The 57,671-nt window shown below is 66.0% G+C and carries 50 protein-coding genes and 4 pseudogenes (1 of these 54 running past the window's edge); 29 read left to right on the forward strand and 25 right to left on the reverse strand.

What is annotated here, in order from left to right:
* The 6 genes and pseudogenes from DIE11_RS23215 to uvrA form a co-directional block, all read left to right on the forward strand.
* A pseudogene (locus tag DIE11_RS23215) lies at window positions 1-145 on the forward strand (phosphomannomutase/phosphoglucomutase); the annotation flags it as partial.
* A 166-nt stretch (window positions 146-311) separates the two neighbouring features.
* Window positions 312-620: an H-NS histone family protein gene (locus tag DIE11_RS23220; protein WP_124627347.1), complete on the forward strand. Its 309-nt coding sequence runs from the start codon at window positions 312-314 to the stop codon at window positions 618-620.
* A gap of 106 nt (window positions 621-726) precedes the next feature.
* Window positions 727-1,641, forward strand: a complete 915-nt coding sequence (locus DIE11_RS23225; protein ID WP_124627349.1) for a LysR substrate-binding domain-containing protein — start codon at window positions 727-729, stop codon at window positions 1,639-1,641.
* Between the two features lie 185 nt (window positions 1,642-1,826).
* Window positions 1,827-3,101 (forward strand): dicarboxylate/amino acid:cation symporter, encoded by a 1,275-nt coding sequence (locus DIE11_RS23230; RefSeq protein ID WP_124627351.1) that lies wholly within the window; start codon window positions 1,827-1,829, stop codon window positions 3,099-3,101.
* On the forward strand, window positions 3,098-4,558 hold the full coding sequence (locus DIE11_RS23235; protein ID WP_409364581.1) for an amino acid racemase: 1,461 nt from the start codon (window positions 3,098-3,100) through the stop codon (window positions 4,556-4,558). Before DIE11_RS23230 ends, DIE11_RS23235 begins: the two co-directional genes overlap by 4 nt.
* Before the next feature lie 201 nt (window positions 4,559-4,759).
* The gene (gene uvrA / locus DIE11_RS23240) at window positions 4,760-10,654 is read left to right on the forward strand and encodes an excinuclease ABC subunit UvrA (RefSeq protein WP_124627353.1); all 5,895 of its coding nucleotides are present in this window, start codon (window positions 4,760-4,762) and stop codon (window positions 10,652-10,654) included.
* Between the two features lie 86 nt (window positions 10,655-10,740).
* Here uvrA and DIE11_RS23245 read toward each other — a convergent pair whose 3' ends face one another.
* The 3 genes from DIE11_RS23245 to DIE11_RS23260 all read right to left on the reverse strand — a co-directional run bounded on the left by DIE11_RS23245 (window position 10,741) and on the right by DIE11_RS23260 (window position 14,513).
* Complete coding sequence (locus DIE11_RS23245; RefSeq protein WP_124627355.1) at window positions 10,741-11,682, reverse strand: amino acid ABC transporter substrate-binding protein; 942 nt, start codon at window positions 11,680-11,682, stop codon at window positions 10,741-10,743.
* A 13-nt stretch (window positions 11,683-11,695) separates the two neighbouring features.
* Entirely contained in the window at window positions 11,696-13,003 is a 1,308-nt protein-coding gene (locus DIE11_RS23250) for a dicarboxylate/amino acid:cation symporter (protein ID WP_059605468.1), read from the reverse strand.
* A gap of 592 nt (window positions 13,004-13,595) precedes the next feature.
* Window positions 13,596-14,513, reverse strand: coding sequence for a LysR family transcriptional regulator (locus tag DIE11_RS23260; RefSeq protein WP_124627357.1), 918 nt, complete (start codon window positions 14,511-14,513; stop codon window positions 13,596-13,598).
* Window positions 14,514-14,642: 129 nt separating this feature from the next.
* On the opposite strand from DIE11_RS23260, the gene DIE11_RS23265 reads away from it, so the two are divergent.
* Complete coding sequence (locus DIE11_RS23265; RefSeq protein WP_124627359.1) at window positions 14,643-15,041, forward strand: RidA family protein; 399 nt, start codon at window positions 14,643-14,645, stop codon at window positions 15,039-15,041.
* Window positions 15,042-15,210: 169 nt separating this feature from the next.
* On the opposite strand, the gene DIE11_RS23270 is transcribed toward DIE11_RS23265, so the two are convergent.
* The 3 genes from DIE11_RS23270 to DIE11_RS23280 form a co-directional block, all read right to left on the reverse strand.
* Window positions 15,211-15,654 (reverse strand): hypothetical protein, encoded by a 444-nt coding sequence (locus DIE11_RS23270; RefSeq protein ID WP_124627361.1) that lies wholly within the window; start codon window positions 15,652-15,654, stop codon window positions 15,211-15,213.
* 30 nt (window positions 15,655-15,684) lie between these two features.
* Complete coding sequence (locus DIE11_RS23275; RefSeq protein WP_124627363.1) at window positions 15,685-16,137, reverse strand: pyridoxamine 5'-phosphate oxidase family protein; 453 nt, start codon at window positions 16,135-16,137, stop codon at window positions 15,685-15,687.
* Between the two features lie 334 nt (window positions 16,138-16,471).
* Window positions 16,472-17,377, reverse strand: a complete 906-nt coding sequence (locus DIE11_RS23280; RefSeq protein ID WP_124627365.1) for a LysR family transcriptional regulator — start codon at window positions 17,375-17,377, stop codon at window positions 16,472-16,474.
* 118 nt (window positions 17,378-17,495) lie between these two features.
* On the opposite strand from DIE11_RS23280, the gene DIE11_RS23285 reads away from it, so the two are divergent.
* The 3 genes from DIE11_RS23285 to DIE11_RS23295 all read left to right on the forward strand — a co-directional run bounded on the left by DIE11_RS23285 (window position 17,496) and on the right by DIE11_RS23295 (window position 20,784).
* A complete protein-coding gene (locus DIE11_RS23285) occupies window positions 17,496-18,086 on the forward strand; it encodes a flavodoxin family protein (RefSeq protein WP_124627560.1) in 591 nt (196 codons plus the stop codon).
* Window positions 18,087-18,157: 71 nt separating this feature from the next.
* Entirely contained in the window at window positions 18,158-19,213 is a 1,056-nt protein-coding gene (locus DIE11_RS23290; RefSeq protein ID WP_124627562.1) for an aldo/keto reductase, read from the forward strand.
* Window positions 19,214-19,344: 131 nt separating this feature from the next.
* On the forward strand, window positions 19,345-20,784 hold the full coding sequence (locus tag DIE11_RS23295) for a DEAD/DEAH box helicase (RefSeq protein WP_185633812.1): 1,440 nt from the start codon (window positions 19,345-19,347) through the stop codon (window positions 20,782-20,784).
* A 381-nt stretch (window positions 20,785-21,165) separates the two neighbouring features.
* Here the strand turns inward: DIE11_RS23295 and DIE11_RS23300 are convergent, their stop codons facing one another.
* The 6 genes from DIE11_RS23300 to DIE11_RS23325 form a co-directional block, all read right to left on the reverse strand.
* Window positions 21,166-21,450 carry a hypothetical protein gene (locus DIE11_RS23300; protein WP_059605444.1) on the reverse strand — a complete coding sequence of 95 codons (285 nt, stop codon included), beginning with the start codon at window positions 21,448-21,450 and terminating at the stop codon, window positions 21,166-21,168.
* A gap of 89 nt (window positions 21,451-21,539) precedes the next feature.
* Entirely contained in the window at window positions 21,540-21,755 is a 216-nt protein-coding gene (locus DIE11_RS37025) for a hypothetical protein (RefSeq protein ID WP_082729005.1), read from the reverse strand.
* A gap of 640 nt (window positions 21,756-22,395) precedes the next feature.
* Window positions 22,396-22,608, reverse strand: coding sequence for a 30S ribosomal protein S21 (gene rpsU, locus DIE11_RS23315; RefSeq protein ID WP_082728854.1), 213 nt, complete (start codon window positions 22,606-22,608; stop codon window positions 22,396-22,398).
* 279 nt (window positions 22,609-22,887) lie between these two features.
* Window positions 22,888-23,172 carry a hypothetical protein gene (locus DIE11_RS23320; protein ID WP_124627369.1) on the reverse strand — a complete coding sequence of 95 codons (285 nt, stop codon included), beginning with the start codon at window positions 23,170-23,172 and terminating at the stop codon, window positions 22,888-22,890.
* A gap of 214 nt (window positions 23,173-23,386) precedes the next feature.
* Window positions 23,387-23,728, reverse strand: coding sequence for a hypothetical protein (locus DIE11_RS36495; protein WP_159086616.1), 342 nt, complete (start codon window positions 23,726-23,728; stop codon window positions 23,387-23,389).
* 145 nt (window positions 23,729-23,873) lie between these two features.
* On the reverse strand, window positions 23,874-24,077 hold the full coding sequence (locus tag DIE11_RS23325) for a cold-shock protein (protein WP_124627371.1): 204 nt from the start codon (window positions 24,075-24,077) through the stop codon (window positions 23,874-23,876).
* A gap of 1,097 nt (window positions 24,078-25,174) precedes the next feature.
* Here DIE11_RS23325 and DIE11_RS23335 point away from each other — a divergent pair.
* Window positions 25,175-25,399 (forward strand): hypothetical protein, encoded by a 225-nt coding sequence (locus DIE11_RS23335; protein WP_124627374.1) that lies wholly within the window; start codon window positions 25,175-25,177, stop codon window positions 25,397-25,399.
* 271 nt (window positions 25,400-25,670) lie between these two features.
* On the opposite strand, the gene DIE11_RS23340 is transcribed toward DIE11_RS23335, so the two are convergent.
* Window positions 25,671-25,985 carry a hypothetical protein gene (locus tag DIE11_RS23340; RefSeq protein ID WP_059599695.1) on the reverse strand — a complete coding sequence of 105 codons (315 nt, stop codon included), beginning with the start codon at window positions 25,983-25,985 and terminating at the stop codon, window positions 25,671-25,673.
* A 914-nt stretch (window positions 25,986-26,899) separates the two neighbouring features.
* Here DIE11_RS23340 and DIE11_RS23350 point away from each other — a divergent pair.
* Window positions 26,900-27,187, forward strand: coding sequence for a hypothetical protein (locus DIE11_RS23350; protein WP_124627378.1), 288 nt, complete (start codon window positions 26,900-26,902; stop codon window positions 27,185-27,187).
* A 132-nt stretch (window positions 27,188-27,319) separates the two neighbouring features.
* Here DIE11_RS23350 and DIE11_RS23355 read toward each other — a convergent pair whose 3' ends face one another.
* From DIE11_RS23355 to DIE11_RS37035, 10 genes and pseudogenes are all read right to left on the reverse strand, one after another.
* Window positions 27,320-27,661, reverse strand: coding sequence for a cytochrome C oxidase subunit IV family protein (locus DIE11_RS23355; RefSeq protein WP_059599690.1), 342 nt, complete (start codon window positions 27,659-27,661; stop codon window positions 27,320-27,322).
* Between the two features lie 8 nt (window positions 27,662-27,669).
* The gene (locus DIE11_RS23360; RefSeq protein WP_124627380.1) at window positions 27,670-28,377 is read right to left on the reverse strand and encodes a heme-copper oxidase subunit III family protein; all 708 of its coding nucleotides are present in this window, start codon (window positions 28,375-28,377) and stop codon (window positions 27,670-27,672) included.
* Window positions 28,374-28,988, reverse strand: a complete 615-nt coding sequence (locus DIE11_RS23365) for a cytochrome c oxidase subunit 3 (RefSeq protein WP_124627382.1) — start codon at window positions 28,986-28,988, stop codon at window positions 28,374-28,376. The genes DIE11_RS23360 and DIE11_RS23365 overlap by 4 nt, the downstream gene beginning before the upstream one ends.
* A complete protein-coding gene (gene ctaD / locus DIE11_RS23370) occupies window positions 28,985-30,745 on the reverse strand; it encodes a cytochrome c oxidase subunit I (RefSeq protein ID WP_124627384.1) in 1,761 nt (586 codons plus the stop codon). Before ctaD ends, DIE11_RS23365 begins: the two co-directional genes overlap by 4 nt.
* A 13-nt stretch (window positions 30,746-30,758) precedes the next feature.
* The gene (locus DIE11_RS23375) at window positions 30,759-31,913 is read right to left on the reverse strand and encodes a c-type cytochrome (RefSeq protein ID WP_124627385.1); all 1,155 of its coding nucleotides are present in this window, start codon (window positions 31,911-31,913) and stop codon (window positions 30,759-30,761) included.
* Window positions 31,914-32,230: 317 nt separating this feature from the next.
* Entirely contained in the window at window positions 32,231-32,743 is a 513-nt protein-coding gene (locus DIE11_RS23380; protein ID WP_124627387.1) for a hypothetical protein, read from the reverse strand.
* A gap of 56 nt (window positions 32,744-32,799) precedes the next feature.
* Window positions 32,800-33,309 (reverse strand): DUF1269 domain-containing protein, encoded by a 510-nt coding sequence (locus DIE11_RS23385; protein WP_124627389.1) that lies wholly within the window; start codon window positions 33,307-33,309, stop codon window positions 32,800-32,802.
* 446 nt (window positions 33,310-33,755) lie between these two features.
* Window positions 33,756-34,440: pseudogene (locus DIE11_RS23390) on the reverse strand (CoA transferase); the annotation flags it as partial.
* Window positions 34,441-34,530: 90 nt separating this feature from the next.
* Window positions 34,531-34,833: pseudogene (locus DIE11_RS23395) on the reverse strand (acyl-CoA dehydrogenase family protein); the annotation flags it as partial.
* A gap of 46 nt (window positions 34,834-34,879) precedes the next feature.
* Window positions 34,880-35,281 (reverse strand): annotated as a pseudogene (locus tag DIE11_RS37035) (acyl-CoA dehydrogenase); the annotation flags it as partial.
* On the opposite strand from DIE11_RS37035, the gene DIE11_RS36500 reads away from it, so the two are divergent.
* The 15 genes from DIE11_RS36500 to DIE11_RS37040 all read left to right on the forward strand — a co-directional run bounded on the left by DIE11_RS36500 (window position 35,205) and on the right by DIE11_RS37040 (window position 53,312).
* Complete coding sequence (locus DIE11_RS36500; protein ID WP_185633813.1) at window positions 35,205-35,375, forward strand: hypothetical protein; 171 nt, start codon at window positions 35,205-35,207, stop codon at window positions 35,373-35,375. The pseudogene DIE11_RS37035 and the gene DIE11_RS36500 overlap by 77 nt on opposite strands.
* Window positions 35,376-35,878: 503 nt before the next feature.
* On the forward strand, window positions 35,879-36,841 hold the full coding sequence (locus tag DIE11_RS23405; protein ID WP_124627391.1) for a sigma-54-dependent Fis family transcriptional regulator: 963 nt from the start codon (window positions 35,879-35,881) through the stop codon (window positions 36,839-36,841).
* Between the two features lie 161 nt (window positions 36,842-37,002).
* A complete protein-coding gene (locus tag DIE11_RS23410; RefSeq protein WP_124627392.1) occupies window positions 37,003-37,401 on the forward strand; it encodes a DUF3467 domain-containing protein in 399 nt (132 codons plus the stop codon).
* Window positions 37,402-37,410: 9 nt separating this feature from the next.
* Window positions 37,411-41,193 carry an N-acetylmuramoyl-L-alanine amidase gene (locus DIE11_RS23415; RefSeq protein WP_260437162.1) on the forward strand — a complete coding sequence of 1,261 codons (3,783 nt, stop codon included), beginning with the start codon at window positions 37,411-37,413 and terminating at the stop codon, window positions 41,191-41,193.
* Window positions 41,194-41,212: 19 nt separating this feature from the next.
* On the forward strand, window positions 41,213-42,376 hold the full coding sequence (locus tag DIE11_RS23420; protein ID WP_124627394.1) for a hypothetical protein: 1,164 nt from the start codon (window positions 41,213-41,215) through the stop codon (window positions 42,374-42,376).
* Window positions 42,373-42,636 carry a hypothetical protein gene (locus tag DIE11_RS23425; protein WP_124627395.1) on the forward strand — a complete coding sequence of 88 codons (264 nt, stop codon included), beginning with the start codon at window positions 42,373-42,375 and terminating at the stop codon, window positions 42,634-42,636. The genes DIE11_RS23420 and DIE11_RS23425 overlap by 4 nt, the downstream gene beginning before the upstream one ends.
* Window positions 42,637-42,677: 41 nt before the next feature.
* Window positions 42,678-43,454, forward strand: coding sequence for a hypothetical protein (locus DIE11_RS23430; protein ID WP_226116824.1), 777 nt, complete (start codon window positions 42,678-42,680; stop codon window positions 43,452-43,454).
* Complete coding sequence (locus DIE11_RS23435) at window positions 43,451-44,923, forward strand: S8 family serine peptidase (RefSeq protein ID WP_124627399.1); 1,473 nt, start codon at window positions 43,451-43,453, stop codon at window positions 44,921-44,923. Before DIE11_RS23430 ends, DIE11_RS23435 begins: the two co-directional genes overlap by 4 nt.
* 58 nt (window positions 44,924-44,981) lie before the next feature.
* Entirely contained in the window at window positions 44,982-46,775 is a 1,794-nt protein-coding gene (locus DIE11_RS23440) for a hypothetical protein (RefSeq protein WP_124627401.1), read from the forward strand.
* Window positions 46,776-46,786: 11 nt separating this feature from the next.
* Entirely contained in the window at window positions 46,787-47,878 is a 1,092-nt protein-coding gene (locus DIE11_RS23445; RefSeq protein WP_260437163.1) for a hypothetical protein, read from the forward strand.
* A 33-nt stretch (window positions 47,879-47,911) separates the two neighbouring features.
* Entirely contained in the window at window positions 47,912-49,294 is a 1,383-nt protein-coding gene (locus DIE11_RS23450) for a hypothetical protein (protein ID WP_124627403.1), read from the forward strand.
* 3 nt (window positions 49,295-49,297) lie between these two features.
* Window positions 49,298-50,599 carry a hypothetical protein gene (locus tag DIE11_RS23455; RefSeq protein ID WP_124627405.1) on the forward strand — a complete coding sequence of 434 codons (1,302 nt, stop codon included), beginning with the start codon at window positions 49,298-49,300 and terminating at the stop codon, window positions 50,597-50,599.
* A 3-nt stretch (window positions 50,600-50,602) separates the two neighbouring features.
* Entirely contained in the window at window positions 50,603-51,598 is a 996-nt protein-coding gene (locus DIE11_RS23460; protein WP_124627407.1) for a hypothetical protein, read from the forward strand.
* Between the two features lie 113 nt (window positions 51,599-51,711).
* The gene (locus DIE11_RS23465) at window positions 51,712-53,181 is read left to right on the forward strand and encodes a hypothetical protein (protein ID WP_124627409.1); all 1,470 of its coding nucleotides are present in this window, start codon (window positions 51,712-51,714) and stop codon (window positions 53,179-53,181) included.
* Window positions 53,181-53,312 carry a hypothetical protein gene (locus DIE11_RS37040; protein ID WP_260437164.1) on the forward strand — a complete coding sequence of 44 codons (132 nt, stop codon included), beginning with the start codon at window positions 53,181-53,183 and terminating at the stop codon, window positions 53,310-53,312. Before DIE11_RS23465 ends, DIE11_RS37040 begins: the two co-directional genes overlap by 1 nt.
* A 38-nt stretch (window positions 53,313-53,350) precedes the next feature.
* On the opposite strand, the gene DIE11_RS23470 is transcribed toward DIE11_RS37040, so the two are convergent.
* Entirely contained in the window at window positions 53,351-54,085 is a 735-nt protein-coding gene (locus DIE11_RS23470) for an ABC transporter substrate-binding protein (RefSeq protein ID WP_124627411.1), read from the reverse strand.
* A 102-nt stretch (window positions 54,086-54,187) separates the two neighbouring features.
* Complete coding sequence (locus DIE11_RS23475; RefSeq protein ID WP_124627413.1) at window positions 54,188-54,481, reverse strand: antibiotic biosynthesis monooxygenase; 294 nt, start codon at window positions 54,479-54,481, stop codon at window positions 54,188-54,190.
* A gap of 229 nt (window positions 54,482-54,710) precedes the next feature.
* Here DIE11_RS23475 and DIE11_RS23480 point away from each other — a divergent pair, with 229 nt between their 5' ends.
* Together DIE11_RS23480 and DIE11_RS23485 are read left to right on the forward strand one after the other, a co-directional pair.
* Entirely contained in the window at window positions 54,711-56,117 is a 1,407-nt protein-coding gene (locus DIE11_RS23480; RefSeq protein ID WP_124627415.1) for an HD domain-containing phosphohydrolase, read from the forward strand.
* Between the two features lie 78 nt (window positions 56,118-56,195).
* Window positions 56,196-57,671: the 5' portion of a histidine kinase gene (locus DIE11_RS23485; RefSeq protein WP_124627417.1), read on the forward strand. Its footprint extends 297 nt past the window's final position; the window shows 1,476 of its 1,773 coding nt (coding positions 1-1,476); the start codon lies at window positions 56,196-56,198; its stop codon lies off the right edge, out of view.

Here is a 57,671-nt window from a genome sequence, read left to right on the forward strand (position 1 = left end):
CTTCGGCCTCGCGCGTTCGTCGAACACGACGCCGGTCGTCGTGATGCGTTTCGAATCGGAGACGCAGGAAGGGCTCGAGCGCATCCAGGCGGACTTCCGCCGCGTGCTGACGGCCGCGAAGCCGGACGTCAAGCTGCCGTTCTGAACGACGTTCGCACGCGTTTCGCCGACGCATCCGATACGTAGGGAGACAGGCCTCGTGCCGCGTCGATCGGTCGAGCGTGACACCACCCGTTGACAACATAACGAACCGTTCGGGGCTTGCGTCCCGTTCGGCTTTTCATGGCGCCGGAGCAATTTGGAGGAAAGGGATGTCGGGCTATCGCGAATTGAAGGCGCAAGCCGATGAACTGATGAAACGTGCCGAGGAAGCGCGACAGGCTGAACTCGAGACCGTGCTGCAGGAGGTCCGTACCCGTGTCGCCGAATATGGGTTGACCCCGAGACAGATATTCGGCCGTCAGGGCAGTGCCGCAAGGGCGGCGCGAAAAACGGCTGCCGTCGCGCCCAAGTACCGCGATCCGAACACCGGAGCGACGTGGTCCGGCCGGGGACGCGAGCCGGCATGGATCAAGGGGAAGCGCCGCGAGCGCTTCCTGATCGAACGCCAGGAGGGTTGAACGCGACATTGCGCGATGCCCATAAAATGGAGGCGTCCGCCGACCCGTGCTTCGCCAGGACCCTGGCGACGAGCGGGCCGGCTTACCCGCGACCTCCAAGGCCACTATGGAAATCAAATGGATCGAGGATTTCCTCGCGCTCGCGCAATACCAGAGCTTTTCCCGCGCGGCTGAATTTCGCAACGTCACGCAGTCGGGCTTCAGCCGCCGCATCCAGTCGCTCGAACAGTGGATCGGCTCCGAGCTGATCGACCGCAGCAGCTTTCCGCCGGTGCTGACGCCGGCAGGGCGCCTGTTCCGCGAAACGGCCGAGGACGTCATCAGCCGCCTGTACGATACCCGCGCGATCATCCGCACCGAGCAGCGGATCGCCGGCAAGAGCCTGCAGATCGCCGCGGGCCACACGATCGCGCTGAGTTTCCTGCCGGCCTGGCTCAAGGCGCTCGCCCCGCATTTCGGCGAAGTGCGGGCGCGTGTCATTCCGACGAACGTCCACGACTCGATCCTGATGCTCGTCAACGGCAACTGCGAGCTGATGTTTGCGTATCACCATCCCGAGCTGCCGCTCCATCTCGACCCGGCGAAGTACGAGCACCTGACAGTGGGCCTCGACACGCTGATGCCGGCGTGCCGGCCGAACCGTCGATCGGCGCCCGCGTTTCGCCTGCCCGGAACGAAGCAGAATCCGCTGCCGCTGATTACCTACACGGAAACCAGCTACTTCGGCCGCTGTCTCGCGCTGCTGCTCGGCCGCGCACCGGAGGCGCCGGCCTTGCAGCTGCACTACGAATCAGACATGGCCGAAGTGCTCAAGAAGCTCGTGATGGAAGGCGAGGGCGTCGCGTGGCTGCCCCGGAGCGCGATCGCCGCCGAACTGGCGGCCGGCGACCTCGTGCCGGCCGGCCCGGCGGCGTGGAACCTGGAAGTCGAGCTGCGCGTGTATCGCGACGTGTCCAATCGCAGCGAGTTCCTGGACTCCCTCTGGCAGCATCTGCGCGCGGCGCCTGCCCGGCTCGGCTGAATCAGGGTTTTCCCGCGTTATGCGACGCTCGCATACCGCCATGTTGCACTGGCATCACGGTTTTTTCGGCCGTTCCTACCATTCGTTCCAACGGCACATGCGACGCGCGACCTGCGTCGCGCGGCCTTCTTCGCAGCGCGCTCGCCGCCTTCCGGCGGCCGAGTGCCACCCAAGGACGAATGGACATGAAAAATCGCCTCACCTTAAGCATCGCAGTCGGCATGATCCTCGGTGTCATCGCCGGTTATGCGTGCCACGCCAATATCACCGACCCGGCCACGCTCAAGACGATCGCCGGCTACTTCTCGATCGTCACCGACATCTTCCTGCGCCTGATCAAGATGATCATCGCGCCGCTGGTGTTCGTGACGCTCGTGTCCGGTCTGGCCGGCATGGACAGCGGCGAGGACGTCGGCCGCATCGGCCTGCGCTCGATCGGCTGGTTCATCTGCGCGTCGCTGATTTCGTTGATTCTCGGCCTCGTGATGGCCAATGCGCTGCAGCCGGGCGCCGGTCTCAACCTCACGGAGACCGCCGGCGAGGTCAACACCGGACTGAACACCGCCGCGCTGAACGCCCGGGACGTGATCACGCATGCGTTCCCGACCAGCCTGCTCGATGCGATGGCGCGCAACGACATCCTGCAGATCCTGGTGTTCTCGGTCTTTCTCGGCGTTGCGCTGAGCGCGTTGAAGCGTGACCAGCGCGTCGGCGCCGTGATCCAGGCGATCGACGGGATGGTGCCGGTGATGCTGCGCCTGACGAACTACGTGATGCGCGCGGCACCGCTCGGCGTGTTCGGTGCGATCGCGTCGTCGGTCACGCTGCGCGGGCTCGACGTGATCTACACGTACGGGAAGCTGATCGGCGCGTTCTATCTCGGCTTGCTGGTGCTCTGGGCGATCCTGATCGGCGTCGGCTACGTGTTTCTCGGGCGGGGCGTCTGGCGCCTGCTGAAGGTCGTGCGCGAGCCCGCGCTGATCGCCTTCTCGACCGCCAGCAGCGAGGCCGCCTATCCGCGCCTGACCGAGCAGCTCGAGCAGTTCGGCGTCGACAAGAAGGTGGTGGGCTTCACGCTGCCGCTGGGTTACGCGTTCAACCTCGACGGATCGATGATGTATCAGGCGTTCGCGGCCATCTTCATCGCGCAGGCGTTCGGCGTGCACATGCCGCTGTCGGAGCAGGTGTTCATGCTGCTGGTGCTGATGTTGAGCAGCAAGGGCATGGCGAGCGTGCCGCGCGGCTCGGTGGTCGTGGTCGCGGCGGTCGCGCCGATGTTCCATCTGCCGGTGGCCGGCGTCGCGATGGTGCTCGCGATCGACCAGATCCTCGACATGGGCCGCACGATGACGAACGTGATCGGCAACAGCGTGGCGACGGCGGTGATCGCGAAGTGGGAGAGCCGGCGCGCCGCGCAGTCGCAGGGTGCCGTATTCGACCAGCCGGAGCTGAACGCATGATGTGCACGGATAGCGTGAGTGCCCGTCGGAAATTCGGCGTGGTCGGCGGCCTGGGGCCGCTGGGCAGTGCCGACGTGTTCTTCAAGATGGTGAAGGCGACGCCGGCGTCGTCCGACGAGGAACACGCCGAGATGATCTTCGAGCAATACCCGTTCAAGGGCTCGGGGTCGGGCAGCGCGGCGACCATCGAGCGCAAGCTGTACGTGTTCGACATGATCCGGCAGTTCGAGAAGCGCGGCGTGACGACGGTTGTGCTGCCATGTTTCCTGAGCCACACGTTCATCGACGAATTGAAGGCGAATACGCGCCTGCCGATCGTGGACATCGTCGAAGCCGTTCGCTACCACGTGCGGCGCAAGTACCCGGACGCGACGCGCATTGGCGTGCTGGCTTCCGACTACGTGCGGGACAAGCGACTCATCGAGACGTATTTCCCGTCACCGCAGTTCGACGTCGTTCATCCGCGGACGCATGACGGAATCGATCTCGTGACGGAAGCCATCTACGGTGCCGACGGCATCAAGCGCGGCAATCTGTGCGGCCGGCCGGTCGAACTGCTGCGCCGCACATGCGAGGACCTGATCGATCAGGGCGTGCAGGTGATCGTCCCCGGCCTGACCGAGATCGCGCTGGTCGCGGGCGATATCGGCCCGCTGCGCGTGCCGGTCGTGGATTCGAACCTCGCATATGCGCAGTACGCGGTGACCGGGCACGCCGGCTCACGCGCGGCGCCGTTCAAGGTCGGCGTGGTCGGCGGCGTCGGGCCGGCCGCGACGGTCGATTTCCTGGACAAGATCGTGCGCAACACGCCGGCGTCCCGTGATCAGGAACACATCAAGCTGCTGGTCGAACAGAACCCGCAGATTCCCGACCGGACCGAGAACCTGATGGGCACCGGCGCGGACCCGACGATCTCGTTGTACGCGACCTGCAAGAAGCTCGAGGACGGCGATGCCGACGTCATCGCGATTCCGTGCAACACCGCGCATGCGTTCGTCGAGCGGATCCAGCCGTACCTCGGCATTCCGATCGTCAACATGCTGACCGTCACGGTCGCCTACCTGCGCGACACCTATCCGGCGCTGCGGGAGGTCGGGGTGCTCGCGACGTCCGGCACGATCGAAAGCGGGGTCTACCGGAAGGCGCTGGAATCGCAAGGGCTTCGGCAAGTCGCGCCGGGGCCGGCATTGCAGGCGCGCGTGATGGCAGCGATCTACGGGAAGCGGGGCGTCAAGGCCGGCTTCACGTCCGGACAGTGCGAGGAAGATATCGGGGCGGCCATCGAGGCGATGATTGCCGAGGGCGTGAGCGTAATCGTGCTCGGCTGTACGGAACTGCCGCTCCTGCTTCCTGGCGGTGAATATGTTGCGCGGAACGGGAGGCGCGCGACGCTCGTCGATCCAACCGATGTACTGGCCCGCACGTGTATTGCGTATGCGATGGCGGGCGGCGGGTGAGCCGCGGTTTGCCCCGCAGAAGTCGACGGCGCACGCCGCTCGGTCTGCCCGTGGAAAACTGTATGAATATACAGTATAGTATCCGTCGAACTCGAGCGGCGCGGGCATGACCCGTGCGGCACGTGCGCCGCGCGTGCGGGCATCCGCCGCAGCGTTCCGGCACCGTGAATTCCGGCTAACTCATCCAGACGGGCAGGCAAATTGTCATCCAGCAATCTGATCCGCATTCGCGGAGCACGTCAGCACAACCTCAAGAACCTCGATCTCGACCTGCGCACCGGCGAAATGACGGTCGTCACCGGCCCGTCGGGCTCCGGCAAGTCGAGCCTCGTGTTCGACACGCTGTACGCGGAAGGCCAGCGGCGCTACGTCGAAACCTTCAGCGCGTATGCGCGGCAGTTCCTCGACCGGATGGACCGCCCGCAGGTCGAGCGCGTCGACGGCGTGCCGCCCGCGATCGCGATCGACCAGACCAACCCGGTTCGCAGCTCGCGCTCGACCGTCGGCACGATGACCGAGCTCAATGATCACCTGAAGCTGCTGTACGCGCGCGCGGCCGAGCTGTTCGACCGCCAGACCGCGCGGCAGGTGCGGCATGACACGCCCGAGACGATCTACGCGGAACTCGTCGAGCGCACGCGCGCCGACGACCCGCGTGTCGTCGTCACGTTCCCGGTCGAGCTGCCGGAAAGCGCGTCCGAAGAAGAAGTCACGCAGTGGCTGTCCGCGAGCGGCTACACGCGCGTGCAGGCGCAGCGTGAAGTCGCGTCGCCCACGGGCCCGCGCAAGCTGCTCGACGTGGTGGCCGACCGCTTCCGCGTGCAGCAGGCCGACAAGGTGCGCGTGGTCGAGGCGATCGAGGCGTCGCTGAAGCGCGGCGGCGGCCGCGTGAACGTCTACGTGCTCGCGCCGGAAGCGGAAAACGCGCTCGCCGAGCCGCAGGTGTGGCGTTTCTCCACCGGGCTGCACGACCCGGACAGCGACCTGCGCTACGCGGAGCCGCAGGCGGCGCTGTTCTCGTTCAACTCGGCCTACGGCGCATGCGAGACCTGCCGCGGCTTCGGGCGCGTGATCGGCGTCGATCTCGGCCTCGTGATCCCCGACGCGCGCAAGACGCTGCGCGGCGGCGCGATCAAGCCGATGCAGACGCCCGCCTGGAAGGAGTGCCAGGACGACCTGATGCGCTACGCAGCGAAGGCGGACATCCGCCGCGACACGCCGTGGTCCGACCTGACCGACGCCGAGCGCGACTGGGTGATCAACGGCTCGCCGGACTGGAACGGCAAGTGGCAGAGCCAGTGGTACGGCGTGAAACGCTTCTTCGGCTATCTCGAATCGAAAGCGTACAAGATGCATATCCGCGTGCTGCTGTCGAAGTACCGCAGCTACACGCCGTGCGAGGTCTGCGGCGGCGCGCGCCTGAAGACCGAATCGCTGCAGTGGCGGCTCGGTTCGAAGGCGAACGCCGATGCGGTGCTGGCGCCGGCGAATCGCTTCATGCCGCGCGGCGTCGACTGGACGCGCGCGCAGCTCGAGGCGCTGCCGGGCCTGACGGTGCATGACCTGATGCTGCTGCCGATCGAGCGCATTCGCCGCTTCTTCGACGAGATCACGCTGCCGAGCGCGCTGCTCGACGATGCATTGAAGCTGCTGCTGGCCGAGGTGCGCACGCGCCTCAAATACCTGTGCGACGTGGGGCTCGGCTACCTGACGCTCGACCGGCAGAGCCGCACGCTGTCCGGCGGCGAGGTGCAGCGGATCAACCTGACCACGGCGCTCGGTACGTCGCTGACCAAAACGCTGTTCGTGCTCGACGAGCCGAGCATCGGCCTGCATCCGCGCGACCTCACGCGGATCGTCGAGGCGATGCAGCGGCTGCGCGACGCGGGCAATACGCTGGTCGTCGTCGAGCACGATCCGTCGGTGATGCTCGCGGCAGACCGGCTGATCGACATGGGTCCGGGCCCCGGCGAGCGCGGCGGCACGATCGTCTACGACGGCACGCCGGGCGACATTCGTTCCGCGCACACGCTGACGGGCGAGTATCTCGGCGGCCGCAAGCACGTCGCGCATGCGTCGAACTGGGCGCGCCGCCCGGTGGACGCGAACACGCCGCGCATCGTGCTCGAAGGCGCGACCGAGCACAACCTGCGCGACGTGACGGTCGAGATTCCGCTGCAGCGGCTCGTGTGCGTGACGGGCGTGTCGGGTTCCGGCAAGTCGACGCTGCTGCAGGACGTGCTTTATCCGGCGATGGCGCGCCATCACGGCAAGGCGACCGAGTCGCCCGGCGCGTTCCGCAATCTCACGGGCGCCGATCAGGTCGGCGACGTCGTGTTCGTCGATCAATCGCCGATCGGCAAGACCACGCGCTCGAACCCGGCCAGCTACGTCGGCGCGTTCGACGAGATCCGCAAGCTGTTCGCGAAGGCGCCGCTCGCGCTGCAACGCGGCTACGGCGCCGGCACGTTCAGCTTCAACTCGGGCGACGGTCGTTGCCCGACCTGCGGCGGATCGGGCTTCGAGCACATCGAGATGCAGTTCCTGAGCGACGTCTATCTGCGCTGCCCGGATTGCGACGGCAGCCGCTACCGCGCCGAGATTCTCGAAGTGCGAATCGAACGCGACGGCCGCGCGCTGAACATCGCCGACGTGCTCGACCTGACCGTCAGCGAAGCGGCCGCGTTCTTCGCGGCCGATGCCGAGGTGCTGCGTGTGCTGCAGCCGATCGTCGACGTTGGCCTCGAATACGTGAAGCTCGGCCAGCCGGTGCCGACGCTGTCGGGCGGCGAAGCGCAGCGGCTGAAGCTCGCCGGCTTCCTCGCCGAATCGGCGGCCGCCGCGGGCGGGCGCCGGGTCGCGAGCGAGGAGGCGCGCGTCGCGCGCGCGAAGCTGTTCATGTTTGACGAGCCGACCACCGGGCTGCACTTCGACGACATCGCGAAGCTGATGCAGGCGTTCGGCAAGCTGCTCGCAGCCGGACATTCGCTGATCGTGATCGAGCACAACCTCGACGTGATCCGCGCGGCCGACTGGCTGATCGATCTCGGCCCGGAAGGCGGCGACGGCGGCGGCCTCGTGCTGTGCGCGGGCACGCCCGACGACGTGAAGGCGTGCGCGCAATCGCACACCGGCGTCGCGCTGCTGCAGTACGACCGCGCGATGGACGGCGAAACCGCGCTCGCCGACGAAGGCGTGCCGCTGCAGGCCGTGCTGAACGCCGCCCGCGAGCGACGCGCGATCGAGGGCGAGGACGTCGTGCGGATCGTCAACGCGCGCGAGCACAACCTGAAGGCACTCGACGTCGACATCCCGCACGGCAAGTTCAACGTGATCACCGGCGTGTCGGGGTCCGGCAAGTCGACGCTCGCGTTCGACATCCTGTTCCACGAAGGCCAGCGCCGCTACCTCGAATCGCTGAACGCGTATGCACGCTCGATCGTGCAGCCGGCCGGGCGGCCTGAAGTCGATGCGGTGTACGGCATTCCGCCGACGGTGGCGATCGAGCAGCGGCTGTCGCGTGGCGGCCGCAAGAGCACGGTCGCGACCACGTCCGAAGTCTGGCACTTCCTGCGGCTGCTGTACGTGAAGCTCGGCCTGCAGCATTGCATCCACGACGGCACGCCCGTCACGTCGCAAACCGTCGAATCGATCGCCGCGCAGCTGCTGCGCGACCATCGCGGCGAGCACGTCGGGCTGCTCGCGCCGCTCGTCGTCAACCGCAAGGGCGTCTATACCGATCTCGCGAAGTGGGCGAAGGCGCGCGGCAGCACGCATCTGCGCGTGGACGGCGAGTTCGTGACGGTCGATCCGTGGCCGAAGCTCGACCGCTTCCGCGAGCACACGATCGAATTGCCGGTGGCCGACATCGTCGTGTCGCCGGACAACGAGGCCGAGTTGCGGCGCGTGCTCGACGAGACGCTCGAGCTCGGCAAGGGCGTGATGCACCTGCTCGCGCCGCTCGACGGGCTGCACCAGGCGATGCAGAACGATCATTCGACCGCGCGCGTCGGCGAGATCAAGGTGCTGTCGGTCAAGCGCGCGTGCCCGGTGTGCGGCACGAGCTACCCGGAACTCGATCCGCGGATGTTCTCGTACAACAGCAAGCACGGCTGGTGCACGACCTGCGTCGGCACCGGGGTCACGCTCACGCGCGAACAGCGCGCGGCATACGACGATACCGTGCTCGCCGGGGACGATCGCGGCCGCGAGCAGACTTTGCCGTCGGACGAGCAGGAACCGGAAGGCGTCGGCAACGAGCCGTGTCCGGATTGCGGCGGCACGCGCCTGAATCCGTCCGCGCGCGCGGTCACGTTCGACGCGCATCCGATCGTCGAGGTCGCGCAGTGGACGGTGTCCGATACGCGCCGCTGGATCGACGCGCTGGAACTGACCGGCCGCGACGCGCAGATCGCGCGCGACATCGTCAGCGAGATCGGCAGCCGCCTCGCGTTTCTCGAGGAAGTCGGGCTAGGCTACCTGAGCCTCGATCGTGCGGCGCCGAGCTTGTCGGGCGGCGAAGCGCAGCGCATCCGGCTCGCGGCGCAGCTCGGCAGCAACCTGCAGGGCGTGTGCTATGTGCTCGACGAGCCGACGATCGGCCTGCATCCGCGCGACAACCAGATCCTGCTGGACGCGCTGCGCAAGCTCGGCGACAAGGGCAACACGCTCGTCGTCGTCGAGCACGACGAGGACACGATTCGCCGCGCCGATCACATCATCGACGTGGGCCCGGGTGCCGGCAAGCGCGGCGGCACGCTGGTCGCCGAAGGGGCGGTCGCCGATCTGGCCGCACAGCCCGATTCGGTCACGGGCCGCCTGCTCGCGCACCCGATGACGCACCCGCTGCAACCGCGCCGTGCGGTGAGCCTCGCGGGCAAGAAGGGCGCACCGGCGGTGCCGGAGGGCTGGCTGACCGTGCACGGCGCGACGCTGCACAACTTGCATGACGTCACGGTCGGGATTCCGCTCGCGCGGCTCGTCGCGGTGACGGGCGTCAGCGGTTCGGGCAAGTCGACGCTCGCGCGCGATGTGCTGATGACGAACCTGCTCGATGCGGTCGGCCGCTCGGTGCTGTCGTCGCCGGCCACGCGGCGTGCGCGCAAGGCCGCGCAGCAGGATGCGCCGGCCACCAACCGCCGCTCGAGCGTGCTCGCGCGTAGCGCGCCGCGCCCGTCGCTGAACGTCACGCATGCGTGGCAAGGCTGCGAGTCGCTGAGCGGCTGGGAACAGATCGACCGCGTGCTCGAAGTCGACCAGACGCCGATCGGCAAGACGCCGCGCTCGTGCCCGGCTACCTACATCGGCGTGTGGGACACGATTCGCAAGCTGTTCGCCGATACGCTGGAAGCGCGCGCGCGCGGCTACACGGCGTCGCGTTTCTCGTTCAACACCGGCGACGGGCGGTGCCCGGCCTGCGAAGGGCAAGGCGTGCGCACGATCGGGATGAGCTTCCTGCCCGACGTGAAGGTGCCGTGCGACGTGTGCCACGGGCAGCGCTTCAATCCGGAGACGCTCGCGGTCACGTGGCGCGGCCGGAACATCGGCGACGTGCTGACGATGGAAATCGACGAAGCGGTGGAGTTCTTCGCGCCGATTTCGAACATCGCGCATCCGCTGCAGCTGATGAAGGACGTCGGCCTCGGCTATCTGACGCTCGGCCAGCCGTCGCCGACGCTATCCGGCGGCGAGGCGCAGCGGATCAAGCTCGTCACGGAGCTCACGAAGGTGCGCGACGACATCACGCGGCGCGGCCAGAAGGCGCCGCATACGCTGTACGTGCTCGACGAGCCGACGGTTGGTCTGCATATGGCCGACGTCGCGAAACTGATCCGTGTGCTGCACCGGCTGGTCGACGGCGGGCATAGCGTCGTCGTGATCGAGCACGACCTCGACGTGATCGCGGAAGCCGACTGGATCATCGATCTCGGGCCGGAAGGCGGCGTGGGCGGCGGCACGATCGTCGCGGCGGCGCCGCCGGAAGGGCTCGCGCAGGTGAAGGCGAGCCATACCGGGCAGGCGCTCAAGCCCGTGCTGGCGCGAACGGCGACGGAAGACGATGAGACGGCGCGGCAGGGAGAAGCGCGGGTCGGTTGAACGCGGTGCATCATGTGAGCGGCCCCGGTGTCTGATCAGGCATCGGGGCCGCTTTTACATTCGTCCGTGCGGTCAGCCGCGCAATCTCATTCGCCCTTGACGCCGATCGTCTCGATGATGGTCTCGAGTTGCGGGCTCATCGGCAGGTTGAGGCTCATGCCCGACGGAAGCGGACGCAGGAACCAGCGCTTGTACTGACGCGTGATCTCGCCGTCGACGGCCAGTTCCTCGAACGTGCTCTTCACGACCTGCGCGAGCTGCGGATCGTCCTTGCGGAACATGATTCCGTACGGGTCGTATGACAGGAAATCGCCAACCACGTCGTACTGGCCACCCTTGCCCGCATTCTCGGCAATCAGGCCGTACAGCAGTACGTCGTCCGTCGCGAACGCATCGGCCTGACCATTCGCGACGAGCGCGAAGCCCTGTGCATGGTCCGGCACCACCTGCAGCTGGATCCCGAGCCTGAACCGCGCGTCCAGGTCGCGCAGCGCCTTCTCGTTGGTCGTGCCGGCCGTCACCGCGACCTTCTTGCCCGCGAGATCGCGGAACGAGCGAATCGGCGAGCCTCGCTTCACCATCACCTTCGTGCCGGCCACGAAGATGATCGGCGAGAACGCCACGCGCTTCTGGCGCTCCAGGTTGCTCGTCGTGGAGCCGCATTCCAGATCGACCGTGCCGTTGACCACCGCGTCGATGCGGTTGTCGGAAGTGACCGGCACCCAGCGGATCGTCAGGCTCTTGTTGACCGCATCCTCGATCGACGACACGAGCGCCTTGCAGAGCTCGATCGAATAACCGATCGGCTGTTTGCGCGCATTCAGGTACGAGAACGGGATCGACGCGTCGCGATAGCCGAGCGCGATCGTGCCGCTGCTGCGCACCTTCGCGAGCGTGCCGGTCAGTTGGGCCGGCGCGAACGGCTCGACGCGCGGCGTCGTGGACGGCGCATCTTCTGCGTGCGCGGTTGCGCCCGCGGCAAGCAGGCCTGCGAGCGCGAGCGCACGCCAGAATCGCTGCATCTTCATCGTCGGGCCTCCGTCAGACATCCGCCGGATGCGCGATCGTCCCTTCCTGCTCCGCGTCGATGCGCGCCAGGTTGGCCTCGGCTTCCGCCTCGGACATGAGTTGGCCTTCCCACTTCGCGACCACGGCGCTGGCGATCGAGTTGCCGACCGCGTTGGTGGCCGAGCGGCCCATGTCGAGGAACGTGTCGACACCGAGGATCAGCAGCAGCCCGGCTTCCGGAAGCCCGAACTGGTGCAGCGTGGCGGCGATCACGACGAGCGATGCGCGCGGCACGCCGGCCATCCCCTTCGACGTCAGCATCAGGACCAGCAGCATCGTGATCTGCGTGCCGAGCGACAGGTGGATGTTGTACGCCTGCGCGATGAACAGCGCTGCGAAGGTGCAGTACATCATCGAGCCGTCGAGATTGAACGAATAGCCCATCGGCATCACGAAGCTCGAAATTTTGCGCCGAACGCCGAACCGGTCGAGCGCATCGAGGATCTTCGGATACGCGGCTTCGGAGCTGGCGGTCGCGAACGACAGCATGAACGCTTCCCTGATCAGCACCAGCAGCTTGAAGACGCGGCGGCCGAGGAACAGCAGCCCCGCACAGACGAGCAATGTCCAGAGCAGGAACAGGCTGACGTAGAAGTCGCCCATGAACACCGCGAACTTCAGCAACACCGACAGCCCGTTGACGGCGACGGTCGCGGCCATCGCGGCCAGCACCGCGAGCGGTGCGAGCTTCATCACGTAGCCGGTGATCTTGAGCATCACGTGCGACAGCTGGTCGATCGCGGCCACGAGGATCTTGCCGCGTTCGCCGAGCGCCGCGAGCGCCACGCCGAAGAACATCGAGAACACGACGATCTGCAGGATCTCGTTGTTGCTCATCGCCTCGGCGAACGATCTCGGCACCATGTGGCCGACGAAATCCTTGAGCGTGAACTTGGAGGTCGCGAGATTCGCCGATGCGCCGATGTCCGGCAGCGGCAGGCCGAGGTTGTCGCCCGGGCGAAGCAGGTTCGCCATGAACAGCCCGAGCAGCAGCGAGATCAGCGACGCGGTGACGAACCAGCCGATGGATTTCGCGAATACGCGCCCGACCGATGCCGCGTCGCCCATGTGCGCGATGCCGACGACCAGCGTGGAGAACACCAGCGGCCCGATCACCATCTTGATCAGGCGCAGGAACACATCGGAGATGAGCGAGATGTATCCGGCGATCTCGGCGGTGGCCTTTTTGTCAGGAAAGCTCATGAAGATCATGTAGCCGATCAGGATGCCTGCCACCATCGCGATCAGGATCCAGACGGCTGCAGCATTTTTTTTCTGCATCGTGAGCCTCCCATGCACCGGTTCCGCAACCGGGGATGGAAGGACGATACAGGACGCGAACGACGATGAACAGTGCAACCGGGGGCGGGTTTGCGCTAGCGCCGCGTCGCGACCGATTGCCTCCCCGAAGATTGCACCGGTGGCGCTGCGATGCCAGGGGCCGGCGCAACCCGGTATCGGATTTGTGCGGAGCAGCACGCCACCGGTTCGATGGTCGTTGAATCCCGACGGCAGTCTCGCCGTGGGGCACGCGCGTCGCGCCGGCTTCCGGCTGCGGGAGATGGGCCGCGGGGCGCACATCGAATCGCTGGCGGGTGAGCGCCGCCACTCATGCAGCGCACAACATTCGGAAGCAGACAGGTGCAACGAAGCGCAGCAGCGCCCGTCGAGGATTTTTTTCCGGCGCTGAAAGGCGCGCGGCGCAATTGGTTCGGGCTATGACGGGCAGAGCCGATCGATACTTGTCACCTGGCCTGGCGGGTTTCCGCGTGTAATGGCCTGCGAAGCCGCATGAGGCGGGCCGCGCATGACAAAGAGCGATCTTGCCGGCATCGGGACGGATGCGGGTCGCTCATGGTGACGCCGCACACGTTCATTGCCGGTCCACCGGAGCCGGTTCATTCATCAGTTCGACAACCCAGTCGATAAACACACGCAGTTTTGCGCTGACGTGACGGTTCGGTGGATACGCGATGTATAGCGGCATTGGATCGAGTTGCCAGTCCTCGAACAGCGTGACGAGTTCACCCCGTGCCACAGGGGTTTTCGACATATAGCGTGGCAGCCACATGATGCCGAGGCCCGCCACACCGGCCGCGAGATAGGCATTGCCGTCGTCTACGGCAAGTGCGTAACGGCCTTGCACCTTGACCGTCTCGTCGCCGCGATGCATGTCGAGCGGATAGAGTCGGCCAGCGCGCCCCCATGAGAACCCGACGATGCGGTGATGCGAGTTGTCGAGTTCCGCGGGATGTGAAGGCGTGCCCGCCAACGCGAGATATCCGGGCGACGCGAAGACACCGAGTGAAAGATCGGCCACCCGTCGGGCGACCATCGATTGATCGGTCGGCTCGCCACCGCGCACGACGCAATCCACGTTCTCTCCGATGATATCGACGGTGCGGTCGCTCACGCCCATGTCGAGCTGGATGTCGGGATAGCGGGCGAGGAATGCCGGCAGCGCCGGGATCAGGATCAGGCGCGCGAACGGGCTCGGCACGTCCACGCGCAGGCGGCCGCGCGGCGCCGCCGATGCGCTCGACAGGCTCGTCTCGGCGTCGTCCATATCGGCGAGCAGCCGGATCACGCGCTCGTAATACGCGACGCCGTCAGGCGTGACGTTGATTCTGCGCGTCGTCCGGTTCAGGAGCCGGACACGCAAGCGCGCCTCGAGCTGCTGGACCAGCTGCGTGACCGTGGTCTTGCTCATGCGCAGCGTTTCGGCCGCCTTCGTGAAGCTGCCTGACTCGACTACCCGGACGAAAGCGCGCATCGCGTCGAAGCGATCCATGCGTGTCTGCCTCGCGATTGAATTGTTTGCATTTTACAAATAGTCATGGACAGGGTTGGCGGTTTATCGCGTGTGCGTCGGTGCGTAAAGTGGGGCGATCGAAACCAATGATCGTCAATGGAGGTGAAGATGGGCAAGCGCGATGTGGTGTTTCCGCCGGGACGTCAGGCGCTGTATGAGCGCAACAGATACGCTCCGGCCGTACGGGCGGGCGGCTTGCTGTTCGTATCCGGGCAGGTCGGCAGTCGCGAGGACGGAACGCCCGAGCCGGATCTGCAGGAACAGGTGCGGCTCGCGTTTCGCAATCTGAATGCGATCCTGCACGAAGCGGGTTGCTCGTTCGACGATGTGGTCGACGTCACGGTGTTCATGGTCGATCCGCAATCGACGTTCGAGCGCATCTGGCAGGTCGTGCCTGAATTCTGGGGCGACGCGCCGCATCCGACGCTCACCGCGGTTGGTGTGACATGGCTTTACGGCTTCGACTTCGAGATCAAGGTCGTTGCGAAACTTCGGATCGACAGCTGACGCTTCAGTCGGGCGACTATGAGGCGATGGTCGGGACCGCGCTGGCGTTCAGCCGGATTGCCAGGTCGTGCAAACGATCATGTTGGGGAAATTCGGTGGATCTGGTCGGAAGCGACGTCGGCCCTCGCATGTGCGAGCACGGCGTTTCGACATGACGCTGCAATCGCGGTCACGTGATCGATTCGGTTCGATGACTGATCGCCTGCAGAAATGGAAAGCCTGCAAAGCAAAGTTGGCTTGCGAGGCCGATCGCGCCGGGCACAGACCAGAAGCCGGCAAAGTACTCGAGCACCGTCCTTCTGAACAGGAGCCCGTTAATGCACAACTCCGCAAGCATCAATATGGCGAGGGCGATTGCGCCCATCAGCAACGCCTCGTTGGTATCTGTCAGCATGTCGTGCTTTTTCGCGCTCCAGTGCGACAGGTACCAACTTGCGGCAAGCATGAATGGCGCTTCGAGCGATACCGCCGCCGTCTCTCCCAGGTGCTGCACAAGCAGCAGGACGCGAATCGTTCCGAAGGCGAAGCCGATCAAAAAAACGGTCAATGCATAAACGCAGCCCGCTTCGGCGCAGGTTGCCCACCTGGGGCTACGATGCGAGCAGCGCGTCACGGCGTTTCACGTGTTTGACGGGGAGGGACGCTAGCAAGTGTACAGATCGGTGTGCCCGAAGCCCTGCGAGTAATCGAGTACCGAAATGACTGTCGGAATCACGCGAAATATCCGGACTTCGTCAGGAGACGGCATTGGCATTGGCGGCGCTTGCATATCCGGATACTTCAGTGGAAGCATGCGCAAGACCTTCTCTGCTTCGGCCCGATCCGTCACGGGTCGTGCGTGCGCCGCCATCGACAAACCTGTAATCGCCATCAGATCTGACGTGTCGTGATCGATCGTGAGCGATACCCGGTCGTCTCGGGCCAGATTGGCCGCCTTCTGGCTTTCCAGTCCGCAAAGGAAGTAAAGCGTCAGTCCCTGGCTCACGTACCCGACGGTGGTCGCCTGGGGCCAGCCGTCCGGCCGCAGCGTGGCGATCGTCATGATTCGATGCTGATCCAGCAGTGACAGGATCTTTTGCTTGATCTGCTCGTCCATGGATCACCTTCCCGTTCGTGAAATCCGATCCTGTACCACCGGGTCATTCGGCGCTTGATGCAAATCAAATTCCGAACACGACGATGCACACTGTCGTCAGTAAATGCGGAAATTCGCGGCACGCGCGCAGTGGCGGAAGGCCGGATTGGTGTGCGAAAGAAGCCGGGGTTTCAAGTGCGTGAATGGCCGTTTCGGACAGAGGCGAGTGGCCGGAGCGGATCGCGGAAGATCAATGGTCCGCACCATGGCGTCCCGTCGCCGACGATCCGTGCGTCGGCGCTACCTCAGCGGCCACTCCGCCTCGCAAGCCGGTTCGTTACCCGCCACACTGCCCTCAATCGAAATAAGGCTGCAGCACCCCCTCGATCCAGTCCATGAACGCCCGGACGCGCGGCGACAGATTGCGCCGATGCGCCACGACGAGCGACGCCGCGAGGGGTTCGGGACGCAGATCGGGCAGCACCTCGACCAGCGCGCCGCTTTCGATATGATTCGCGACCCCGGAATACCCGGCCTGGATCAACCCGATGCCCGCAAGCCCGGCTGCGTGATAGGTCTGCACGTTGTTGACCTGCATCGCGCTCGGCAATGCAAGCGTCGCATAGCCGTCGCCGCTCGGATATTCCCACCCGGGATGCCGGTCGCCGAGTGTCAGCGCGTAGTGGACCATGCGGTGTCCCTGATCGAGGAGATCGTCGAGCGTTTGCGGCACACCATACCGCGCCAGATAGCCGGGACTCGCCGCATTGATCATGCGCAGGCGGCCCAGCGGTCGGGCAATCAGCGTCTCGTCCACGATCGGCCCCAGCCGGATCACGCAATCGAATCCTTCCTGGACGAGATCGACACGTCGATCGGTGCTCGAAAGTTCCAGTTCCAGCTCCGGATGCATCGCCATCAGTTGCGGCAGCGCGGGAACCACGACACTGCGCGCGAGCTCGGTGGGCATGTCGACGCGCAATCGTCCGCGCAGGCGCGTGCCATTGCCGGAAAACATCGACTGCAGCTCCTGTACTTCGGCCAGCAGGTCCCGTGCGCGCGCGTAAAAGGCGCGTCCGTCCTCGGTCAGTTGCACGCTCCGCGTCGTCCGATGCAGGAGCGCGACGCCCATGTCGCGCTCTAGCGCGCGGATCACCATCGACACACGTCCTTTCTGGATGCCCAGGCTTTCGGCTGCGCGCGTGAAGCTCGTCATTTCGGCGACACGGGCGAAGATCAAAAGCGCATCGAGGTTTTGCATTGTTCACCCTGGGAGTAACAGAACGTTCAATCGGTCGTCATTTATAACTCAATTTCGACTCAGTAAAGTGCTGTCCGATGTCGTCCCCCGACGACCACCTGAACGAAAGGGCGCAACCATGACACAGCACATCTCTCCGGTTAAAACGATCGTCGTCTATCACTCCGGCTACGGGCATACCGAACGCATGGCGACGGCTGTCGCCGAGGGCGCCGGCGGCGTTCTCGTCGGAATCGACGCCGATGGCAACATCGCACAGGACGCGTGGGAGGCGCTTGCCGGCGCGGACGCCATCCTGTTCGGCTCGCCGACGTACATGGGCGGTCCCAGCTGGCAGTTCAAGAAGTTCGCCGATGCATCGTCGAAGGCCTGGTTCGAAGGCGCATGGCGCAACAAGATCTTCGGCGGCTTTACCAACAGCGCAAGCATCAACGGCGACAAGCTCAATACGCTCGAATACTTCGTTCTGCTTTCCGGGCAGCACGGCGGCATCTGGGTGAGCATGGACATCAAGCCGGCGAACCTGAAGGCGTCGATGCGTGACGACCTGAACCGCATGGGTTCCTATATCGCGCCGATGGCGCAGACGCCAGCCGATGCGTCGCCCGATGAAATGTCGGCAGGGGACCTCGAGACGGCTCGCCGCTATGGCGCGCGGGTTGCAACGATCGCCGGACAATTCCGGGCAGGACACGCTCGCATCAACTGAAATCCGGCGTGCGGGGCGCCCCGGAACGGACGCCGCCGCGCTCTTTCCCGCCGATCTCGAAGGAAACGGCCATGAAATACAAGCAACTGGGCCGCACCGGCCTGTACGTCTCCGAGCTGTGTCTCGGCACGATGACGCTGGGCGGCAATGCCGATGCCGGCATGTGGGCTGCCATCGGCGCGGTCGGCCAGAACGATGCGACCCGACTGATCTCCCGCGCACTGGACGAGGGAATCAACTTCATCGATACCGCCGACATTTACTCCTTCGGTGAATCCGAACGACTCGTCGGACAGGCACTTCGGGACCTGGGCGTCGCACGCAGCGACATCGTGCTGGCGACGAAGACCGCGGGCGTGATGGGCACGAAGCCCAACGATCAGGGCGCGTCGCGCGGCCACATCATGGATTCGGTGCAGCGAAGCCTGGAACGGCTGCAGGTGGACCATATCGACCTCTACCAGATCCACGCGAACGATCCCGTGACACCGATCGACGAGACGCTGCGGGCGCTCGACGATCTGACGCGTCAGGGGCTGGTTCGCCATGTCGGCGTCTCGAACTGGCGCGCCGGAAAGATCGGCAAGGCGCTCGGGCTCAGCGAAGCGCTCCATGCGACGCGCTTCGAGACGCTGCAGGCGTACTATTCGATCGCCGGACGCGACGTGGAGCGCGAGCTGGTGCCGCTTGCGATCGATGAACAGATGTCGCTCCTCGTCTGGTCGCCGCTCGCCGGCGGACTGCTTTCGGGGAAGTTCGGCCCTGGGGCGCCGACCGCAGACGGTTCGCGACGCAGCCATTTCGATTTTCCGCCGGTCGATCTCGAGCGCGCCTGGCCATGCGTTGCAGCGATGCGCGCGATCGCGGACGCGCGAGGCGTGTCGGTCGCCCGGATCGCGCTCGCGTGGCTGCTCGGCAAGCCGCATGTCACGAGCGTCATCATCGGCGCCAAACGCGTCGAACAGCTCGAAGACAATCTCGGCGCGGTCGATGTCGTCCTGACGGAGACCGAGCTTGCGCATCTCGATGCCGTGAGCGCGTTGCCTCCCGACTATCCCGGCTGGATGATCGATCGTCAGGCGGCGGGCAGGCTGCCGCGGCCTTTCGCGCGTGCCGAGTCGAAATAGGGCGGCCGACGGCGATCCTTGCCATGTTCGAAGGGATCGCCCGACGCTCAATGCTGCCCCGCACCGGGCATCCGTGCGGCGCGATCATCGCGGCAACCGCTAGAATTGCGGTTTTAGCCCGGAACACGTCCATGTCTTTTGCCTCGCTAGGCCTGATCGATCCCTTGCTGCGTAATCTGCAGGGCCTCAATTACCAGACACCCACGCCGGTGCAGGCCAAGGCGATTCCCGCTGTGCTCGGCGGCAAGGACGTCATGGCTGCGGCACAGACCGGCACCGGCAAGACGGCGGGTTTCGCGCTGCCGCTGCTGCAACGGCTGGTTCAGCACGGGCCGGCGGTGTCCAGCAACCGCGCGCGCGTTCTGGTGCTGGTGCCCACGCGCGAACTGGCTGAACAGGTGCACCAGAGTTTCGTGGAGTACGGCAAGGGCCTCGACTTGCGGTTTCTGGCCGCCTATGGCGGCGTGAGCATCAATCCGCAGATGATGAAGTTGCGCAAGGGCATGGATGTGCTCGTCGCCACGCCGGGCCGTCTGCTGGACCTCAATCGACAGAACGCCGTGCAGTTCGATCAAGTCCAGACGCTGGTGCTGGATGAAGCCGACCGCATGCTGGATCTGGGCTTCGCACGCGAACTCAACGCCGTGTTTGCCGCGTTGCCCGTGCAGCGCCAGACGCTGCTGTTCTCCGCGACGTTTACCGACGACATCCGCGCGATGGCGGCGAGCATTCTGCGCAGTCCGGTCGATATCAGCGTCAGCCCGCCCAATGTAACCGCCAGCAGGATCAAGCAGTGGGTGGTGCCGGTGGACAAGCGGAACAAGCCTGACCTCTTCATGCACCTGGTGGCCGAGAACAACTGGGACCACGCGCTCGTGTTCGTCAAGACCCGCAACGGCGTGGATTACCTGGCGGCCATGCTGAACGATGCGGGTTATGCGGTCGACACCATTCACGGCGACAAGCCGCAACCTGCGCGCCTGCGTGCGCTCGAGCGCTTCAAGACCGGCGAAGTGCAGATGCTCGTCGCGACCGATGTGGCCGCGCGCGGGCTGGATATCGACGACCTGCCGCTCGTGATCAACGTCGATCTGCCGATCGTCGCGCAAGACTACGTGCACCGTATCGGCCGTACCGGTCGCGCGGGTGCAAGCGGCGTGGCGGTGTCGCTCGTGTGTGCCGATGAAGCACCGCAACTGGCCGCGATCGAAGCGCTGATCCGGCAGACACTGCGCCGTGAGGAGGAGCCGGGTTTCGAAGCCGAACACCGCGTGCCGGAAACCAGCGCGACGGGGCAGATCATCAAGAAACCCAAAAAGCCGAAGAAGCCCAAGGTGCCGCAAGCGGGGGCGGGCGCAATGCCGGTGGCTGGCAAGAAGCCGCGACCGAAAGGTGGAGAAGGCAAGCGCAAGCCCGCGGGGCAGCGCGCCGCGGCTGCGGGCAAGGGGGCGAGCCTGTCGAGCGGTAGCCCGTTCAGCGTGCAAAAGCCGCGCGGCAAACCCGCCGGCAAGACGGCGGCGGGCTCGCGGAAGCCGGCTGGCAAGCCCGTGGGTGGTCGCGGTACGCGCTGATGCTGACGGTGGGGCGAGCCACGCTGGCCGCATTTCTACCTGTCGCCGTCTCGTGGGTTGCCCCAAAACAAGACGACGATTACACAGAACAACAATGCGCCCACCAAAACAAAATTCATGCTGCACCTTGCCTGAAGTGGACGGAATGGTTCGATCTCGGGCGGCCCGTCTGATGAAAGCCCAGTGGCCCGCTTTTAGTTAACGGGCAATGGCGCGGTTGGTCTACGTCAAGCAGCGTAGTTTTTTGATGCACGTCAAACAAATTCAGGAGCCGGGCGCCCCGTCCGAATGCATTTCCCTTGGAGACTGCGCCGGTGTCGTCTTCGCGCTTCGGCATCTTGCAGTAGTACGGGACGTCATGCGCCATCCGGAACGGCGGTCTCAGAGAATGGCAAGGAGCCGCAGCTGATGCTCGGTCTCGGTTCCTGTTATCAGTGTGTAGAACCGTGCCTCCCGACGTTCGAGCACTGAGAGATTCTGTGCGTCGGAAAACATGTTCCATTCGTCACCGTCGATACGCTCGAGTTTTCCATGAGTCCGTGCAAAAGCAAGCAACAACCGACTTGCTTCGCGTCGGATAACGATGCGTTCCATATTCAACACATAGGGGCGCCAGCCGCCCAGAAGAACGACGTAGTGAGGTATAGCGCTTTGGTTGATTGTCATCGCCGGCGTTGCCTTTTTCTCGAGATGGCGTCAGCTGATCGGAGCCCGTCGGCCATGTGCTTCGCGTTCGCGCGTTGACATGCCCGTCTTCAACCGAACTGTGAAGTCAGCCATCCTTCCGCCCATTTGGTTGCGTACGCAACTGCATCGTCGCGACGCTCGAAAGCAGCCATATCCCCGCTAGCGTGCACCTCTCGCTCCGCTCCGTCCACAAGTATCGTGATAATCCGCACGTGTGCGACGTACTGCCGATCGGCCCTGCGTGGTGTCGGATCGATTCGGAACCGAGTCGAATTGAAGAGCATAAGTCCCCCACATTCATGGTTGTCGCGAGTTGTGCCGTCGAGGGCACAGCGCGAAAGAGAGCCAGCCCGCAATGAAAAATCATCCGACCCTCGACAATCGAGCTTGCCATGAACGCTTCGTTTCGCTGGCTTGCTGCTGCCCGATGCTTATCCTCATGCTTTTGCGGTTACTGCCAGACATGCTTCCGAAGGTATCGGATGAACGTTAGTCGTAGGCTCAACCGATTCGCGCGCGCGTCTCGCGGGCGGGCTGTCGAGTCGTCTTCCACATCAGGAAGCCGTTCCGAGCGCGCGGAGTCGTCCATGGAGCGGACTGACTTCACTATCTGGAGAGTGGCGTGACCTGTCCAGACACGATCGCGCCACGCGCATTTCGCGCGATGGACGTCAAGCCTTGCCTGCAGTGATTCGACGAGCTAGAAAGGCGACAGCTACTCACGAGTTTTCCTTTGGGTGACGAGTTGCAGGGCAATGCATCGTCATGACCGGTCAGGAAGATGCGGCTGGCGCACTCACATCCGAACGCACGGAAGTTCGGCAGTAGCGTCACCCCGTCCTTCTTCCGATCGAAATCTGCGTCGCATTTCGTCAGCGTGAAAAACGGAGAGACGTTGGCCGGCAGGCCGAACACGATGTTCTCCTAGTACATTTTCCGAGGCGGTAACATGCGCTTCGCCCGTAGGCGCTGCCGTGCGACGGCGCTGGCCTTCTTTCGCTTGCGTTCTGTCGTGGGCTTTTCGTAGCTGGTTCGACTGCGCAACTCGCGAATCAACCCTATTTTCTCGATGCTGCGACGGAATCGCCGCAGCGCGACGTCGATCGGTTCGTTGACTTTCAATGTTACGGTTGTCACGGATGTCCTGTTTGTGAGTGTTCGAATGAAAAATTGACGGATCGTGCCATGACGACGCTCGGACTCGACATTCCGAATGTCCGGCGCCAATCGAAAGAGCACGTACCGCTATGTACATCTGCACGCTTGCCGACGACACAGCGCCGCACGCGAGATTCCGGCGAGCGAGATCGTGTCGGTCCACGCGATCTCGTGCCGTCTGTTCAATTCGAGCAGTGTGCGTCGGCGATCATTTCGTTATCCTGGTCGATGCAGATCGCATCGACATGGCGAGCTGCCTCAACCTGCGTTTGAAAGGAACGCGTGTGTTTCGCGATTGTCGTCGATGATGGTCTCGGCATAGCGCAGCGATGCGCGACGTGCGTCACCGGCGGTATCGAACGGTGCATTGTCGCGAAGCCTGAAAGTCTGGCTTTGCGTCATCGTGTCGGTGGCATCGCGAAGACAAATCCTGACTGCCGCGTCGAAGCCGGCATCATGGCTGTGCGGGGCGCCACTCGTCGCCGGAACATGCTGGTAAATCAGTGGATGAATTTCGAATCCACGGTAGAAATGTGTGCTCATGACATGCTCCTGACGTTCGGCCACAGCGAATGCTGCGGCCGAACTCGTCCGGCCGATCGCCGTCCATCGTAGGGCGGGCCGACGGGTTGAAGAGGATAACGTTGCAGCGCGGAGGCGGGGCGGTGCCGCAAGCGGGAAGCGGTGGAGGGGGAGCGCTCGGAGGGCGGGTGATCGCTCGGATGAGCCCATCATACGCGCATCGTTTGTCGGGCGTTCAACTGATTCCGTATTGCATCCAACAGCGCACGATGGTGATGCCACAGGCGTGTGATGTCGGGCTGCGAAGCCAGCTTCGCTTCACGCCGAAACCGCATTTCACGACCGCAGCGGCTGCTTGTGCGGCGGCGATTTCGATTGCTATCGCGGAGACGTCGTGCGCTTCTTTTGATGCGATTTCGCGACTGAAGACTGTTTGGGCGGCACCCAGTTCAACGCCGTGCCGAGCCTCGGCAACATCGCTGGTTGTTTGGCGCGTGGAGGCGCCTTGCGCGACCTGATGTGCATGGTTTTCCGATCGCGTCTGAACACGCGCATTGTGACGGGCATTGGGTTGCACGCAGATCCAGTGTCTCGATGCGAAACGGACGGCCCGGTCGGGCCTGCATCGAAACGTGTCGTGTCCGCGACGGAGGTGCGTGATGCAAAGGAGCGACGACAGTGACGCGCCGCTCCGTGAGCGAGGCTGTGAGGGCTTAAGAAGGTTACAGCGGGGTGATGTTCGCTGCTTGCAGGCCTTTGGGGCCGGTCTTGGTCTCGTAGCTGACTTTCTGTCCTTCGGCAAGACTCTTGAAACCATCGCCACGAATCTCGGAGAAGTGAGCGAACAGATCGTCACCACCACTGTCGGGCGTGATGAAGCCAAAACCCTTGCTATCGTTGAACCACTTGACGGTACCGGTATCCATGTTAGATCTCCTGAGAATGAACGAGCGTATGCGCCGACGATGGGCGCCGAAAATAATCAAGGAGGGAAAGGACAACGAGTACCGCGGGTCGCGGTCAATGATGGGCAGCAATCGCGCTTCTTGAATACTTCATCGCCGACAGTACGCGCCGTCAGGAAGGGTGTCAAGCGCTTTCGGTCGAGGGGATGAACATGGCCCTTGTCCGTTTCTGGTTGATTTCGAGCCGGATTGAGCGTTGCCGGTCGAGTCGAGGCACAAGCGCGGCACACATTTTTGCGAAGACGGATTTGCCTCGAATGGTCGACGCGCGCGGCCTGGATAGCGGAATCGTGATTCGCACCATCCACTGCGGCCGTTTTTACTGCAACCTGCGGTGCGCCACGCCAAGCGGGGCAACATCGTCTCGACCGCCGAACTGACTGGCTGACGAAACAGTTACAAGATACCTGTTGACCTGGGAGCTACCCGGCGGTTAGTGTGTCGTCCGAAGTTCAAGAAGTTCGATTGCTGTTCATCAATTGCTCGTCCCTCAACGGTATCGCTGTCCTCCCCCTCCTTGACGCTTCGCGCCCTCTTTAGCAGGGCAGATATTCGTATTTCTCTCTCAAGGATTATTCATGGATACCGATACGGTCGAGTGGTTCAACCGATAGCAACGGCTTTGGCTTCATCCCCCCCGACGAGGTCGGCGACGACCTGCACGTTCAGCCTCTCCAGGCTGGAGCAGCGGGCTTCAAGACTCCGGCTGGAAATAGGAAGGCGCGTTTCGGAACGAAGCAAGACCGACAGGGTCTGCTAGCGCCGAACATCAAGCCTCCGTGAGGTCTGAAGCTCCGGCTTCCCGTGAGGGACGCCGTGTCGCAGCGACATGCACGCGAAGCTTTGCCCCTCCCCAGTTGGAGCGAGCGCTCCTGCTGCATCGATGCTCGTTGCGCAGCGTGCCGAACGCCATACACCTCGTTGCACACTTCTCCCTGGCTGCAACGCCTTTTTGTCACTTCCCGCTTGCTTTGGATTCGGCGCGAAATGACTTTGAATCAGTGCGCCCGTGCGCGTCTCGCACGAAACGCACCTACTCGAACATCACTAAAACTAAAATGCACGACAAACAAGTTCATCTATACAACGGCTATGCGGTTCAACCTTCGGCGCATCGCTTGCCCGATGGAACCTTTTCATCCAATCTGCTGCTCGACCGCACCGGTTGCGCGCGTACAGAAGGCCGCTACCAGTTCTACTCGCTCGATTACTTCGCGAGTGAAGAGCAGGCGCTTCTGCATTCGGCACGCTGGGCACGCAACTGGGTCGATACACGCGGTTGATCGCCGCATGAGGAACCGGTGCTGGTCAGGATCGTGTGGGCGGTTTGATTCGCGATCGAGCCGTTTGCTTTTCAGCGACCGATAGACCGCTACGCAGCGGCAACGGTCGAGCTGCCGGTCATCTCGATGTCATTCCGAGGATCGAAAAATTTCGCGAACGGATCGGGCAGTGTTGCCGTTTGTCGCGTTCGTCGACGAGCGCTTATTCAGGCGGCATTCGCTCGTGATCGTCAAGTCGCGGGTGTGGCATGTTGGCGCCGCTAAGGCACCATCATCGAGGATGCTTCATTTCCTCGGATTCCACCGCGGCGATTCGTTCTTCGCTTGCGGAAACAGAGTCCATGGCTTCGTCGATCGATGCCAATGCATACTCGCAGGCCAGTTTCGTTTCTTCGACCGCAGGCTCTGGCTCCTCGTCTTCGCTGGGCGGAGGGGAAAGCATGTCTTCAAGCATCATCGCAAGTTCAGGGGTGTCCCATTCCTCGCCTCTTTGTTCCTTCTTCTTTATATAGTGCCGGATTTCCGCGTCCTGATCCGGCGAGAGTGGAAGGTGTCGAAACGTGTTGCTCGGGTTGGCGTCGATCATGATATTGCTCCGAAGGTTCAGCGATGACGGTGACGGAACAGTTTGCTATTTGCCGCAGCGCGCATCCTGAATTCGCTCGAGGCGGGAAAAAAGCTCGTCAACCTGGAGCGAGAGGACCCTGTTTTGCCCGGATTGCGTGCGGAGTTTTCCGAGCCTGACTCTCCAATACGCAGGATCACTTACAGACGATTTGTTGACGAACGCATGTTGTGCGTGCTCGAGCAGTCCGATCGCTCGCCTGATATGGACCAATTCGCGTTCCGCTTCACAGTACCAGCTCATGTTTGCCGCCGTTGATTATGAATTGCATCTTGTTTTTCTGTCCCGCAGGAACTCTCGAGTTCACTCAAAAGGCGGTGCAGGAGCCGATTCCGGGCTGTGCGGCTGTCGCACGGCTCGACGGTGTGGTGAGAGGGGAAAATGTGGTGCGCAAGCAAAGGCACGACACCATCTGGAGCGGGCGAGCAGTCGATCTGCAAACGGGGCTCGGATGAGACCATCATACGCGCATCGCCGGTCGGACAACCGCTTTATTTCGGCTGCGACGAAGCACGCTTGTCCGATGTCGCCGTTGCACGCCGGCGCGCGAACCTCGAGGGCGTGGCGGAATAGGGCGAAGGCCGTCGAGCGACCATGCCGGAAGCTCGCGAGGAATCGAATTTTGCGCCATATGACGTGATAACGCTCTTCGAGAGGAGGCACGCAGAGGGAAACGCAATCGCGGATCCGGATCATGCGTGTGCCGGGTTCGATGGCGGATAGCCGCTGTCATGTGCGGGCAGCGATCCGCTGGCAAACCCGGTGATCGCGATACGCGCGAGGGCACCTTCAGTCGCTCCAGTTCGAAAAAAATCGGGGCGTCCTGCGTTGCCCGTTCCCGTGTATAGTGGGCTTCCCCGTGTGGAGCGACCAACATGCCGACATATCCGTTTCTTCTCTACAAGGGGTACGAACTTCATCCTCTTGTCTTCCCCCGTACGTTCGATCGCTTTGACAGGCATTCCCGTTACGCCGAAGGGTATGACATTGCGGTACGAATATGTCGTCCGGCCTCGATTGAAAGCTCACCTGCCAGCCGCGTTTTCAGGCTGAACCAGCCCGATACTTTCTCCGAATTTGGCGTGGCGAGGCGCGCCGCCCGGCAGCAGGGAAAGGACATCATCGACGGGAAAGTGAGCGGGGCTTCAGTCGTCGACTTGTGAAAGTGCGACGGGCATGCAAGGCGAGCCCTCTCCCGCGCATGTTCGCGAGCGCCCGGTGAGCTGTTATCGATGTGCTTCCTGGCGTGATTTTCACGGACGGTTGCCCGATCGCGTGACAGCAGTCGGGCGTCGTCAACGAAAGAACAGTTCCCGCATGCCAAAGGTGTGATGCGCTTCGGCCGCCATGAGCACCATGAGCACCAGCAGGCACAGCGGCGGTATCAGGATCGCGTACACCAGCGCCAGCCGCTCCCACATCATGTGCATGAAGATCGATACGATCAGCCCGGCCTTGGCGATCATCAGCACGACGATCAGCACCCATCGCAACAGGCCCTGCACGTGGAAGTAATCCACGAGATACGACAACGTGCTCAGGACGAACAGCAGGCCCCAGATCTTCAGGTAGATGCCGATCGGGTGCTGCTGGCCGTGCGCGGCGTCGGGTCGATCGGCGGGATTGGTGTGGTCCATGATCTGCCTCACCACAAATAGAACAGCGCGAAGATGAACACCCACACCAGGTCGACGAAGTGCCAGTACAGGCCGGCGATCTCGACGATCTGGAAGTTGCCGTGCTCGGTGAACCCCGGCTGCAGGATCTTGCGCGCGATCAGCAGCAGGTAGACCACCCCGCAGGTCACGTGAAAGCCGTGGAATCCGGTGATCATGAAGAAGCAGGCGCCGAACTGCGTGGCGCCCAGCGGGTTGCCCCACGGGCGAATACCTTCATGGACGATCAGCTTGGTCCATTCGAAGGCCTGCATCGACACGAAGGTCACGCCGAGCAGCGCGGTCGCGAGCAACAGTGCGGCGGCGCGCCTCGCATTGCGCCGGTAGCCGAAATTGACTGCCATCGCCATGGTGCCGCTGCTGGTGATCAGCGTGAACGTCATGATGGCGATCAGCAGCAACGGCACGTCGACGCCTGCCACGGTGAGCCCGAACACCTTGGACGTGTCGGGCCACGGCGCCGTGGTCGACATGCGCACCGTCATGTAGCCGATCAGGAAGCTGCTGAAGACGAAGGTGTCCGACAGCAGGAAGATCCACATCATCGCCTTGCCCCACGGCACCTTGAAGGCTTCGCGGTCGGCCGACCAATCCGTGACGATGCCGCGCCAGCCGTCAGGGCCGGCGTCGGCGGGCGGAGGGGCAGCGGATTCGGGCGGGAGCGTAGGCGAAGTCATGGCGCGGCTCCATATAGCGGCCCGCAGATGGCGGCGACAATCGCGGGGGTGAGCCACCACATCGCCGCCAGCAGCACGAGCCAGACCGCCAGCAGGAAATGCCAGTAGAGGGCGCACAGGGAAATGGCGCGTTGAGCCCGGAACGGGTCCATATGCCGGCGTTGCGCGATCGTCACGGCCCAGGCCGCCAGCCCGCCGAGCACGTGCAATCCGTGCAGGCCGGTAAGCAGGTAGAGGAAGCTGTTGGAAGGATTGGCGATGAGGGTCTGCCCGGCCGCCGACATCATGCGCCACGCGATCAATTGCCCGATCACGAACACGGCGGCCAGCACGCCGCCGCATACCAGCCACGCCATGCGGTGCACGGTCAACTGCCTGGCACGCTGCATGGCCACGCTTGCCAGCGCGAGCGCGCCGGTGTTCCACCACAGCAGCGCGGGATGCGGGATCGGCTGCCAGTCGGGCTCGCGCATGCGCATGCCGTAAGCGAGCAACAGCAGTGAAAACAATGCCGTTGCCACGGCCATGAACACGATCAGGCCGATGCGGCTCGCATTCGGCACGACGGGCGGCGACGTGTCGGGAACGAAGGTGCGCGGCAGCGTGGTCATTCGCGTGCCTCGCCGGGTTGAAGCGTCGGGGGGGCCGGTTCCGGTTCCGGTGCCGTCGCGGGCGGCTGGTTTTGCGGGACGAAGTCTTCCGTTTGTCCCGGCGGGCTGTATTCGTACGCCCAACGGTAGACGACGGGTTGCGCGGCGCCCCAGTTGCCGTGCGTCGGCGGCGTTTGCGGCGTTTGCCATTCCAGCGTGGTGGCCCGCCAGGGGTTGCCGTCGGCACGCTTGCCGCGCACGAGGCTCCACGCCAGGTTGTACAGGAACAGCAACTGCGCCACCGCCACGATCAGCGCGACGACGGTGATGAAGGTGTTGAGCGTCTGAGCCGAGTGCGGAATGAAGCTGTAACCCTCGTACGCGTAATACCGCCGAGGCATGCCGAGGATGCCGAGATAGTGCATCGGGAAGTAGATCGCGTAGGTGCCGACGAAGGTGGCCCAGAAGTGCGCGCGTCCGAGCGTGTCGTCGAGCATGCGGCCCGTCACCTTCGGATACCAGTGGTAGATGCCGCCGAACACCACCAGGATCGGCGACACGGCCATCACCATATGGAAGTGCGCCACCACGAAGTACGTGTTCGACAGCGGAATGTCCACGCTCACGTTGCCGAGATAGAGCCCGGTCAGCCCGCCCAGCACGAAGGTGCTGATGAAGCCGATGGCAAACAGCATCGGCACGGTCAGGTGGATATCGCCACGCCACAGCGTCAGCACCCAGTTGTAGACCTTGAGGGCGGTCGGGATGGCGATGATGAGCGTGGTGGTCGCGAAGAAGAAGCCGAAGTACGGATCCATGCCGGCGATGAACATGTGGTGGGCCCAGACCACGAAGCTCAGTGCGCCGATGATGACGATGGCCCACACCATCATCCGGTAGCCGAAGATGCTCTTGCGCGCATGGGTGCTGATGAGGTCCGACGCGATGCCGAAGGCCGGCAGCGCGACGATGTAGACCTCCGGATGCCCGAAGAACCAGAACAGGTGCTGGAACAGCAGCGGGCTGCCGCCGGCATGCTTGAGCGATTGCCCCATCGACACCACGGCCGGTATGAAGAAACTGGTGCCGAGCGTTCGATCGAGCAGCATCATCACCGCCGACACGAACAGCGCAGGAAACGCGAGCAGCGCCATGATGGTTGCGATGAAGATGCCCCACACCGTGAGCGGCATGCGCATGAGCGTCATGCCGCGGGTGCGGGCCTGCAGCGTGGTGGTCACGTAATTCAGGCCGCCCATGGTTGCTGCGACGATGAAGATCGCGAGCGATACGAGCATCAGCACGATGCCCCATTCGACGCCCGGCGTACCGGGCAGGATGGCCTGGGGCGGATACAGCGTCCAGCCCGCGCCGGTCGGCCCGCCCGGCACGAAGAAGCTCGCGACCAGCACCAGCACGGCCAGCAGGTAGACCCAGTAGCTCAGCATGTTGAGAAACGGGAACACCATGTCGCGCGCGCCCAGCATCAGCGGGATCAGGTAGTTGCCGAAGCCGCCCAGGAACAGCGCGGTCAGCAGGTAGATCACCATGATCATCCCGTGCATGGTGACGAACTGGTAGTAGTGGTTGGCGTCGATGAAGCTGAACTTGCCGGGAAAGCCGAGCTGCAACCGCATCAGGTCCGACAGGACGAGGCCGACCAGACCGATGGCGATGGCCGTCAGCGAATACTGCACGGCGATGACCTTGTGGTCCTGGCTCCAGACATAGCGGGTCCAGAAGCTTTTCGGGACGTGATCGATGTGCGCGTAGGGCATTGCGTCTGCTCCGCTAGGGCTGGCGGTTGGCCGCGGTGCTGGCGGCCGGGCCGCCTTGCGATTCGATGTAGGTCACGAGCGCGGTCAGCTCCTGCTCGCTCAGGTCGAAATGCGGCATGATCGGTGCGTACCCCTTCACGACGCGGGCCGTCGGGTTGCGGATGAACGCGCGCAGATAGGCTTCGTCCACCTTCGCGGTGCTGCCGTCGGCCATCGTTTCGGTCTTGCCGTACAGGCCCTTCCAGGTCGGGCCCACGCGCGGACTGCCGTCCACGGTATGGCACGCGAAACAGCCCTTGGCTGCCGCGAGCGCCTTGCCCTGGTCGGCGAGCGCCTGGGTGCTGCCGCCTGCCGTGGCGGCAGCGGCCTGCACGCCGGCCTGCTGCCGCTGCGCGAAGGTGGTCTGCTGCGCCAGCCATCGCGAGAATGATGCTTCGTCTTCCACCACCACCACGCCGCGCATGTTCGAGTGGCCGATGCCGCACAGTTGCGCGCACAGGATGTCGTAACGTCCCGCCTTGGTCGGTGTGAACCAGAAGGTCGTCACCATGCCGGGGACCATGTTCATGCGCGCACGGAACGGCGGCACATAGAAGTCGTGCAGTACGTCGAGCGACCGTGTCAGAACCTGGATCGGCCGGTTCAGCGGGAGGTGGACCTCGGGCGTCTCGATCAGGTAGTTGTCGCGGCCGTTGGGGTCGGCGGGGTTCAGGCCGAACGGGTTGTCGTTGCTGACGTAGCGCGCGTCCGTCGTGCCCAGCTTGCCTCCGGTGCCGGCGAAGCGGAAGCGCCATTGCCATTGCCGGCCGAGCACTTCCATCTGCAGCACGTTGCGTGGCGGCCGGATGTAGTCCGCGTAGACGAAGAGACCGGGTGCCAGCAACGCCGCCACACCGACGGCGGTCAGGCCGATCAGCCACCATTCCAGCCGCCGGTTGTGCGGCTCGTAGGCCGCGCGATGCCCGCCGCGGTGGCGGTAGCGGATCAGTGCGATCGCGATGAACAGGTTGATCGCGATGAAGAATGCGCCGGTGATGACGAGCGTGATCGTCAGCATGTCGTCCATGCGCACCCAGTTCGACGCGATCGGCGTGATCCACCAGGGACTGGCAAAGTGAAACCCCACCGCCAATGCGATGATCACGATCAGGGCAATCGCAAGCGCCATGGGCCGCCTCGCCGCGCCTCACTCGCCGGAGCCGCTAACCCGCGCTCCTGGCATCGTCGTGCCGCCTTGCCGGATTTCGTATTACATTTTGCCGGCAGTCCACCCAGACCGATTCGCCAAGCGTCGTCGGCGGCTCTAAAGAAAAGGTAGTCCGCGCCTTTGCATCGTGCAAGGCAGCGCAAGGGGGGGAAGCACGCTCCCATACCCGCATGCATCGCACGACAGACGATGCCACCCGCCGCGACGACGAGCAAAACGGCCGCCTTCTGCATGGATTGTCGAGGCGGCCGTCTCGCGCGGCGCGACGAACCGGCGTGTCAGTGCATCGCGTTCTGCTTGCGCCGTTCGAGCATGCCGTAGACAACGGCGGTCACCACACCGAACAGCAGGTTGGCCAACAAGGGTCCGGATCCCCGCTCCGAGATGAACCACGGGAACACGGCGGTCATCACGTAGAAGTTCCATACGTACGCGACGATCCCGAAAGCCAGGCCGATGACGGCCTCCATGCCGACGCTCGAATCGAAGCGGAACGGGGCCATGATCGCGGCGAGGATCATCCCCATGATGGCGCCGAGCACATAGTGCAGCAGCAGCGCCATTCCCACGATGCTGAAGCTGAACACCGACATCTGTTCGAGCGCACTGCGGCCCATCACCATTGCCGCGATCTTGTGGGTCGGTTGCCACGGGCTTTCATCGAGCACCATCGTCGACCAGAAGAATTCGAGCACGATCACCAGGGCGCCACCCGCAAGACCGGCTACGGCAGCGGCGAGCCAGTCCGGCATGCGCCGTTGCCAATGGTGTGATTGAATGTGCAGTTCCATAGAACCTCCTTGCTGAAGGATCAACCTCAGCACTCAGGCAGGCCGGTTTTCGGGTGTCAGGGGAAAACCGGTGACGTGGGTTCGCCGCCTTCCAGATCCGCATTCGGAAAATGTCGGGCGATCATCTGCTCGATTTCCTGCTCTCGCAATGCCGGCACGTCGGCCATGATCAGGATCTGGCCTTCCTTGATCGCTTCACGAAACCGCTCGAGTCGCGCGTTCGGCTCGGCGATGCCGATCATCCCGGCCGTCCACGCGCCGAAGCCCGCTCCCACCATCGTCAATGCGACGACGGCGCCGCCCGCGATCACGAGCTCTGCAGGGGGGTATACGAGCGCGACGAGACCGATGAGCGCGCCCGTCGCGCCGCCGAGTGCGACACCACGCTCGAGCGCATGCACGACATCGCTGCTTTGCAGCAAAGACGCTTCGGGTAACTCATCAAGCGTGACACTGTGATCGGCGAGGACGTGGATATGGCGCCAGATGATGCGCGCGCGGAGCAAGTCATCCACGACCGCCTTGGCCATCCGCGTGTCGGGTACGAGGAAATAGAGGCGCCTCATGTCGGCCCCCTTTTTCAGTCTGGAGTACGTTCTATTTTATGTCACCATCGGCAGCGTGGTACCTGTGCGCGCGTACGTGGTTACACGCGATCACGCTTCAGTGCAGTCGGTCATCGCGCGAGTGCGCTGTAGATGGGGCGAACAACACATCAGCGGAAATCTGCACGGAACCCTTTTTCTCGAACACTTCGCGCGTCGGCTCGTTGCTGCCGCCTGACCGCGAACGTTGAATGTCCGTCGCGGCCGGTACGCCGGCAACCAGGCCCGCGTGACGCCAGGGTTCACCGCCGTGCCATCCGCGTCGCGCGCCCCCGGCGCGACTTCCTCAAGCGCCTGCTGCCCCGTTTCGGCACGCGGCAGCCCGATCGCGACGCACGGGACGCCGAGCGTCGCGCGCTTCGATATGACGATGAAGGGCGCGTTTCGCTCAGCGCGGAAAGGCCCGGTCAGACCGCACCGGTGACGTGCAACGTGTGAATCTTTTCATCGGCATAGCCGAGTTCGCGCAGCACGGCATCGGTATGCTGGCCGAGCGCCGGCACCGGATTCATGCGTGGCTCATCGCTCGGTGCGAAACCGGGCGGCAATTGGGCAGGGATCTCGCCAGCAGGCGTATCAACGCGGGTCCAGCAATGTGCGCGGCGAGCTGTTCGTGCGTCCAGACGCCGTGCATGTCGTTCATTCGCGAGTTCGCGATGCCGGCTTGCTCGAGCCGTCGATCACGTCGACGGCCGTCAGCGTCGAGAACGCGCGGACGATGACGGCCGCGAGTTCGTCACGATTCGCGATGCGGCGGCTGTTCGACCCGAAGCGCTCGTCGGCCGCCAACTCGGGCATGCGGATCACGGTCTCGCAAAAGCGCATCCATTCGTGCTCGTTCTGCAGCCCGAGCATCACGGTCTTCCCGTGCCCGGCCGTGAACGGACCGTACGGAAAGATCGTCGCGTGCGATGCGCCGGCTTGCCGCGGCGGCGGCTGTCCGTCGATCTCGCAGTAGAGCGGATAGCTCATCCACTCGACCATGCTTTCGAGCATCGACACGTCGATGTGCCGGCCGCGTCCGGTGCGGCTGCGTTCGATGAGCGCGGCGAGGATGTTCGTGAACGCATACATGCCCGCCGCGATGGCGGCGGCGAGCAGCTTCTCCATGTTCGCCTGCGCGCCGCATGGCTCACGCGCGTCGAACCGGCGCGCGGCCTCGAAGCTCATTAGGCTCGCGGCCTCAACCGAAGCATGGCGCAGCAGCGTGCCCATGTTGTACACCTGGCCGTGACACGCGCCGGAATTGCCGCCCGCGCGGTTGATTTCCTCCATGATCACCGATGCCTCGGTCAGGCCGAGGCCCGAGCCGCCGTATTCCTGCGGAATCAGCGCGGCGAGCCAGCCAGCTTTCGTCAGCGTGTCGACGAACGCTTCGGGATAACCGCGTTCCGCGTCGATCTTGCGGAAATATTCGGCGGGAAACTCGCCACACAGGTCGCGAACGGCTTCGCGAATGTCCTGGTACGCGTCGGCATGATTCATGTTTCGGATCCCGTAATGTCAGGCGAGGATCGCGCTCGCGGACGTGGTCGGCGAGGCGGCCGCACACGCTGAAGGTGTTGCCGAGGAAAGTCGGCCGTGCCGCGCGATAGGCGTATTCGACGATCGTCGCGCCGGACAGCGCGCGCGTCACGAGTTCGAGCAGCAGCGTCGCGATCAGTGGGCCGTGCACGACGAGGTCCGGATAGCCTTCGACGTCGCGCACGTAGGTGCGGTCGTAGTGAATGCGATGCCCGTTGAAGGTCAGCGCGGAATAGTGGAACAGCATGACTTCATCCGGCGTGATGTCGCGCTGCCATTGCGCATCGTCGGGTGCGGCCTTCGGCGGAGGCGCGGCCGGGCCGCGATAGACGATGTCGTGTTCCTCGCGGATCGCGATTTCGCCCGCGGATTCGATCAAGTGCTCGACAGTGACGAAGCCGAGCGTGCCGCGGCAAACGATCGTCGAGCTGATCGGCGAACTGGCCGCGAGTGGCGCGTGGACGGGCATCACGTTGCGCGAGGGCGAATCCGCGCCGTCGTGACGGGCGGGATGCGCGGGACGCGCGGGCTCAGTCCGCGAGCCAGTGCGCGGACGACCAGTCGCCGCGTTCGGCTGCCGCGGATGCGGTGTGCGAAGTCCTGCCGTGTGAACGATACGCATTCACCAATGCCGCGATCGGTCTTTCGTTCGTCATGCTGATTGCGGACGGAACGATGAACATGCATGAAATGACACATTCGCCATTGCGCCCGAGCATGCCCGCGTCGATCGGCTCGCCCTCGCACCGGCGGCCGGCCGGTCGCGCGCAGACATCGCCCGTCGGCAGGTTGTACGAAGCTCGATATTGAAACTACACTGATTATCGGCCGGCGCCGAGACACGCGGCTCATCCATTCAACACGCATCACAGTACTAATTAAACGCGTGCCGACAATCGCCATAGAGGATGCTTGCCTTGTTCCTCAACATCCAGCGGGGGAAGTGGCGATGAAATTCGGGGCTGCGCGTCATCCGTCAACGGTTTGCTAGCCGAACGGCGCGCGCATGAGCACGACCGCAGGCATTCACGCGACGTCACTCGGGCTGCACGGCTCAAGCCCGGCGATGGCCGACCTGCGCCGCTATCTGGCGAAGGTCGCGCAGACCGATACGACGGTGCTCGTGACCGGTGAAACCGGCACTGGCAAGGAGCGCGTCGCCACCGCCGTCCACCGCCTCAGCACCCGGACCGACAAGCCGTTCATCGCGGTGAACTGCGCCGCGGTGCCCGACAGCCTGTTCGAGTCCGAGATGTTCGGTCACGAGCGCGGCGCCTTCACCAGCGCCCAGAACGCGTTTCCCGGCCGCTTCGTCGAGGCCGACGGCGGCACGCTGTTCCTCGACGAAGTCAGCGAGATGCCGCCCGCCGTTCAGGCCAAGCTGCTGCGCCTGCTCGAGGACCGCACGGTGACGCCGGTTGGCTCGCTGCGCCGGCGCCCGGTCGATGTCCGGATCGTGGCCGCCAGCAACGAAAGTCTGGAGGACCTGGTCGCGGAACGCCGTTTCCGCGCCGACCTGTTCTATCGGTTGAACGTCGCGCGCATCGAGATACCGCCGCTGCGGGAGCGGCCGGAGGACATCGCGTCGATCGTCGATCACTTCGTCGCCGAACATAACGAGCGGCGCGCGATGCGGGTGGGGCGGCCCGATCCGGCGCTGCTCGAGTGCATGCGGCACTACCGGTGGCCGGGCAACGTGCGTGAGCTGCGCAACCTGGTCGAGGCGTTGTTCGTCGATGCGCCGGAAGGGCGTCCGTTCGGGCTGGGCGACCTGCCGCCGGCATTCCGCCGCCTCTTCCTGCAGGACTTTTCGGCCGGTGAGCACGAGCGCGAGCGACTGGTCTCGGTACTGCGCCAGACCAACTGGAACAAGATGGAAGCGGCGCGCCAGATGAACTGGTCGCGCATGACGCTGTACCGCAAGCTGGCCAAGTACAACCTGGACGCCGGCAACACTGCCTCGGTGTGACAGCCGGGCTGTCACATGGTACAGCCCCGCAGCTTTCGCGAATCCCGCTCCGGTCGGGAAATTTCACGGCAAATCATGCGCTTGCGTCAGCGCACACGCGTTGGCCCGCTCCTTGCGAAGCAACACGGACAGACCGCCCGTCGCCATGCAAGGAGGCCGTCGTGCACGTCATCGAGCCACTCCAGGACGCCCCGCCGGAACCGGCGCAGCCGGCCGGCCCGCCACGGCCGCTGCTCGCCAGCTATGCAAACTATTTCGAGGTCGGGCACAACGCGTTCGAGTTCCTGATCGATGCCGGACAGGTCGAGCCGCAGACCGGCAACGTCCAGTTGATGAGCCGCGTCGCGGTCAGCCCGGTGCACGCCAAGCTGCTCGCGCAACTGCTGGCGAGCGCGATCGCCCAGTTCGAGGCGGCCCACCACGCAATCCCCGACATCGGCGAACCGGAAACGGATCTGGCGATTCTTCCCCCGCAGGAATTCGAGCGGCGCGCGATCGATGCGCGCAGCAAGCCGATGCTCGGCGGCCGTCGCGACGAGCCCGATCAAAACCAGAGCTGAGGACACGACATGGCAGCGCAACTCCATCCCAACCGCATGGTCCTGACCGACCGTTTCCCGATGCTGGGCTTCACGATTCGCGTCGGCCACGCGCCGTGCGTCGCGGAACTGGTGATCGCCACCGATCCCGCGCTGTTCACGCGCAAGGACGGGCGCACCTCGTCGACGTTCTACACCAGCCGCGAGGACGGCCTGCTGGCGATCCCGCGCGGCGAAGCGGTGTTCATGGTGCCGCCGGCGGTGCTGGCTCGCTTCGTGGGCGCTAGCCGCCTGTGGTTCGGTCTCGCCACCGCCGCGTCGCCCGATGCCGACGCGTGGACGATCGACGTGTTGCCGAATGCCGACAGCCCTTACGTGTCGCTGTCGGGGCTCAGCGATCGCGGGTTGCGCAGGGTCCGCATGTTTCCGACGCGCGGTGGCGCCGCCGTCAGGAGTCCGCTGTTGAGCTGGGCGGGCGACGGCACCCGGCCGGGCGCGACCGCCGTACCGGCGCCCGCCGCGCCGGGAGCCGTCTCCGCCGCGCCGCAGCCGGCCGTCGAACCCGTTGCGCCGCATCACGATGTTCACTACGACGACGGCTTCGGTCCGCTTCCGCCGCTGAATGCCGCAACGCCCGTCGCGGCGAAGCCCCCCGCAACGGCACCGGTGCCGGCCGCGCACCCGGCGTCCGTCGCCGCGCCGGCGCCCGTCTCGCAGGGGATGAGCGACGATGTCGAATTCCGCATCGCTGGCGAGCGACGCAGTTTCACCTGGCCACGGCCGCGCAAGCTATCGACCGTCGAGCGGGCCGCGCTGCGCGCGATCCTGAGCGCGAATCCGGCCACCGCGTCGCTGATGCTGCTGTTGCCGGTCGCGATGCGCAACGGCCTGTCGGTGTCGATCGGCGCGGGCGCGGGCGCCGGGATGGAATCCGGGGCCTCGGGCGCGGTCGGCGTCATCTTCGACGCCAATGGCGACGACATCGGCGTGTTCGTGTCGGGCGAGCTCGACTTCGGCTACATCGTGTCGGCGAGCCTCACCGGCCAGATCAGCCTGCTGCGCGGTCATATCGACGATTTCTCGGGCACCGGCACGACCGCCGGCGTGATGGTCGGCGAAAGCGCGGCTGGCGGCATTTCGGCGCTGTTCAACGCCCGCGGCGAATTCGTCGGCGTCACGCTGTCGGCCGGCGTCAGCGTCGGCAGCCCGGTGAGTATCTTCGTCGGTGTTTCGCGCGCCGCGGCGGGCACGATTGCCACCTCGTCGTCGCTCGCGTGGTCGCATGCCCTGAGCGACGACCCGGAGGCCTACGGCATCGATGCGCCGCCGTACAGCGACGACGATGCGGCCGCCGAGCCGCCCGCGACGGCCAGCGCGCTCGCGCTGGGCGCGCGCGAGAACAGCCTCGTCACGCGCACCGCGGCCAGCCCGAATTTCGACGAGGGGCGCGGCAGCAAGACGATCGACCGCATCATCATCCACATCGCCGACGTACCCACCGTCCAGCGGGTGGTGAATACCTTCACTAATGCCGCGTCCAAGGTGAGTTCGCATTATCTGGTCGGGCAGGAGGGCGAAGTCGTCCAGTTCGTCTCCGAGGCCGACACGGCGTGGCACTGCAAGGGCTCGAACCAGCGCAGCATCGGCATCGAACACATTGCGGTGAAGCGCGGCGGCGCCGACTACCCGCGTCGCAACGGCACCGTCCAGCATTTCGACGCGCTGGCGCCGACCCAGATCCAGTACGAAACCTCGGCCGCGCTGGTCGCGTCGCTATGCGACAAGTATCAACTGCCGATCAATCGCACGACGATCATGGGCCATCGCGAGGCCGACACCTCGACCGGCCATACCGCCTGCCCCGACGGCAACTGGGACTGGGACTACTTCATGCGGCTGGTCAACAGCCGCACCTGCCAGCCGCAAGCGGCCGGCCAGGCTCTGTGGCTCGCCGCCCGCGGCCTCGGCGACGACATTCCGCTCGATCCCGGCGTCGGCGGCCTGTCGATCGGCACCGATGCACTGGAGATCGGCGACATCATTCTCAGCACCACCGGCAATCCCGGCTCCGGCGTCATTCGTGCAGGCTCCGGCGCCGAGGTCAGCCACGCGATGCTCTACGTCGGCCAGGGCGGGCAGGTGATCGAGGCGATTCCCGGCGGGGTCCAGCTGCGCCCGCTCGCGGATGCGCTGGCCGATGCGCGCCTCGCGGTCGCGTTTCGGGTGCCGGGCCTGACCGATACGCAGCAGCGGCAGGTCGCCGATGCCGCCGCGCGCTACCTCGATCGCGGTTTCAACTACGTCGGGCTGGTCCGCTGCGGGAGCTATCTGATCGACCGCCGCGCGTGCGACCTGCTGTCGGGCGACGCGGCGGAGCGCTGTCGCCGCTTCGTCGGCCGCATCGAACTCGGAGACGGCGCCGACACCGACAACTTCTTCTGCTCGCAACTGGTCGCCCAGTCCTTCCAGGACGCAGGCAGGCCGATCGTCACCGTGCCGCCTCACTGGGTGCCGCCGGGCGATCTCGCCAGCCTGTCGACCGGCACGATGGCTCCTGGAACGCTCGCATACGTCGGCCACCTGAAGGCGCCGATCCCGAGCCGCGGCTTCTTCGGCGTGAGTCAGGCGCTGGCGGTCGCGCCGGGCGCCGCGCGCGCGCTGGGGGCCGACGACTGGACGGTCAACTGGGACGACGTGCAGATGACCCCGCAGCCCACCGACATGGGGTGCTGGGCGACGGCCGCATCGATGGTGCTCGGCTGGCGCGACAACCAAAGCGTCGATCCGGCGCTGCTGGCGCGCTGCATCAGCCTCGAGCGCCAGATGCGGGACGGCCTGGCGCCGGCCGAGGTCGCGGGGTTCGCCGGTGCGTCGACCCTCACGGTCGAGCCCAACGCGTGCTTCGCGCCCGAAGGCTTTCGGCGGCTGCTGGAGGCGAACGGGCCGATCTGGGTCGCCGAAGTCGTGCGTGCGCCGGTCAACTTCTTCCATGCGGTGGTGGTGACGGGCATGTATCGCAGCGGCGACGCGTATTTCGTGCGGATCACCGATCCGCTGGACCGCGTGGTCGGCACGCCGGGCCATCCCGGCGCGCGGACCCTGCCGCCGACCCATGCGACCGGCAGCCGCTACATCATGACCTACGAGGATTTCGTGTCCGAATACGAGGCGGCGGCCGGCATCGGCGTAATCCAGCTCATGCATTCGGGCGGCACGTTCGGCCACACGATCAATCGCGGCAGCGCGGCGGGCGCAGGCTACGCGCTCGGCATCGAGCCGCCGGCCGCGGGCGGCGAATTCGGCTTCGGCGTGACCCTGACCCGGCGTACCGAGAGCCGCGACGGGCGCAGCTACGATCTCGCGCAGCTGGCGGGGCTGGTCCAGCCCGCCAATGCGCTGGCGGGCGGCGCGGGGCAGCCGCGCATGCAGGGTCAGCGCATCACGCTCGACGACTGGCCGTACATCGACGGGCCGAGCGGCCGCACGTCGGCGCCGGTGTCGATCGACTGGGCGTGGCAGGGCGGAGCGGTCGGCGACGTGACGATTGCCGCGGACCAGGGGCAGATGCTCGACGGCTGGACCGCGTTCGTGCGCGCCGATATCGGCCGCGGTACGGGAACCCCCGAGCGGGCGAGTGTCAAGCTGCGCATCACCACCACGTTCCGGCATGCCGGCGAGGAGGATCAGGTCGGGGTGACGGAGGTGGCGCTGAACGGCGACGGCCGCTACCAGACCGTGCACGGCGCCGACGGCGCGCCGCCGCTTCCGGCAAGCGGCACGCAGCCCGCGCCGCGCGAACCGCAACCTGCCTGACCCTCGAGGGACACGCGCGATGACCCGCCTCATCCCCCCTCCGCCACCACGCGGCGCGGTAACGCCCGCGGTGGCACTTGCTCGCGACGCGTTCGGCCGCGAGATCGTCGACGGCTCCGGATCGAGCGACCCGGGCAGGCAGGACGGCGCGCTGCCGCAAGCGGCGCCGGCCGGCGGCGGGGTGTCCGGCGCTCCTGGCGCGTCGGCGCCGCCCAAGGAGAAGGCGACGGACGCCATCGGCCGGCGTGCGGCGGCGCTGGCCGATGCGATCGACTTTCCGACCTTCGTCGCGAGCCTGGTGCATGGCACGTACGATGCGATCGTCGACAGCTCGATCAAGCAAGTGGAGAGTTTCGCCGACCTGGTCGGCGCGGTGGCCAAGCCGCTGGACCAGTTCACGCAGGAGAACGTGACCGACGGACAGGCGCGCGCGTGGCTGGTCGAGCAATATCCGCACGACGTGACGCTGGTGCAGGACGGCGGCGAATACCGCCTCGCGCCGGTAGCCCGGCCAGGCAACGACGACGACACGACCCCCGCGCCCGCGTGGCTCACCGATTTCGGTGCGGCCGACGGCGCGTTCGACACCCAGACGCTCGAATCGGTGGTGCTGCCCCGCGCCCGCGAGCGCGTCGCGCAGCATCGGCTGTCGACGCTGTCGACGATGGTGCTGCTGGGCATGCAGCGGGTCGTGGTCAAGGACGGCACGATCGCGGCCAGTCTCAATTTCCAGGCCAAGGCGCGCGACCGGGCCGCCGTGCAGTATGCGACGTCGAACGACCCGTCGTCGGGACAGACGACCTGGGGCGGACGCGGAACGTCGGGCGATGTCGTCACCACGGTCTCGACCGTTGCGGTCAATGCGCAGACCGACACCGATCTCAAGGCGACACTGACCGGGAAGGTGAGCATCAATTTCGCATCGGAGACGCTGCCGCTCGACCGTTTCGTCGACGAGGCGTCGCGCAATCTGCTGGAGCGCCACAGCCGGCCCGCGGCGCGGATCGCGCCGCCGGTGGCTACGGGCGCCCAGCCCGCGGCACCGGTCGCAGCGCCCGCTTCGGTCGCGACGCATGCGCCTGCGGCGGTACCGGCAGTGCCAGCGGTGCCCGCCTCGTCCGCCGCGCCGGTGACCCCGGCGGCCCCGGCTGCACCCGTATCCGCCCGGGGAGAACCGACATGATTTCGCCGCGGCCGCTGGGCGAGACGCTGGGCGCGTTCGCCGACGTTGCCGAACAGCTGGGCGCGAGCGCGGCGCAGGGGTTGCGGGTGCGCTCGGTGGCCATGGAGCTGCCGCTCGACCTGCGCGTCGCGCGGGGCGCCGACGGCATCGAGCTGGTCGGCGACCTGCCGCAGTTCCTGACCCGCACGGCCTTCGATCCGGAGCCGGCGCGGCTCGCGATCGTCCTCGAAGCCGTGCCGGTCGACGGAGCGGGGCAATGAACAGCAACGCCAGCCTGCGCCTCGAGGATTTCATCCAGGCCGTGCAGAGCCAGCTCGACAACGCGCAGGCGGCGATGGCGATCAAGGCACGCAACCTCAACCTGCCGCTGACCTTCGCGATCAAGGACGTCAACCTCGACTTGCGTGCCCATGTCGAATTCGTCGAAAGCGAGGTCTGGATTCGCCCCGCCGGCCCGGGCGACACCGACAGCAGCACGTTCCATCTCGTCTTCACGACCATCACGCGGCCGGCGATCGAGGAGAACGCGATCGCGCTTTCCGAGGACAGCAAGGATCAGCCGCTCGACGCGCTGGGCGACGAGCTCTCGGCCGAGGACCGCAAACGGCTGGAATGGGCCGGCGTGCGCACGGTCCGGCAATTTCGGCAGGCCGAGCAGCGCGACATGGTGCATGCGATCGGTCGCGTCACCAACCTGTCCGTGGACCGGCTGCGCCGGGCGCTCGACCGGGCGTCCGCGCCGAGTGTCGAGCGGGTCGAGCCCGTGGCGCCCGCCACCGATGCGCAGCCCGATGCGTCGCCGCTGCTGCGCGTGATCGGGCGCAACCTCGTCAACGGCACGCACGCGCCGCTGGTGCGGATCGGCAATCGCCCGGTCGCGGTGCTGCAATCGACGGACGACGAGCTGCTGCTCGCGCCCGGTCGTGACCAGTGGGCCGGCGAACTCGCCGTCTCGCCGACGAGCCGGCATGCGGCCGCGCTGGCGTTCGACCTGAGCGCATTCGCGCCGCCGCCGGCGCCCGCGGCCAGGCCCATGACGCTGGCCGCCGTTCCCGGTCAGGAGGAGGCGCGGCCATGACGATCCATGCACTCGGCACGCCCTGGGCATCGCCCGGCGAGCGTCAGTTCAGCCTGCCGACCAGCCTGCTCGTCAAGCTGGCGCTCGGCGAAGCGCCCGAGCACGTGCCGTCGATCCGCGACGTGACGCGCGGCGCGCTGGCCGCCGCGCAATGCATCGACGGCGGCCCGGTCGACCGCATCGTGGTCGCGTTCGCCGGGCGCTTTCTCGCGGTGCGCCCGTTCAGCGCGGCAGCCGGGCGCTGGGTGCCCGGGCACGCGCACCTCGGATACGACGCGATCGAACAGATGACCGGCATGGCCCGCACGCTGCTGTTGCGCGTGCCGGCCGGCACGCCGATCGGCGAGCTGTGCGATTCGCTCGCCCAGCTCGCGACGGTGGAAAGCGTGACGCCCAACTACGTGGCGACGGTCCCGATGGACGCGCCCGGCCGCTTGGCGCCCGTGCCGCCGGCCGCGCGGTTTGCGCAGGATGCGCGCGCGCTGGTGCGCATGGCCGAGGCGCACGCGATCGAGCCGGGCGACAGCGGCGTCACGGTCGGTCTCATCGACAGCGGCATCGCTCGCCAGCATCCCGAATTCGCCCATGCATTTCGCGCGGGCGCCGATACGGTGCGGCTGGAGCCCGGCGATCTGTCGCCGGGCGTGCAACTGCTGAGCGGTCACGGTCATCGCGGCGATTTTCCCGAGGACCGCTTCGTCGGTCACGGCATGGGCTGCGCGGGCATCATCGCCGCGGAGGGCGTGGCGATGCCGCGCGGGCTCGGTGGCGACTGCCGCATCCTGCCGATGCGCGCGCTGGCGGCAGCCCGCTTGCCGGGCAAGGTGCATGCGATCGGGCTCGGCGCGATCGCCGACCTCGATCGCGCGCTCAAGCTCGCGGTCGACCTCGGCGCGAAGATCATCAACATGAGCTTCGGCACCGACGATGCGACGATCGCCGCCAACCGCCCGAAACCGCATGCCGACACGGTCGCGTATGCCGCCGCGCGCGGCTGCATCCTCGTTGCCGCGAGCGGCAACAACGGCAGCGTGACCCGCTACTGGCCCGCCGCCTACCCGCAGGTGATCGCGGTTGGCGCCGTGGGCGACGACGGACGGCCGACCCCGTTCTCGACGCGCGGCCCGCACGTCGCGCTGTGCGCACCGGGCGAACGGGTGCTGACGAGCGCCATCGAGGCTTATCAGCTTGCGACCGGCACCAGTTTCGCCGCGCCGTTCGTCGCGGGCGCCGCGGCGCTGCTCGTCGCCTACGCGCAGCGCCGCGCCTATCCCCTCGACGGCGCGACGGTGCGCGATCTGCTCGTTGCCACCGCGCGCCCGTTCGAGCCCGGCGCGGCCGACGGGTGCGGCGCCGGCATTCTCGACGCGGCGGCGGCGCTGCAGGGGCTGTCCGGCCGTATCGACGCGTATGAAGCGGCGGGCGACGACGGTTGCACGGGCAAGGAGGGCCGTGCCGACGACGGCTGACTTGCGCACCGGATCCCGTTCACTCCCCCGAACCGACCGGATTTCAAGGAGAAGTTAAATGTTTCATGTCAACAATCAAGTCCGCTTCCTCGACCTCGTCGACCTCGAGACCCGGGCACGCGACGGGCTGGTCGATATCGTCAACCGGCTCGAGTCGCTGAAGCGGCCGCCGGTCGCCGCCGAGCGGGAGCAGCTCGCGCTGTGCAAGGCCATCCTCGCGGTCGTCTACGACACGAAGCCGTCCGACGGCGTTCCGGAGGTGTGCGATCCGCTGTTCGTCGCCACCCGCGAACTGCTGGCCAGCAAATCGCTGGTCAACCCGCCATTGCTCTCCGAGATCAACGGCCAGCTGGTGTTCGGCACGGGCGACGTGAGCGGTGCCAATGGCGCGAACGGTGCGGACCCCGAGCCCGCGTCGATCACGCTCGTCGCGCTGGTGCTGGGCATCCTCTCGGTGGACGGAGCCACGCCGCCGCCCGTGAAAGTCGACGGCGGCAAGACCGTACCGGACGACGACAACGTGCTGATGAACACCTTCACCCGCCAGTTTTTCGCGGCGGTGGGCGAGGCCAATTCGTATGGCGCGCTGGCGCAGCGGGTGCTGGCGCTGCTGTGCATCGAGGGCGATCCCGACGGCCGCGGCGGCGAGCAGCCGGGGGTGGTTACCACCGAATTCGCGCGCGTGATGCGCGGCCTGCAGGCGCGCAAGATCCAGGCCGACGAGCCGCAGTTGCGTCGCCGCATCAACGAGGAGCTGAACACCGTCCAGAACATCGGCGGCGAGGACGCGATCGCCGATCTCGGCATCGACCTGCCGAACCTCGAGGATCTGGAGGACGCGAACATCGTCGCCGACAACGTGCGCGTGATGGGCCCGATGATCGTTGCCGCGATGTTCGACGAGCTCAAGGTGTTCCAGGTGGTCGACCGCATCGTCGAGCAGTTCCAGCACGGCACGCTGCCGATCGGTCCGGGCAATGCGGGCAAGCTGCTCTATCGCTACTGGCGCGAAACGCCGAACCGCATCTCCGAGCAGGAGCGCAAGAACTTCGCGGCCATCACGCTCGGCGTGCCGGGCGGCGATCCGAATACTGCCGGCAACCGCGAATTCAACGATTTGTGGATCCGTTTCGTGTCGTCGGTTTCGTCGTTCGTGCGCCAGACCGAAGTCGACTCGTTGCTGCGTGCGAGCGTGCCGAACCCGATCAACCACCAGCAGGTGCGCAAGGCCGCCCGCGATCTCGCCGGCAACCTGTCGTTGCATGGCTACGGCATGGCGCATTACGCCGCGCGCGAGATCCAGTCGCAGGTCAAGTTCATGATCGACCTGCTGCAAGACCCCGAGATCCGCGGCTGCTACGGCGCCAAGGACATGTGGCAGGTGATCGACCAGGTCGCGACCTACGATCTGGGCGGCGCGCGCACCAGCTCGCGCTATCGCACGCTGGCGACCTGCGGCACGATCATCACCGCGTGGCTGGCCAACAACGTCGATCGCGTCAACAAGGCGACCGGCCCGCTGCTCAGCATCGACCAGATCGCCAACCCCGACGTCTCGTCGAACCACAAGTCGACCGTCGACCCGACCGACTACGACCTGGTCAACGCGTGCGAGCTGTGGCTGGCCGATACCGCGACCACCGATACGCAGATCGAGCAGTTCTCGCAGCCGCGCGAGGCGCCGCAAATGACGTCGAAGCCCGTGCCGATCCCGGCGATGGCGCGCGAGATGCTGGACGGCGTCGGTGATATCGGCGCCGGCATCGGCCTGGGTGCGGGCGTGCCGGTGAAGGCGGGCTACGGCGTCGGCACGCATAACGGGGCGAGCTACTACTCGAACCGTCCGCACTGAACCGGCGTTGCGTGCGCTGCGCCATTCCCGAACCCTGCCGGAGCCGAGCCATGCCCATGACCACATCCCGCGAACCGGTCGTCGCCCGGGTCGAACGACGCCTGAGAAGCGCCGCGCGAAGCCTTGGCACCGCCGATCCATTCGCGCCGTCGCGCGACCTGTTCCTGCGCACGTTCGGCGACGACGCCGACGATCTGCGGTTCCGCGACAACGCCCTGATGCCGATGGCGGTACCGTTCGAGCCCAGCTTCTCGGAAAGCCAGCCGGGCAAGCTGCGCTTCACGATCGAGCCGTTGCCGCCGGAGGCGTCTGCGATCGACCGGCGCGACGAGTCGACCCGCGAAATGCGCAAGCTGATCCGGGACTTCATCGGCCGCGAAGCGCTGCACTGGTTCGACCAGGCGAGCGAGCCGTTCCGGGGCTTCGCGCGGCCGGGCGGCAACCTCGATTACGGCGCGTTCTTCGGCTCCAGCTACGACCGCGACGGGCTCTATGCGTCCAAGGTGTACTACGAGCTGCCCGGCGACGCCGGCACGATCGAGAACCTGCCCCGCGACCTGGCCGGCATCGTCCAGGCCGCGCTGCGGATGGTGCCCGGGCTCAAGCCGCTCTTTACCACGATGGCGGCCCAGCGCGATCTCGGCGGCCAGCGGCTCACGTTCGCGTGCACCCGGGCGCTGCGGCTCGCCGATCTGCAGCCGGTCATGGATGCGCTCGGCATCGGCCATCGGCTTCCCGGCATCATGCAGCTTCTGGGGCTGGTGCTCGGCGGGCGGTTCGACCTGCCGCCGCATGGTGCGCTGCTCGCGTTCGGGCTCGGGCCGGACGGGCCGGATTTCGAGCTCTACGTGCTGCTCTCGGCGATCCCCGACGTGCCGCCGGCGTTCCTCAGCCTGCTGACGATGGGGCTCGCCGAGCGTCCGCGCGGGCTGCAGGCGCTCGAGCGATGGATGGGCGCATTTACGCCGGAGGATGCGCATTGGCCGGGCCGCTTCTCGATCATCAGCCTGCGCACGGACGCGGCCTGCCCGGCACGGGTGAGTCTATACCTGCGCCCCGTCGAGTTCGAACTGCCTGTGGACGCGCCTGTCCAGGCCAACTGAATCGCTTCGTCACGCGTTTCCCGCGAGGTCGCCATGTTCCCGCAACCTGCCCGTCCCACACCGATCGCGCCACCGCCTCGAGCCGCTGCGGCCGCACCGCGCCATACGCCGCCGGTGCCGGCCGACGAAGTGCGCCACGGCGTCGCGCAGATGCTGACCCGGTCGCAGGCATACAACGCGATGCCCGACGCCGATCGCCGCGACATCGCGCGCAACACCGCGTTGATCGCCGACTATCTGGCCCGGCCGGAAGGGTTTGCCGGCAATGAAATCCCGGGCGGGCTGGGCACCGCCACGGCGCGCGCGCTCGACGACAACACCGATCATTCGGCGCACGAGCAGGATTTCAATGTCCACAACAAGGCAGTCGAGGACATCGGCAAGTCCAAGTTCACCGCGTCGGCCGCGCGCGAGGGCGCGGCGGTCGCCGGCGAGCTGCTGAACCAGGTCAAGTTTCCGACCTTCGTCGCCAGCCTGATCAGCGGCGTGTTCCAGTCGATCACGCACAGCTCGATCGAGCAGATGAAGGCCTATCAGGAAATGATCGCGCAGGTGGCGAAATCGCTCGGCCAGTTCGCCGACGAACATGTGACCGAGAACCAGGCGCGCGATCATATGGTCGGCCAGTTTCCCGACCTGTTCGAGATCGGCATGGACGACAGCGGCGATACGCCGAGCCCGCGCGTGCAGGTGCGCGACGGAGTCGACCCCGACGAGGCGTCGAAGACCGTGCGTGCCCGCCTGCAGATGGGCGACGGCGATACCTTCGACCTGTCGGACGAGGCCTCCGAGCTGGCCATCGTCAACCGCTTCAAGATGCAGCTCGCCAAGCAGCGCCAGCAGATGCTGGCGTCGATCGTGCTGATGGGCATCAACCGCATCGTCGTCACCGACGGCAAGATCTCGGCGAAGATCATCTACGACGTGCGCGCGCAGGACACGCTCACCAAGCAGCGCAGCGCCACCGCGGTCGACCTCGCCCGCGACAAGGACGGCAACGTCCAGTCGACCTACGCGGGCAAGGGCACCTACGATCGCGGCGGCAAGTACGACTCCAGCAACGACAAGGACAACGGCCGCCAGTACAGCGCCGACTACTACGCGAAGGGCGACTACGAATACGAGAACAAGCCGATCATCACCGCGTCGACTGCCGCGTCCGAAACCAGCAACGCGGCGATGCAGACCAAGATCCAGATGTCCGGCGCGGTCGACGTCAATTTCAAGAGCGACTACCTGCCGCTCGACAAGATGGCGACGCCGCAGATGATCGCCACCATCACCGGCAACGCGACGCCGGCCGATCCCAACGTGCTGCCCGGTCCGAAAACGCCGCCGGCCGCGGCCGCACCCGCTGCGACTTCAGCCCCGGCCGCAGCGGCAGCTTCGGCTCCGGCGCCGGCCAAGGGAAACTGAGCCATGCGCCCGCCCGCTTCTCCCGACGCGCTTCACCCGGTGCGGCCGCCCACGAGCGCCGCCGCGTTCGACGCGACGCGGCCCGAGGTACGCCGCCTGCTGACCGCGATTCCGTCGTTCCTCAACCTGCCCGACGACGAGCGCCGCCGCATCGCCGCGGATACGGTGCGCGTGCTCGCTTACCTGGCCGATCCGAACGGCGTGCATGCCGAGATCGCGGAGCGCGAGGCGAACGGCGAACTGCCGCCCACCGGGCTCGCGCACCCCGTCGCACCGCCGCAGCCGGCGCCGGCCGCCGCGACGCTGGCCGACGATCCCGTCACCGCGACCAAGCGCCAGCTCGCGCAGGATCCCGGCTTCGCCGGCAAGGACTTCCAGGCCGGCGCGGTGAAGCAGGGCGTCGAGCAGTTCGGCCAGATGGTGCAGAAGGTCGATTTCCCGAAGTTCGTAGGAGGGTTGATCAAGAATGTGTTCCAGGCGATCGTGGAAAGCTCGATCGAGCAGATGCGTGCGTATGGCGAGCTGATTGCCAATGTCGCCAAGACCACCGCCCAGTTCATGAGCGACAACATCAGCGAGGGCGCCGGCCGCGACTATCTCGCCGATTCGTTCCCGGACGTGCTGTCGGTGCAGGCGCAGGACGGCGCCGACGCGTTCGACGCGGACAGCGCCGGTGCGGCCGCGGCGGCGGCCCCGACGCGGCTGGTGGCGCAGGGCGACAACGCGCAGCAGCGGCTTGCCGAGATCAGCCGGAACTACAACCTCGATCCGCCGGTGACGGACTTGTCGGACGACAAATCCGAGCTGCGCCTCGTCACCGCGGCGCGCCTGCAGATGGCGAAGCAGCGCCAGCAGCTGCTGTCGTCGATGGTCATGCTCGGCATCAATCGCATCGTCGTCACCGACGGGTCGATCAACGCCAAGGTGGTATTCGACATGCGCGCGAGCGATACCGCGAAACGCACCTACACAGCGTCGATGCACGACCGCGAAAGCCAGAAATACAAGGAATCGCTCAACGCCCATTACGGCAGCTGGTATACGCCGTATTCCGCCGACGCCGCCTTCGAGGGGCAGCAGGAACACGTGGCCACCGTCGGGTCGGCGCTCGACGACACGAGCGAATCGAAGGCCGAGGTGAAAGCGAAGCTCTCGGGCGAGGTGCGCGTCAACTTCAAGAGCGACTACCTGCCGCTCGACAAGATGGCGACGCCCGAGATGATGTCGGTGATCCAGGGCAACTCGACGCCGTACAACCCCAACAAACCGGCCCCCGCCGCCGGTTTGCCCGCCGGGCAGCACTGAATCATGGCGCGCATGCTCATCGTCCCGCCGGCGGATGCCGGACTCGCGGCGGCCATCCGGTCGGGGGAGCGGCTCGTCGAGCGTGCGACCGCGCACGGCCTCGCATTCGCGCTCGACGAACTCGGCGACATCGCGATCCCCGATCCCGTTGCAGGACGCGTCGACAAGGCGCAGTTGCGGGCGCTCGCGTCGCTCTATCTGGCGGCCGACCTCGAGTCCGCGGGTGTGATCCCCGCGGTCGAGGCGCTCGCGGGCCTGTCCGCGAGCGGTGCCGTCGGCGTCGACCTCGGCGGCGCGGAGCCGCTGGTCGTCAACTGGTGGCGCCACCGCGCCGAAAAGCTGGCGGCCGGCGAACGCGCTGCGTTTTATTCGCGGTTGTTCGGGACTGCGTACGGCCCGGCCGCGGCGGATGCCGAGCGCAATGTTCCGTTCGAGGAGTGCATGCTCGCGCTTTGCGAGGCGCTCTACAAGCTCGACGAGACGCCGGGCGCCGACCCGCGCGGGGACCTCGGGCAGCAGGCGCGGGTCCGCAACGCCGCCCGCTCCCTCGCGCAGAACCTCGGCGCCGCCTGTACCGGCGTGACCGCGTTCATGGCCGGCGAAATCGTCGGTATGCTCAGGGACGCGTTCGCGATCCTCGGCCATGCCGACCTGCGTCACGGCTTCGCCGCACGCGACATCTGGGGCGTGGTCGCCGGCATCGACCGGCTCGCGCGCCAGCCGTCGCGTTCGCCCGCCGCCCATGTGCGGCGCGGCAAAGCGGGGATGACCGTGATCGCGTGGCTGGCGGACGTCGCGGACGTGCTGGGCGCCGCGTCGCCGCTGCTGAGCACGGACAATCCGGTGATCGCCTCGGCCGCCGACTGGATCGAGGCGACGCTCAGTCTTGGCGAGAAACCCGACGGCCCGGCGCGTTCCGTCCCGGACGATGGCCGCGCCGTGCCGCAGGCTTCGCGCCCGGCCGCGCCGGGAAACCCGTGGGCGGCACTCGGATCCTGACATGAAACCACGCTGCTCAGGCCGTCGCGCTACGGGCGGCGCAATCCGGGTACCGACGGCGGCGGACGCGCCGCCGCCATCCCGGCCGCATGCCACGCGGCGGAGCAGTTGAGATGGCGGCAAGCGCACATCTTGCGCGTTCGCCGGTGCCGCGGCCCGACGTTCGACACCATGTCCGCGAACTGCTGTCCGCGCAGCAGGGCTTCGGCGCGCTCGATCCGGCCATGCGCCGCGATCTTGCGTCCGGACTGGCACGGATCGGCTCGTTCGCGCTCGACCACCACGAACTCGCGGCGCGCCCCCGCACGGCACTGGCCGTTGCGCAGAACGCGGGCGCGGAGTATTCGGGCACCGCCATCGACCGGATGGCCGGCACGACCCGGGCAGTGCTCAACGCGGTGTCGTTCCCGCGCTTCGTGACCGAGCTGATCACGGGCGTCTTCAAGGCGATGAACGATTCGAACCAGCAGCAGCTGACCGCGTTCGTCGACCTGATCCGCAATGTCGCGCAGACCACCGAAGGCTTCGCGGACAGCAACGTCGGCATCGCCGGCGCGCGGCAGTGGCTGGCCGAGCATTTCCCCACCGCCTACGAGGTCACCGGCGACGACGAAGCCGCGGACGATGCCGACGAACTGGCAGGCCTGCCGCCGGACGAGCGCCGCCAGCGCCAGCAGGAACTGCAGGCCGAGCGCGATGCCGCGACGCGGCTGGCGTTGCGCCCGGGCGCGACCCCGCCCGCCGAAGCCGCGCTGCGCAGTGCGCTGGGATTGGGGCCGGGCGATGCGGTTCCGGCCTCCGATCCCGAGCGCCTGGTGCCGCTTGCCCAGCAGGTGCTGGCCCGCAACCGCCAGCAGTTGCTCGCGACGATGGTGCAGATGGGGTTGCAGCGTATCGTCATCGAGAGCGGACGGCTCAACGCCGCGATGAATTTTCATATCGACGCGAGCAGCGCCGCCGCCAACGACCGTGGCTCGCAATTCGACACGCGCAACACGGTGGGGGTGAGCGGGGGCGCCCGCTTCGGGCCGTGGGGCGCGGAGGCCAATGTGCAGAGCACGATCGGCTACGTGTCGACCGACCGAACCCAGACGACCGAGAGTTCGCACGCCGACGTCAACCTGAGCAGCGGCGTCGAACTGGTGTTTCGTACCGACTACGTACCGTTGAACCGGCTGGCGGGCGTGGGCGACATCGAACGCATCCGTGTCAACACGATCAATCCGGATGCCGAAGCGGCGCGTCTGTCCGCCGATCGCACCGCCCAGCGCAGCGCCGAACAGGCCGACATGGCCGCGCGCCGGACCTCGCTGGACGGCGGGCTGCGCGCGCCGCCGCCCGTCGGTCCTGCGGCTTCGGGTTCCGCGGCGTCGGGTTCGGCAGGAGGCGCGCACGCGAGCCAGCCGGGCTCGTCGGCCTCTTCAGCCTCGTCGCCGAATTCGGCTTCTGCTCCTGCTACCGCTCCCGCGCCGACGCCGCCGGCCGGGTCGGGCGCCGCAGCGTCCTCGTCGCCCGCGCCGCCCACGATGGCCTCACCTCGATCGCCTGCCGGCACAACGGCGGCGGGACACCGCGCAGCGTGATGAACGTGCACGCTGGCGGCCGCTGGCGACACACCGTGCCGCGCCGGATCCCGTCGATGACGACGTTCAGCCCCGCGAGCGACGTGTCGAGCACGAAGTGGCGCTGGGGGCGACTGGCAGCGCCGATCTGACGCGCCGGCATCGTCAGGATGACTTCACGTGGCGTCGATCAGGCACGCGGTGCGACCGACGCACCGACGATTCCATGCCGCCGCAGCGAATCCGCGACGAAGCCCGACGCCTTCATCTCCTCGACGAACGTGCCGAGCAACACGGCGGCCGCTTCGCCGCGGCTCTTCGGCACGCCCATCGCCTGGCGGATCACCATGAAGCGCTCGTCGAGCAGGCGCAGGCCCGTCGTCTTCGCCGCGTCGGCCTCGAGCTGCTGCTTCACGCCTGCCGCGACTTCGAGCTGCTGCTCGACGAACGTCGACACCACGGCCTGCGATGTCGGCGCGCGCACGATCTGCGCGGCTTTCAGTTCGCGCGTGAGGAACAGGTCGTACGCGCTGCCCTTGCCGACGGCCACGCGGTTGTGCGGCTGGTCGACGTCCGCGTTGCCGCGGATCGGCGAATCGTCGCGCACCAGATAGAAGCCTTCGATCAGCACGTACGGTGCGGTGAACGCGACCGTTTCGCCGCGCAGCGGATCGACCGCGAAGAAGCCGAAATCGGCGCGTTCTTCGGTCAGCGCCTGCACCGACTTGCCGGCAGCGTCGAACACGACGAGTTCTAGCTCGGCCGACAGCCGCTCGGCAAACGCACGCGCGAGGTCGATCGATACGCCGAACGGCTCGCCCGTGGCCGGGTCGCGGTTCGCGAGGATCGGATTGCCGAGATTGATCGACGCGCGCAGCTTGCCGGTCGGAGTGAATGCGGAGAGGACGGAAGGGTCGACGGTCATGAAAGGGCTCGTAAGGAATCGGATGTGCGGGAACGACGAACGGTCAGCGCGCCGAGGCAGCATCATCCGTGACGGATCGGTTGGCTCGTTGCTTCGTCTCGACTACTTCACCGCGACTTCCGTATGTACGACTTGCGGCGGGCTCTTGAAGAACGGCCCGGCCAGCTGACGCCACGCCTGGAAGTCGTCCGATTGCCGGAAATGCACCATGTGATCGTCGACGGTGTCCCATTTGACGACGAGCAGGTAGCCGCCGCTGCGCTCGATCACGCGGTGCAGCTCGGCGCCGCCGCAGCCGTGCGCGCGGGCGAACAGCGGGAGTGCCTGGCGAACCGCCGCTTCGAATTGCTCGGCCAGCGACGGATCGATTTCGAGCGATGCCATTTCCAGAATCATGAATGCTCCATGCGGGGTGAATGATGCGACAGGGCGCGCCATGATCGACGCGTCCCGCAACGATACCGGAAGTCCGCATCACGTGTTCCGGATGACCGGCTCGCGCGCGGCCGACCGGGGAATGGGTGCCGCTGATCGGCTCATGCGCGTCAGCGTTTTCCCTAATGTGGAATACGCGGCACGAGCCGATGTCACAGAGGTAGTGAAGATAAACAATCCGAGGACAGCCATGACGACATCCGCGATAAACGGAACGAATGATGCACCACCCGAAACGATCGCCGAGGCCGCATCCGACATCCCCGCGGCCGCCCCGTCGATCCTGCTGGTCGACGACGAGCCGAGCGTGCTGTCCGCGCTCAAGCGCGTGTTGCGGCCCGCGCGCTACACCATCCTGACCGCCGAAAGCGGAGAGGCCGCGCTCGACATCCTGGCGTCGACCGAAGTCGACCTGATCGTGTCGGACATGCGCATGCCGAACCTGAGCGGCGCGGCGTTTCTCGCCCGCGCTCGCGCGCTTTACCCGGACACGATGCGCATCCTGCTGACCGGCTATTCCGACATCGCGTCGATCGTGGAGGCCGTCAACGAAGGCGGCGTGTATCGCTACCTGAACAAGCCGTGGGACGATCATGACCTGCTGATGACCATCGAGCAGGCGCTCGAACAGCGGCGCCTTCGGGGCGAGGCCGCGCGGCTGGCCGCGCTGACCGAAGCGCAGAACGAAACGCTGCGCCGCTTCAATACGGAACTCGAAACACAGGTTCGCGCGCGCACCGAGGAGCTCGGGCAAACCGTGATGTTTCTCGAAGCGGCGCAGCACGACCTGAAAAGCAGTTTCACCGCGATGGTGCAGGTCTGCGCGAGCATGATCGAGATGCGCTGCGGGTCGGCGAGCGGGCATGCGATGCGCGTCGGCGAGATCGCGCGCCGTCTCGCGCTGTCGGCGGGGATGAGCAGCCTGCACGCGCAGGACGTGTATTTCGCGGGACTGCTGCACGGCATCGGCAAGCTGTCGCTGCCCGACGAGCTGTTGCACAAGCCGCTCGTGAAGATGACGACGGACGAACACAGCCTGTTCCAGCAGCACCCGCTGCGTGCGCAGATGGTGCTCACGCCGGTTGCGCAATTGCACAAGGTCGCGTCGATCGTGCTGCACCAGTACGAGCGATTCAATGGACGCGGCACGCCGGACGGGCTCGCGGGCGACGCGATTCCGCTCGGCTCGCGGATCGTCGCGATCGCGCGCGATTTCGAAGGGTTGCGCAACGGCGAGATCGGTTCGCCGCATTCGGTCGAGCAGGCGATCGACGTGCTGCACTCTCAGGCCGGCGTGCGTTACGACCCGCTGCTCGTCGCGCGCTTCATTGAACTGATGCGGGATCCGGCAAGCCTGCGCATCGCGGTGTCCGTCGCTGAGATCCGGTCCGAACAACTGCGCGAGGGGATGCAGCTCGCGGACGATCTGCGCACGCATCGCGGGGTGCTGTTGATGACGAAGGGCAGCGTGATGTCGGCGCACCAGATCGAGCTCGTTCGCCGTTTCGAGGCACGCGAAGGCACGACGTTCGACATTCTCGTGATGACCGGCGCCGCCGCGTCGACGCAGGCGCCGGCTGGCACGTCGCCTGCCTGACGCTGCGCCGGCCGGGCCGTGGCGCGCGAGCGGTCGCGCGTCACCGCAACGCGTTCATTTCGACTGGGGCGCTCGATCATGCATGGCACCTACAACCTGCTGCTTGTCCTGCTGTCGCTCGTCATCGCGACGCTGGCCTCCTATACGGCGCTCGACCTGGCCGCGTTCATTTCGCTGCTCGACAACCCGACGCTCAAGCGCGCGTGGCTGGCCGGCGGCGCGGCCGCGATGGGCACCGGAATCTGGTCGATGCATTTCGTCGGCATGCTGGCGCTGTCGCTGCCGATCCCGCTCGGCTATGCGCTGCCGGATACCGGCGCGTCGCTGGCGATCGCGGTGCTCGTGTCGTATTTCGCGCTGAACGTCGTCACGCGCGCGCGGTTGAGCCGCCGGCGCCTGCTGGCGGGCGGCATGCTGATGGGCGCCGGAATCGTCGGCATGCATTACACGGGCATGGCCGCGATGCGCATGGCGCCCGGCATCCGCTACGATCCCGCGCTGTTCGCTGCGTCGATCGGCGTCGCGGTGATCGCATCGACCGTCGCGCTCTGGATGGCGCAGACGTTGCGCGCGCAACAAGCGCGCCATGCGACCGCGCAACGCATCGGCGCCGCGCTGATCATGGGCATCGCCATCACGGGCATGCACTACACCGCGATGGCGGCCGCGCATTTCGCGCCGGATGCGCGCTGCGGGGCCGCCAACGGCATCGATGCACCGTGGCTCGCGACCACCATCGCACTGTTCACGATGGCGACGCTGATCGTCACGCTGCTCGTCTGCCGCTTCGATGCGCGCACGACCTTTCTGCGCGGCATGACGGACACGCTCGAACGGCTGGTGCGATTGCGGACCGCGGAACTCGAAACGGCGTTGCGGCGCTACGAGCAGACGACGACGATGCTGCAACGCACGCGCGAGAACATGGCGACCGAAATCGACGAGCGCCGGGCGGCGCAGAGTCGGCTCGAACAGGAGAAGGACGAACAGCGGCGCCTGCTGCGGGCGCTCGAGGAAACCCACGTGCAGTTGCTGCAATCGGAAAAACTCGCGTCGATCGGCCAGCTCGCGGCCGGCGTCGCGCACGAGATCAACAATCCGATCGGCTTCATCAGCGCGAACCTCAATACGCTCAGGACGTGGGTGCGAAGCCTGCTCGACGTGATCGCCGCGCATGACGCCGCACTCACGCAGCTGGAACCGGCGACGCGCGATGCGCTGACGGCGATGCGCGGCGAGGCCGATCTGGACTACGTGCGCGACGAGATCGTGACGCTGATCGACGAATCGATCGACGGCGCGGTGCGGGTGCGGCGCATCGTGCAGGACCTGCGCGATTTCTCGCGGCCGGGCAGCGGCGAGTGGAGCGTGGTGGATATCCACGCGGGCCTCGAGAGCACGCTCAATGTCGTACACAACGAACTCAAGTACAAGGCCGACATCGTCCGGGAGTACGGTGACGTGCCGCAGGTCGAATGTCTTCCGTCGCAGTTGAACCAGGTATTCATGAACCTGCTCGTCAACGCGGCACATGCGATTCCGTCGCGCGGCGTG

Origin of the sequence: Burkholderia sp. Bp9012 (assembly GCF_003853825.1) — a bacterium.
Lineage (GTDB): Bacteria > Pseudomonadota > Gammaproteobacteria > Burkholderiales > Burkholderiaceae > Burkholderia > Burkholderia diffusa.

Excerpts from the sequence above, each read along its gene's own strand:
- DIE11_RS23355 (WP_059599690.1), bottom strand. The coding sequence starts at position 27,661 with ATGGACCACACCAATCCCGCCGATCGACCCGACGCCGCGCACGGCCAG.
- DIE11_RS23340 (WP_059599695.1), bottom strand. The coding sequence starts at position 25,985 with ATGATCGACGCCAACCCGAGCAACACGTTTCGACACCTTCCACTCTCG.
- DIE11_RS23335 (WP_124627374.1), top strand. The coding sequence starts at position 25,175 with ATGCACGACAAACAAGTTCATCTATACAACGGCTATGCGGTTCAACCT.
- DIE11_RS23275 (WP_124627363.1), bottom strand. The coding sequence starts at position 16,137 with ATGGACGAGCAGATCAAGCAAAAGATCCTGTCACTGCTGGATCAGCAT.
- DIE11_RS23260 (WP_124627357.1), bottom strand. The coding sequence starts at position 14,513 with ATGGATCGCTTCGACGCGATGCGCGCTTTCGTCCGGGTAGTCGAGTCA.
- DIE11_RS23325 (WP_124627371.1), bottom strand. The coding sequence starts at position 24,077 with ATGGATACCGGTACCGTCAAGTGGTTCAACGATAGCAAGGGTTTTGGC.
- DIE11_RS23450 (WP_124627403.1), top strand. The coding sequence starts at position 47,912 with ATGTTCCCGCAACCTGCCCGTCCCACACCGATCGCGCCACCGCCTCGA.
- DIE11_RS23415 (WP_260437162.1), top strand. The coding sequence starts at position 37,411 with ATGGCAGCGCAACTCCATCCCAACCGCATGGTCCTGACCGACCGTTTC.
- DIE11_RS23265 (WP_124627359.1), top strand. The coding sequence starts at position 14,643 with ATGGGCAAGCGCGATGTGGTGTTTCCGCCGGGACGTCAGGCGCTGTAT.
- DIE11_RS23350 (WP_124627378.1), top strand. The coding sequence starts at position 26,900 with ATGCCGACATATCCGTTTCTTCTCTACAAGGGGTACGAACTTCATCCT.
- DIE11_RS23435 (WP_124627399.1), top strand. The coding sequence starts at position 43,451 with ATGACGATCCATGCACTCGGCACGCCCTGGGCATCGCCCGGCGAGCGT.
- DIE11_RS23405 (WP_124627391.1), top strand. The coding sequence starts at position 35,879 with ATGAGCACGACCGCAGGCATTCACGCGACGTCACTCGGGCTGCACGGC.
- DIE11_RS23290 (WP_124627562.1), top strand. The coding sequence starts at position 18,158 with ATGAAATACAAGCAACTGGGCCGCACCGGCCTGTACGTCTCCGAGCTG.
- DIE11_RS23285 (WP_124627560.1), top strand. The coding sequence starts at position 17,496 with ATGACACAGCACATCTCTCCGGTTAAAACGATCGTCGTCTATCACTCC.
- ctaD (WP_124627384.1), bottom strand. The coding sequence starts at position 30,745 with ATGCCCTACGCGCACATCGATCACGTCCCGAAAAGCTTCTGGACCCGC.
- DIE11_RS23230 (WP_124627351.1), top strand. The coding sequence starts at position 1,827 with ATGAAAAATCGCCTCACCTTAAGCATCGCAGTCGGCATGATCCTCGGT.
- DIE11_RS23365 (WP_124627382.1), bottom strand. The coding sequence starts at position 28,988 with ATGACCACGCTGCCGCGCACCTTCGTTCCCGACACGTCGCCGCCCGTC.
- DIE11_RS37025 (WP_082729005.1), bottom strand. The coding sequence starts at position 21,755 with ATGCTCTTCAATTCGACTCGGTTCCGAATCGATCCGACACCACGCAGG.
- DIE11_RS23375 (WP_124627385.1), bottom strand. The coding sequence starts at position 31,913 with ATGGCGCTTGCGATTGCCCTGATCGTGATCATCGCATTGGCGGTGGGG.
- DIE11_RS23300 (WP_059605444.1), bottom strand. The coding sequence starts at position 21,450 with ATGACAATCAACCAAAGCGCTATACCTCACTACGTCGTTCTTCTGGGC.
- DIE11_RS23425 (WP_124627395.1), top strand. The coding sequence starts at position 42,373 with ATGATTTCGCCGCGGCCGCTGGGCGAGACGCTGGGCGCGTTCGCCGAC.
- DIE11_RS23480 (WP_124627415.1), top strand. The coding sequence starts at position 54,711 with ATGACGACATCCGCGATAAACGGAACGAATGATGCACCACCCGAAACG.
- DIE11_RS23460 (WP_124627407.1), top strand. The coding sequence starts at position 50,603 with ATGGCGCGCATGCTCATCGTCCCGCCGGCGGATGCCGGACTCGCGGCG.
- DIE11_RS23475 (WP_124627413.1), bottom strand. The coding sequence starts at position 54,481 with ATGATTCTGGAAATGGCATCGCTCGAAATCGATCCGTCGCTGGCCGAG.
- DIE11_RS23280 (WP_124627365.1), bottom strand. The coding sequence starts at position 17,377 with ATGCAAAACCTCGATGCGCTTTTGATCTTCGCCCGTGTCGCCGAAATG.
- DIE11_RS23225 (WP_124627349.1), top strand. The coding sequence starts at position 727 with ATGGAAATCAAATGGATCGAGGATTTCCTCGCGCTCGCGCAATACCAG.
- DIE11_RS23455 (WP_124627405.1), top strand. The coding sequence starts at position 49,298 with ATGCGCCCGCCCGCTTCTCCCGACGCGCTTCACCCGGTGCGGCCGCCC.
- DIE11_RS23420 (WP_124627394.1), top strand. The coding sequence starts at position 41,213 with ATGACCCGCCTCATCCCCCCTCCGCCACCACGCGGCGCGGTAACGCCC.
- DIE11_RS23320 (WP_124627369.1), bottom strand. The coding sequence starts at position 23,172 with ATGAGCACACATTTCTACCGTGGATTCGAAATTCATCCACTGATTTAC.
- DIE11_RS23465 (WP_124627409.1), top strand. The coding sequence starts at position 51,712 with ATGGCGGCAAGCGCACATCTTGCGCGTTCGCCGGTGCCGCGGCCCGAC.
- DIE11_RS23245 (WP_124627355.1), bottom strand. The coding sequence starts at position 11,682 with ATGAAGATGCAGCGATTCTGGCGTGCGCTCGCGCTCGCAGGCCTGCTT.
- DIE11_RS36500 (WP_185633813.1), top strand. The coding sequence starts at position 35,205 with ATGTCGTGTTCCTCGCGGATCGCGATTTCGCCCGCGGATTCGATCAAG.
- DIE11_RS23220 (WP_124627347.1), top strand. The coding sequence starts at position 312 with ATGTCGGGCTATCGCGAATTGAAGGCGCAAGCCGATGAACTGATGAAA.
- DIE11_RS23250 (WP_059605468.1), bottom strand. The coding sequence starts at position 13,003 with ATGCAGAAAAAAAATGCTGCAGCCGTCTGGATCCTGATCGCGATGGTG.
- DIE11_RS37040 (WP_260437164.1), top strand. The coding sequence starts at position 53,181 with ATGAACGTGCACGCTGGCGGCCGCTGGCGACACACCGTGCCGCGCCGG.
- DIE11_RS23295 (WP_185633812.1), top strand. The coding sequence starts at position 19,345 with ATGTCTTTTGCCTCGCTAGGCCTGATCGATCCCTTGCTGCGTAATCTG.
- DIE11_RS23235 (WP_409364581.1), top strand. The coding sequence starts at position 3,098 with ATGATGTGCACGGATAGCGTGAGTGCCCGTCGGAAATTCGGCGTGGTC.
- DIE11_RS23380 (WP_124627387.1), bottom strand. The coding sequence starts at position 32,743 with ATGGAACTGCACATTCAATCACACCATTGGCAACGGCGCATGCCGGAC.
- DIE11_RS23440 (WP_124627401.1), top strand. The coding sequence starts at position 44,982 with ATGTTTCATGTCAACAATCAAGTCCGCTTCCTCGACCTCGTCGACCTC.
- DIE11_RS23385 (WP_124627389.1), bottom strand. The coding sequence starts at position 33,309 with ATGAGGCGCCTCTATTTCCTCGTACCCGACACGCGGATGGCCAAGGCG.
- DIE11_RS23360 (WP_124627380.1), bottom strand. The coding sequence starts at position 28,377 with ATGACTTCGCCTACGCTCCCGCCCGAATCCGCTGCCCCTCCGCCCGCC.
- DIE11_RS23470 (WP_124627411.1), bottom strand. The coding sequence starts at position 54,085 with ATGACCGTCGACCCTTCCGTCCTCTCCGCATTCACTCCGACCGGCAAG.